Here is a 57671-nt window from a genome sequence, read left to right as displayed (position 1 = left end):
GCTGGCCGCCCTCGTCGAGTACGCCGTGCGGGCCACCAAGTGGCGCAAGGCCGCCGGGGTGGCCCCACCGACTGTCGCATTTCCCGGCCGCCCGAGCTGAACCGATCCGCCCCGGTTGCGGAGCCCATACCAGGTATGCATACTCCGTTGCCATGTCCATCCGTCACGGGCTGCTCGCCCTCCTCGAACGCGGCCAGATGTACGGCTACCAGCTGCGCGCCGCTTTCGAGGAGTCGACCGGCTCGACCTGGCCGCTGAACATCGGGCAGGTCTACACCACGCTGGCCCGGCTGGAACGGGACGGCCTGGTGCGCCCGCTGCCGGAGAGCGAGGCCGGCCAGCGCCCGTACGAGATCACCGACGCCGGCCGGGCCGACCTCACCCTGTGGTTCGCCACGCCGATCAGCCGTACCGACCGGCCGCGCGACGAGCTGGCGATCAAACTGGCCCTGGCACTCACCACGCCCGGCGTGGACGTCCGCTCGGTGGTGCAGGCCCAGCGCAGCGCGACGATGCGCGCGTTGCAGGAGTTGACCCGGTTGAAGTACGGCAGCGACCGGCCGGAGGACCTGCCGTGGCGGCTGGTCCTGGACTCGATGGTGTTCCAGGCCGAAGCCGAGGTGCGCTGGCTGGACCACTGCGAGAGCAGTCTGGTGCGGCACCGGCCGGGTGGACCGCCGCCGCACCCGCCCCGACCGGGCGCTGGTGACGCGTCCGACGCCGCACGGTGGGCCGATGAGGAGGCGCGACGGTGAGCGGATCGGGCGACGCGGTGCTTGACCTGCGCGCCGTCCACCGCACCCACGGGGTCGGCCCGGCGGCGGTGCACGCGCTGCGCGGTGTCAGCCTCGTCGTTCGGCCGGGCGAGCTGGTCGCCGTGATGGGTCCGTCCGGTTCCGGGAAGTCGACGCTGCTGGCCCTCGCCGGCGGCCTCGACCGCCCGACCCGTGGCGACGTCCGGGTGGAGGGGCAGCCGCTCGGCGCGCTGGACCGCCGCGGGCTGGCGCAGCTACGCCGACGCCGCATCGGCTACATCTTCCAGCACCTCAACCTGCTCGGCAGCCTGAGCGCGCTGGAGAACGTCGCGCTCCCGCTGGAACTCGACGGCGTCGGCGGCCGGCGGGCCAGGGCGGCCGCCCTGGCCGCGCTGACCGAGGTGGGCCTGCCCGCGCTGGGTGACCGCTTCCCCGATCAACTCTCCGGCGGCCAGCAGCAGCGGGTGGCCATCGCCCGCGCGCTGGTCGGCGAGCGCCGGCTGGTGCTCGCCGACGAACCCACCGGGGCGCTCGACTCGCAGACCGGTGAGGCGGTGCTGCACCTGTTGCGCCGCCGGGTCGACGCGGGCGCGGCCGGCATCCTGGTCACCCACGAGGCGCGGCACGCCGGCTGGGCCGACCGGGTGGTGTTCCTGCGCGACGGCGTGCTGGTCGACACGACCGCGCCGCTGGGCAGCGTCGAGCAACTCCTCTCCGGTAGCGACCGTTGACCCTGCGCCGGACGCCGGTGACACGCGGCAGCGCCGACCCTCCGGTCGGGCCGCCGACACCGCTCGAACCCGGGCGGCGGCGACGGTTCGCCGAACTGACCGGCTCGTGGCGGGCGGCGCTGCGGATCGCTCGCCGGGAGTCGCGACGGGCGCGACGGCGTACCGCCCTGGTGCTGGCGATGATCGCGCTTCCGGTGCTGGTGCTGGCCTTTCTGGCGGCGAGCTACGACATGGCCGAGCTGACACCGCAGGAGCAGCTCGACCGCCGGCTCGGCGTCGCCGACGCGGAGCTGCGGTGGTTCGCCGACACCCCGGTCGTTCAGGACGAGTGGGGCGACACCTGGTATCCCCGTGACGACGGCCAATCGGCGATGAGTCGTCCGACCACGGCCGACGAGGTGACCGCGTTGCTCGGCCCCGGCAGCCGGGTCACCGAGATACGTGCCGGCAGCCCGGTGACGGTGCGGGGCCCGCGCGGCGACGAGACCCTCCAGGCCTGGATTCTCGACCTCACCGACCCGCTGGCCCGCGGTCTGGTGCGGTTCCGCTCGGGGCGGGCGCCGCAGCAACCCGGAGAGGTCGCGCTGAGTCCGACGGCGCTGCGCCGGCTGGACGGACGCCTCGGCGAGGCGGTGCCCACCGCCGACCGGACCCGGACGTACACGGTGGTCGGTGTGGTCGAGTTCCCCGACGACCTCGGCCCGGTGATCGCGCTGCACCCGGCGGCCGTCGGCCGGGCCGATGCGCAGCCGGACAGCAGGTGGCTGATCGACGTGCCCGGCACCGTCGACGCGGCGATGGTCGCCCGGCTCAACGAACGCGGAGTGGTGGTGGCGCGCCGCCACGTGCCGGATTCGATGACGTCTTCCCGGAGCTTCATCGGGTACGTCGGGCCCGCCAACACCAGCGACCTGAGCACGATGGTGCTGATCGCCGGGCTGGGATTGCTGGAGGTGGTGCTGCTGGTCGGGCCGGCGTTCGCCGTCGGGGTCCGCCGTCGACGCCGTGACCTGGCCCTGGTCGCGGTGGCCGGCGGTGACGCGGCCCACCTGCGCCGGGTCGTGCTCGCCGACGGGGTGGTGCTCGGGGTGCTGGGCGCCGTGGCCGGGCTGCTGCTCGGCGTCGGCGCGGCGTTCGCCGGACGTCCCGTCATGGAGCAGTACGTGTTCGGCACCCGCTTCGGCGCGTACCGCTGCTGGCCGCTGGCCCTGGTCGTGCTCGGCGGGGTCGCGGTGCTGGCCGGAGTGCTGGCGGCGTTGGCGCCGGCCTGGACGGCGGCCCGGCAGGACGTGATGGCCGGGCTCGCCGGTCGACGGACCCCTCCCCCGCCCCGGGCCCGGGCGCTCGTCAGCGGATTGGCGCTGGTCGTCGGCGGGGCGGCGCTCGCGGCGTTCGGGGCCAGTCGGACGTCCCCCGCGGTGATCCTGGCCGGTCTGATCCTCGGGGAGCTGGGCCTGGTCTGTTGCACACCCACCCTGATCGGCGGGCTCGCCCGGCTCGGTCGGGTGCTGCCGCCGGCGCCCCGGATCGCGCTGCGCGACGCGAGCCGTAACCGGGCCGCCGCAGCGCCGGCCATCTGCGCCGTGATGGCGGCGGTGGCCGGCAGCGTCGCGCTCGGCGGCTACCTGGCCAGCGACGCGGTCCGCGACGCCCGCACCTATCAGCCGCTGCTGCCCACCGGTCACGTCCTGGTCAACCGCAATGATCCGGCGCTGCGGCCGGAACCGTCGTTGGAGCAGGTCAGCACCGCCGCCCGGCACCACCTCGGCGCCAGCGCCGTCGCCCTGGTGCAGGGCACGGCCTGCCCGTCGGTGGGCGGCCCGGCCAGCTACTGCTCCGTCGTACCGGAACTCCCGGCGGATCATGCCTGCCCCTTTGAGCCCGGGGACAACCTGTCCGCGACCCAACGTCGGCAGGCGCTGGCCGACCCGCGCTGCCGGGACCGCGCGGCGGACTACTTCGGGAGCTACGTGCAGACGCTCGTGGACGACGGCAGCGCGCTGCCGCTCCTCACCGGCGCCGACCCGGCGGCGACCACCGCCGCGACCGCCGTGCTGCACGCCGGGGGCGTGGTGGTGACCGATCCGCGCTACCTGCACGACGGCCTGGTGACCGTGCAGGTGAACGAGGTACGGGCCGGCCGGGACGAGGTGACCACCACGCGATGGGACCTGCCCGGGTACGCCCTGACGCCGACACGCGGCCAGCCTCGCCTCCTGCTGTCCGCGACGGCAGCCCGGCAGCTCGCCCTGAAGCCGGTCTCGAACGGTTGGGTGATCAATACGTCGACGCCGCCCAGCCAACATCGCCAGGACCGGTTCACCGCCGACCTGCGGGGCTTCGGAACGTTCTCCCTCCAGGTGGAGCAGGGTGCCGCCCCCCGTGACGACTCGCCGCTGCTGCTGCTGCTCGCCGCCGCGGCCGGAGTGATCACGATGGGCGCGGCCGGGATCGCCACGGCGCTCGCCGCCGCCGAGGGCCGCGCCGAGCTGTCCACGCTCGCGGCGGTCGGCGCGGCCCCCGCCGTACGCCGGCTGCTGGCGATCTGTCAGGCCGGGGTGATCGCGGGACTCGGTTCGGCGCTCGGCATCGTGGCCGGTCTCGGCACCGCGGCGATCGTGCTGTTCTCGGCCAACCGGGAGTACGCGACGGCCTGGCCGGCGATGGAGCCGTACCCGTACCTGGTGCCGTGGCCGGCGCTGGGCGTCCTGGTGCTGGTGCCGGTGGTGGCGATGTTCGGCGCGGGCCTGTTCACCCGGGCCCGGCTGCCGATCGAACGTCGCCTCGACTGAGGCCTTGACCGCACCATCGGAAGCGGACCGTCCGGGGGTGCCGCCGGTGCCGGGCAACCGGCAGACTGATCCGCGTGTCAGCCCTCACCACCCTCACCCGCCGACTCGGCCACCACCGCTGGTTCGGGACCGCCGCCCGCTTGCTCGTACCCGCCGACCGGATCGTCGGCCGGCTCACCCGCGGACGGGTGGTCGCGCTCGGCTTACTGCCGTCCCTGGTGATCACCACGACCGGCCGCCGGTCCGGCAAACCGCGCAGCAACCCCCTGCTCTACGTGCCCGACGGCGACGCGTACGTGGTGATCGGTTCCAACTGGGGGCAGACCCACCAGCCCGGTTGGGCGATGAACCTGCTCGCCGACCCGGCCGCCGAGGTGGACGTGAAGGGCCGCCGGCTCCCGGTGCGGGCCGAGCCGGCGTCCGGGGCCGAGCGGGACCGTCTGTGGGACCTGCTCGTCGCCCAGTGGCCGGCGTACCGCACGTACGTCGAGCGGGCCGGGGGCCGTGAGATCCGCATCTTCCGGCTGGTGCCGACCGGGCGCGGCGGGCCGGCCAGCCCGCCGTCGGCTGGCTAGGCTGACGCCAGTCGCCCCAGGGGAGGTTGTGGACCCGTGAGCGCGCTCGGTGATGACCGACGGTGGTCGGTGGCGGAGCGGGTGGCCGAGGCGATCCAGCGACGTTTCCCGGCCGATGTGCTGGCGATCGCCGTCCACGGGCCCCTCGCGCACGGCGACGACGACGGTGGCGGGAACGGCGAGGTGGGGATGCTGGTGGTCACCTACCGGCCGGGTGGCGGGCCGCCGCCGGCGACCCGGCGGGTGGACGGCGTGCTGGTCGACCTGACCGTGGCCGCCGCCGACGACTACCTCGGACAGGCCCGGATGCTCTCTCCGTTGTGGCCGCTGACGGCCGACCGGTACGTCACCACCCGGTCGCTGTTCGACCCGACGGGCTGGCTGCGGACGTTGCGCGACGAGCACCTCGGCCGACTCGCCCGGGCCCGGCCGGCGGAGTTCAGCACGGCGGCGCGGCAGGCCTGGTACCGGGGCAGCGCCGCGCACGCGCGGGCGGCCCGACTGGCCGAGTGGTACGAGACCGACCAGGCGCTGCTGATGCTCGGTGAGGCGCGGTTGGCCGCGGCGACCGTGACCGGCCTGCTGGGCCGCACCTACTTCCGCGATCCGGGCGACGCGGTGCGGCGTACGGGTCTGGCCGGCGCGGACATGACCGAGGTCGGTGCGGTACTGACCCGGCAGGCCGAGGAGCTGGCGGCGCGCGGCCGCCCGGTCGACGGCACGATCGACGATCTGCTCGGCGGTTGACCGGGCGTCACAGCCCGCCCTGCACCCCGATCAGCGAACCGACCAGGTAGGTGGCCCCGGCCGCCGCGGCGCCCAGTACGAGTTGACGCAGGCCGCTGGTCCACCAGGGTCGGTTGGTGAACCGGGCCACCACCGCGCCGGCGGCGAACAGCCCGAGCCCGCCGACGGCGAGCGCCAGCCAGAGGTCGGTGGCGCCCAACAGGTACGGCAGCAGGGGGATCAGCGCCCCCAGCGAGAAGAACACGAAGGAGGAGATCGCCGCCGCCCACGGGCTGGGCTGATCGTCGGGGTCGACGCCCAACTCCTCGCGGACGTGTACCCGCAGCGCCTCCTCCGGGTCGCGCCGTACCGCCTCGGCGACCTGCATGGCGAGGTCGCGGGGCAGGCCCCGGGCCACCCAGGCGTCGGCCAGCTCGCGCGCCTCCGCCTCGGGGTGCCGTTCCAGCTCGCGCCGCTCCTTGGCGACCTCGGCGGCGACCTGTTCGTTGGCCGAGCGCACGCTGGTGTACTCGCCGAGCCCCATCGAGATCGCGCCGGCCACCAGGCCGGCGGTGCCGGTCAGCACGATGCTGTGCGGCGAGACGCCGCCGCCGCCGACGCCGGCGATGAGGGCGATGTTGGTCACCAGGCCGTCCATCGCGCCGAAGACCGCCGGGCGCAGCCAGCCACCGGAGACGTCCGCGTGGTGCGCCTCGCGCAGGGCGGCGGGGGTCTCGGTCACGGCGTCCGCCCTTCGTTCGCGACTGCGGGACTCCGCTTCGCCGCGTTCCTCGCGCTCACGGCAGGGTCAGGATCTCGTGGCCGTCGTCGGTGACGACGATGGTGTGCTCGAACTGCGCGGTCCACCTGCGGTCCTTGGTGACCACGGTCCACCCGTCGTCCCACATGTCGTACTGGTAGGTGCCGAGGGTGATCATCGGCTCGATGGTGAAGGTCATTCCCGGCTCCATGACGTCCGTCGGCCGGGGGCTGTCGTAGTGCGGCACGTAGAGGCCGCTGTGGAAGGTCTCGCCGATCCCGTGGCCGGTGAAGTCGCGGACCACGCCGTAGCCGAACCGCTTGGCGTACGACTCGATGACGCGGCCCACCACGTTGATCTGGCGACCCGGCGCGACCGCGCGGATGCCGCGCATCATCGCCTCGTGGGTGCGCTCGACGAGGAGCCGCGCCTCCTCGTCGACCTCGCCGACGCAGAAGGTGGCATCCGTGTCGCCGTGCACACCGCCGATGAACGCGGTCACGTCGACGTTGATGATGTCGCCGTCGGCCAGGACCGTGGAGTCCGGGATGCCGTGGCAGATGGCCTCGTTGAGGCTGGTGCAGCAGGACTTGGGGTAGCCCCGGTAGCCGAGCGTCGACGGGTACGCGTCGTGGTCGCAGAGGAACTCGTGCACCACGCGGTCGATCTCGTCGGTGGTGACGCCGGGCTTGCAGTGCTCGCCGGCGAGCTGCGTCGCCTGGGCGGCGAGGCGGCTGGCGATCCGCATCTTCTCGATGGTCTCCGGCGTCTGCACGTGCGAGCCGCGCCACTGCTGCGGCGCCTTCTTACCCACGTACTCCGGGCGGGGAATGTGGGCGGGCACCGGTCGCGTCGGGGACAGCGTGCCGGGGGTCAGCGGCGCACGGACGGTCATGCCCCCCAGCCTATCGTCGCTGACGCCGTGACCCGTGCCACGGCCGGTCGGTACCGGTTGTTGCCCTGCCTGGTCGGCTGTGCCATCGTGTCTGCGTGGATCAAGGGGGAGCACCACCCGTCTTCTCCGCCCGCGCGGAGATCGACGGAGAGCACCTCCACGTGGTGGTGACCGGCGAGGTCGACATGGCCACGGCCGACACGATGGCGCAGACCGCCCTACGCGAGCCCGCCAGCCGGCTCACCCTCGACCTGCGGGCGGTGACCTTCTTCGACTCGGCGGCCATCCACGCGGTGGTCCGGCTCGCCCAGCGGTTCTCCGGCACGCTCACCGTGTTGCCGTCCCGGCAGGTACGCCGCGTGCTGGAGATCTCCGGGCTGGGCGATCAGCCCTGGCTCGATCCGGTCTGAGACCTGGCCGCGCCCCGTCAGCCCTGCAACTGCCGGCGCAGCGTCACCTCGGTCCCCCCGTCGGTACGCCGCACCATCAGGTCACCCAACGCCTTGATCAGCGACAGTCCGCGCCCCCGGAAGCCGGAGTCGGTGGACTCCCGCCACTGGCCGGTGTCACGCACGGTGGCGATCACCGTCCGGTCCTCGATGGCCACCTCCACGGTGATCACCGCCTCGGCGGGCTGGACGGGGTGTTCGATGGCGTTCGCGGCGGCCTCCGAGACCGCCACGGTCAGGTCGAACAGGTCCGTCTCGCCGACGTTGTGCGCGACGAGGAAGTCCTCCAGGCGCTTGCGGAGCACGCTCAGTCGGGTCGGGTCGGCCGGCAGTCGCAACGCGAACCGGTTCAGCTCCGCCGCCTCCACGGCGAGCACCGCCACGTCGTCGCGACGTGGTCGCCCGGTCACCCGCTCGACGACCGTGTCGACCAGATCCGCCACATGGTGGCCCGGCGCGGCCGCGTCGACCCGCAACTGTGCCAGCGCGGCGTCGATGCCGAGGTGACGGTCCTCGATCAGCCCGTCGGTGTAGAGCAGCAGTCGGCTGCCCGCGGGCAGCTCACCCTCAACGGTCCGGTAGGTGGTGCCGGGGATGGCGCCGACCGGCGGGCCGAGCGCACGGTCGTGCAGGAACGCCACGTCGTCTCCTCGGATCAGCAGGGGGGACGGGTGACCGGCGCTGGCGTAGCGCAGGCGACCGGTGCGGGGGCTGAACAGCAGGCAGACCACCGTCGCGAACGACGACTCCTCGGTGGACACGACCAGCCGGTTGAGCCGGGTCAGCGACTCGCCCGGGTCGAAGCCCTCCAGCAGGTACGCCCGCAGCGCGTTGCGCAGCTGGCCCATGGCCGCGGCGGCCTGGACGCCCTTGCCGACCACGTCGCCGATGACCAGCACGAGGTTGTCCGCGTCGAGCGCGAGCGCGTCGTACCAGTCCCCACCGACCTCGACGTCGGCACTGCCCGGCAGGTAGCGGCTCGCGACGACCGCGCCCGGCAGCTGGGGCAGCGTCCTCGGCAGCAGGCTGTGCTGCAACGTGGTGGCGATGTGGTGTTCGGCCTCGTAGAGCTGGGCGTTCTCGAGTCGGACGCCGACCAGCCGGGCCAGTTGGGTGAGCGCGGCCTCGTCGGCCTGCGCGTCGTCGTCGGCGGCCCGCCAGACCCGCAGCTCGCCGAGCTGTTCGCGGCTGGTCCCGGTGAGCGGGGCCACGAAGGTCGGATCGGCGGCCGTTTCACCGCCAGCGTCGGCCTCGAACCGGGAGCCGGCCGCGCTGACCACGACCCGGGCCGCCTCGGCGAGGCTGAGCGCGTGCCGGGCGGCGACCTGGAGCACGTCGGCGGTGGACCGGGCCGTGTTGACCGCCACCGCCGCGTCGGCCAGCGCCCGCAGACGACGGATGATCTGGCGGCGTAGCTGACCCAGCTCGACGTTGGCCCGGACCCGGGCGATCAGCTCCTGCCCGGAGAACGGCTTGGTCAGGTAGTCGTCGGCGCCGGCGGCGAGGCCGGCGACCGCCTCCGCGGAGCCGGCGCGGGCGGAGAGCAGCACGATCGGCACATCACGGGTACGGGGGTCCGCGCGCAGCGCGCCGACCAGACCGAACCCGTCCAACCGGGGCATCATCACGTCGCTGAGCACCAGGTCGAACCCGCCCTCGCGGGCCAGCGTCAAGGCCGCCCGGCCGTCGCTGGCGGTGACCACCTCCCAGGTCGGCGAGAGCAACCGGGTGACGTGCTCACGCAGGTCGGCGTTGTCGTCGACGACCAGGATCCGGCCGCTCGGGGCGAGTGCGGTCGGCTGCTGGCCGGCCTCACCGGTGCCGTCCTCGGCGGCCCACAGGGCGGTCTCCGCCACGAAGAGCCGGGCCTGCTCGGGCTCGCCCGTCGGCAGGGGGGCGAACGCGACCACCCGGTCGGCGGGCAGGTGATCGGACCCGAACGGGACGGTCACCGTGAAGGTGCTGCCCTCGTCGACCTGGCTGGTCAGGCCGACCGTACCGCCGTGCATCTCGACCAGCTCGCGGACCAGCGCCAGCCCGATACCGGTGCCCTCATGGGTACGGGCGCGCGCGCCGGGCACTCGGTGGAAACGCTCGAAGACGTGCGGCAGTTCGTCCGGGACGATCCCGACGCCGGTGTCGACGACATCCAGCCGGGCGAGATCGCCGTCGGCCCGGACCCGCACGCGGATCTCGCCGTCCAAGGTGAACTTCACGGCGTTCGACACCAGGTTGAGGACGATCTTCTCCCACATGTCCCGGTCGACGAAGACCGGCGCGGGCAGCGGCGGGCAGTCCACGACCAGCCGCAGGCCGGCGCGTTCGGTGGCCGAGCGGAAGGTGCTGGCCAGTCGGGCGGTGTAGTCGGCCAGGTCGGTGGGTTGGTAGTGGGCCGCGAGCCGGCCGGATTCCAACCGGGAGAAGTCGAGCACGGTGTTGACCAACTTGAGCAGCCGCATCGCGTTGCGGTGCATCACGACGAGTCGGTCGGTGTAGGCGGCGGGCAGTTCCGGGTCGGCCAGCATGTCCTCCAGCGGGCCGAGCACCAGCGTCAACGGGGTGCGGAACTCGTGACTGACGTTGGCGAAGAAGTTGGTCTTCGCCCGGTCCAGCGCGGCCAGCTCGGCGGCTCGGGCGCGCTCCTGCTCGTACGCCCGCTGGGTGCCGACCGCCCGGGAGACCTGCGCGGCCACCAGGTCGAGGAAGTCGCGGTACTCGTCGCCGAGCGGCAGCAGGCGGGCCACGCCGACGACCAGCGCGCCGACGGTCTCGTTGGTCGCCTTCACGGGCAGCACGAGCGCCACGTCGGAGGCGTCGGCCGGTCGCCGCGCGACCAGGTCGCGCACCCGCACGGTGGCGGAGGCGCCCTCGGCGACCAGGTCGGCGAACGTCGCCGGTGGAGCGTCGACCGCCGCCGGATCGACGCCGCTGGCCCCGGTGAGCCGGAACTCACCGGTGTCGTCGGCGAGGTAGATGAGCGCGAAGGGTACGTCGGCGGAGTGCCGGCCGAGCACGTCGGCGGCGGTCCGGCCCAGCTCGCCGGCGCTGTTCACGTCGGCCAGCTCGGCGCCCAGTTCGGACAACGCCCGCAGTCGCCGTTCACCGACCACCCGGCCGGTGGTCTCGTTGACGATGCAGTACACGCCGCTGACCGAGCCGTCGGCGCCGCGGATCGGGTCGTACGAGACGTCGAAGTAGGTCTGCTCGACGAAGCCGGAGCGGTCCAGCAGGAAGGGGTGGTCGGCGCCCCGGTAGGAGAGCCCGGTGCTGCGGACGCCTTCGAGCAGCGGGCCGAGGACGTCCCACGTCTCGGCCCAGTGGTGTCGGGCCGGCTGACCGAGCACGTGCGGATGCTTGCTGCCGATGGTCGGCCGGTACGCGTCGTTGTAGAAGGCGAGCTGGTCGTCGCCCCAGAACATGACGATCTGCGCGCTGGAGGAGAGCATCATGCCGACCGCGCTGGCCAGGGCCACCGGCCAGCGGGACGGCCCGCCCAGCGGCGCGGTGGACCAGTCGAGGGCGCGGAGCCGTTCGCCCAGCTCACCGCCGTTCGCGAAGGCGGCGGCCAGCAGCGGGGGGATCTCGTGGCCGTCCGCGAAGGAACGCCCCGCGTCCGCGCCCCCCTGGGCCGAGCTCATGCAGCCTCCCCCGCTTCGGCCGTACCCCTCAGCCGTTGATCTCCACGCGCCGTGCTCCGACTTGTACCCCGGCGGACCAGCAACGTAACGCATGACGACCCGTGGACGCTGGTTACGTGCACTCCGGTGGTCGCCGACCCGACGGCACGGGGGCGGACGCGGCGCACCGACGGGGGCGCACACGTGTCCTGAGCACTCAGAAGACCGGCAATCCGTCGATGCTCGCGGCGTTCTTGGTGGCGCGATAGGTCACCAGATCATCGGCCGTGCGACGGGAGTGTGAGGTGAGTAACAGGTCGCGTTCCGCGCGGTAGTCCATCAGTGGCACGGCGTAACCGCAGGAGTCGCTGACCCGCTGCACGTCGACGGTGATGACGGCCCGTACGGCGTGCACGTCCGGTGGAGCGGGAAACTCGGCGAGACGGTCGGCGAAGCCCGCCTCGGTCACCGCCACGGTGTGGCCCCTGCCGTGCAGGCGCACGATCTTCGGCGGCCCGTCGAAGGCGCAGAACATCAGCGTGATGCGGCCGTTGTCCCGCAGGTGGGCGATGGTCTCCGCCCCGCTGCCGTGATAGTCGAGGTAGGCCACCCGGTGCGGGCCGAGGACCACGAAGGTGCCCGTCATGCCCTTCGGTGAGACATTGACATGCCCCTCGGGACCGGACGGCGCGGTAGCCACGAAGAAGACCTGCTGGGCCGCGATGAACTCCCGCAGACGACCGTCGATCTCCGGATAGACCTTGCCCATGCGCTGATCCTCCCACCGCCCGACCCATGCGACGGGGGCGACCTGCGTCACAGCACCGGTGATCCGGCCACGCGTACCCCCTCGTCGTGGTCACTCACCGGCGGGCCGGACCCCCGGGCGGCCCGGACCAGCGCGGTGATCGGGCGCGGGTCCGGCTCGTTCTCCGGATGCCACTGCACGCCCAGCACGAACGCACGGGCCGGATCCTCCACCGCCTCGATCACGCCGTCGGCCGCCCAGCCGGTCACCGTGAGCCGGCCCGCGGTGGCGACCGCCTGATGGTGGTACGAGTTGACCTGCTGAACCCCGGCCAGGGTCCGCGCCGCGAGGCTGCCCGGCGCGAAGCGCACCGGGTGGGCGCCGTAGACGCCCGGCGCCGGCCGGTGCGCCTCGGAGCCGAGCACGTCCGGCAGGTGCTGGTGCAGGGTGCCGCCGTAGGCGACGGCGAGCAGCTGCATCCCCCGGCAGACCCCGAGCACGGGCAGGTCGGCGGCGAGGGCAGCCGCCAGCAGGGTCAACTCACCGGCGTCCCGGTCCGGCCGGTCCTCGGTCCGCGGGTGCGGCTGCTGGCCGTACCGCCCCGGGCCCACGTCGGCGCCCCCGGCCAGCAGCAGCCCGTCGAGGACCGCCAGCACGTCGGCGTCGACGTCGTCCGGGGGCAGCACCACCGCCCGGCCACCGGCGGCGGTCACCGCCCGCACGTACGCCTCGGGCACCAGGACCGCCCGCACACCACGCCAGACGGCCCAGTCGACGGGCTCGACGTACGCGCTGATCCCGATCAGGGGCCGCCGCGGAGCCGCTGGTGTTCGCGACTGCGGGGCTCGCAAACCCGGCTCACTCCTCGCGCTCATAGCGGAGTGACGTACGCGCCGGTGATACCGCCGTCGACCACGAACTGCGCGGCGGTCATGAACGAGGCGTCGTCGCTGGCCAGGAAGGCCACCGCGGCGGCGATCTCCGCCGGCTCACCGAACCGACCCATCGGCACGTGCACCAGCCGGCGGGCGGCCCGCTCCGGGTCGGCGGCGAACAGCTCCAGCAGCAGCGGGGTGGCCACCGGGCCGGGGCAGAGCGCGTTGACCCGGATGCCCTCGCGGGCGAACTGCACGCCCAACTCGCGGGTCATCGCCAGCACGCCGCCCTTGCTCGCGGTGTACGCGATCTGCGACGTCGCCGCTCCCATCAACGCGACGAACGAGGCCGTGTTGATGATCGACCCCTTGCCCTGCCGCCGCATGTGCGGAATCGCGTACTTGCAACACAGGTAGACGCTCGTGGTGTTGACCCGCAGCACCCGCTCCCACGCGTCCAGGCCGGTGTCCAGGATGGAGTCGTCGTCCGGCGGGGAGATGCCGGCGTTGTTGAACGCGATGTCCACCCGACCGTGCCGGTCGGCCACCCCGTCGAACAGGTCACGTACCGCCGCCTCGTCGGCGACGTCGGCGCGGACGAACTCGCCGCCGCACTCCTGCGCGGCCTTCTCGCCCGCCGCCGCGTCGATGTCGACGCAGACCACCCGCGCCCCCTCGGCGGCGAACCGCCGGACGGTGGCCAACCCGATGCCGCTGCCCGCTCCGGTGACCACGGCCACCCGGTCCTGCAACCGACCCTGCACTGGCCTCACTCCTTCGTCGCGATGAACACGTTCTTGACGTCGGTGAAGGAGTGCAGCGCGTCCGGGCCCAGCTCACGGCCGAGTCCGGAGCGCTTCATCCCGCCGAACGGGGTCCAGTAGCGCACCGAGGAGTGCGAGTTGACGCTGAGGTTGCCCGAGTCGACCGCCCGCGCCATCCGCAGCGCGCGCCCGATGTCCCGGGTCCAGATCGAGCCGGAGAGGCCGTACTCGGTGTCGTTGGCGAGCCGCACCGCGTCGGCCTCGTCGTCGAACGGCAGCACCGAGACCACCGGCCCGAAGATCTCCTCCCGCCAGTGCCGGTCGGCGGGCGAATCGGCCAGCAGCACGGTCGGCGCGTGCCAGAAGCCGGCGCCGTCGGGGCAGGAGCCGGTGAAGGCGACCTTCGCGCCGGTCACGTAACCGGCGACGCGGTCCCGCTGGGCCGCCGAGATCAGCGGGCCCATCTCGGCGGTGTCGCGGGACGGGTCCTCGACCCGGACGGCGCGTACCGCTGGTTCGAGCAGTTCCAGGAACCTGTCGTACACCGGTCGTTGGACCAGGATCCGCGACCGTGCGCAGCAGTCCTGGCCGGCGTTGTCGAAGACCGCGCCGGGCGCGGTCGCGGCGGCGGTCTCCAGGTCGGCGTCGGCGAACACGATGTTGGCGCTCTTGCCGCCCAACTCCAGCGTGAGCCGCTTCACCTGGGCGGCGCAGCCGGCCATGATGCGCGTGCCGACCTCGGTGGAGCCGGTGAAGCAGATCTTGCGAACGGCCGGGTGGCTGACGAACCGCTCCCCCACCACCGCGCCCTCGCCGGGCAGCACGGTGAACACGTCCTCGGGCAGGCCGGCCTCGCGGGCCAGCTCGGCCAGGCGCAGCGCGGTGAGCGGGGTCAGCTCGGCGGGTTTGAGCACCACCGTGTTGCCGGCGGCGAGGGCCGGGGCGAACCCCCAGGCGGCGATGGGCATCGGGAAGTTCCACGGCACGATCACGCCAACCACGCCGAGCGGTTCGTGGAAGGTGACGTCGAGGCCACCGGGTACGGGGATCTGCCGGCCGGTCAACCGCTCCGGCGCACCGGCGTAGTAGTCCAGCACGTCGCGGACGTTGCCGGCCTCCCAGCGGGCGTTGCCGATGGTGTGCCCGGAGTTGCGCACCTCCAACCGGGCCAGCTCGTCCAGGTGCGCGTCGACGACGGCGGCGAACCGCCGCAACAGCCGCCCCCGATCCCCCGGCGCCACCTCCCGCCACGTCTCGAACGCCGTCGCGGCCCGCGAGATGGCAGCATCCACCTCCCCCACCGAGGCCCCGGTAACCTCCCGAAACCCCACCCCGGAAGCCGGATCAACAAGCACGCTCACGCGTCCCACCCCTCACCAATCCGCGCGATCTTGCACTTTCTGTGCCGACATAAGCCGTGAGTTGCCCCAAACCAACGACAGAAAGTGCAAGATCGCAGCGGAGGCAGGCCCTAGGGCCTGTTTCATAAGGGCGGTCGAGCCGAGGCGGAGTCCGGGCGGCGATCCGGCAAGGCGCGGTGTCGTCCGGATACCGGTGTTGTATCCGGACGACACCGCAACGCCGCCGGTCGTCGTCCGGGCCCGCCGCAGGCCGGCCAGTTCTTATGAAACAGGCCCTAGAGGCGTTCGAAGCCACGGGTCAGCTCCCAGTCCGTTACCGCCGCGTCGAAGGCCTTCAGCTCCACCTTTGCCTGGTTGGCGTAGTGGGCCACCACCTCGTCGCCGAACGCCTCGCGGGCCACCCCGGACGCCTCCCACAGGGTCAGGGCGTCGCGCAACGTGCTGGGGACGCGCTCGGCGTCCGGGTCGTCGTACGCGTTGCCGGTGCACTCCGCGCCCAGCTCCAGCCCCTGCTCGATGCCGTGCAACGCGCCCGCGACCAGCCCGGCGATCGCCAGGTACGGGTTGACGTCGGCGCCGGGCACCCGGTTCTCCACCCGCATGCCCTGCCCGTGCCCGACCACCCGCAGCGCGCAGGTGCGGTTGTCGACACCCCAGCGAAGCGCCGTCGGGGCGAACGAGCCCGGCTGGTAGCGCTTGTACGAGTTGATGTTCGGCGCGAAGAGCAGGCTGAACTCCCGCATGGTGGCGAGCAACCCGGCAAGCACCCGCTGCCCGGTCTCGCTCAGGTGCGCCGGCCCGTCACCGAGCATGGCCGACGAGCCGGACGAGTCCCGGAGCGAGAAGTGGATGTGGCAGGAGTTGCCCTCCCGCTCGTTCGGCTTGGCCATGAAGGTGATCGACATGCCCTCCTGGGCGGCGATCTCCTTCGCGCCGTTCTTGTAGATGACGTGGTGGTCGGCGCAGGCCACCGCCTCGTCGTACCGGAAGGCGATCTCGTGCTGGCCGAGGTTGCACTCGCCCTTGGCACTCTCCGGGGTGAGCCCGGCGGCGGCCATCTCGGTACGGATCCGACGCAGCAGCGGCTCCACCCGGGCGGTCCCGAGCAGGGAATAGTCCACGTTGTACTGGTTTGCCGGGGTGAGGTCGCGGTAGCCGCGCCGCCAGGCGTCCTCGTACGAGTCGCGGAACAGCACGAACTCCAGCTCGGTGCCGGCGTACGCGGTCAGCCCGTGCTCGGCCAGTCGGTCCAGTTGCTTGCGCAGAATCTGCCGGGGCGAGGCGACCACGTCACCGGAGCCGTCCAGCCAGGCGAGGTCGGCCAGCAGCATCGCCGAGCCCGGCTGCCAGGGCACCCGGCGCAGGGTGGCGAAGTCCGGCACCATGGCGAAGTCGCCGTAGCCGCGCTCCCAGCTCGACATCGCGTACCCGTCGACGGTGTTCATGTCGACGTCCACCGCCAGCAGGTAGTTGCAGCCCTCGCTGCCGCCCTCGACGACCTGGTCGAGGAAGAAGGGCGCGTGGAACCGCTTGCCCTGCAACCGGCCCTGCATGTCGACCAGGGCCAGCACCACGGTGTCGATCTCGCCATCGTCGACGGCGACCCGCAGTTGTTCCAGCGTGAGCGGCGCATTCCTCATGAGCGGGCCTCCATCACCAAGGTCTACTGGCAAACCGGATCACCGTCAATGCCCCCGCTCACCGCCCCGGATGCAAGGAAGGGCCCCTTGTTATCGGATTTTGTTGAACAAGGGGCCCTTCCTTACACCGCAGGGGGGTCAGGAGCCTTCGGCGGGCGTACGCGCGGACCGCTCCTCGACGGTACGGACCGGGCCGGTGAACCACTTCCGGGCCGAGGCGTACCACCAGACGGCCACCACCAGCAGCACCCCGCCGACGGCCAGCGGCGCGTAGTTCACCGCGGACCAGGTGAACTCGTCGTCGCCGGGCACCCCGGCGGGCACGATCGGCAGCACGAAGTACACGGCGATGACCGCGATCTCGATGACCGCGACCCAGCCGAACAGCTTGTACTTGCGTCCCAGCGTCCACGGACCGGGCACGAATCGGTCGCCCATGCGCAGCCGCAGCGCGATCGGGATGAGGAAGGACAGGTAGAGGCCGAGCACCGCGACGGAGACCACCGCGTAGAAGGCGATCGGGATACCGGCCGAGCTCTCGTAGAGCGCCGGCAGGGTGAGCACCAGGCCGGCGACCGTGGCGCCGATGATCGCGTTGACCGGGGTGCCGTTGCGGTCGACCTTCGACCAGAGCCGCCAGCCCGGCACGGCCCGGTCACGGCTGAACGCGTACGCCATGCGACTCATCGACGTCACGCAGCTCATGCCGCAGAAGAACTGCCCGATGGTGGAGATGATGATGACGACCTTGAAGAAGACCGGGGTCAGCGCGGACTCGAAGATGGCGCCGGAGAAGCCGCCGGCGGCGTTGACCGCCTCGACGTCGGTGGCCGCGAACAGGAAGGCCAGCAGCAGGATCCAGCCGCCGACCGCCGAGTAGAAGATCGACTGCCAGAGCCCCTTGGCGGCGGCCTGGGACGCGCCCCGGGTCTCCTCGGACACGTGCGCGCAGGCGTCGAAGCCCGTGATCGTGTACTGGGTGAGCAGGAAGCCCAGCGGCAGCACGTAGAACCAGAAGGTCAGGCCGCCGGTGTCACCGTCACCGAAGCCCGAGTTGTTGAACCGCTCGGTGAACACGAACTGGAAGCTCTGGTGGTTGTCGGGGACGAACACCAGGATGGCCACCACGACGGCGGCGCCGGCCACGTGCCACCAGACCGAGACGTTCTGGAGTACGTCGATGATCCGGTGCCCGTAGATGTTGATCAGGCCGTGCAGCGCCAGGATGATCACGAACAGGATGAACGCCTGCCGCAGCGTCCCGGCCCAGCCGTCGAAGAGCGCCGACAGGGTGAGGTTGAGGAAGGTCGCGCAGCCGTAGTCGACCGACGCGGTGACGGCGACCAGGCCGATCAGGTTCAACCAGCCGGTGAACCACCCGTGCGCCGGACGACCCATGGTCGCCGCCCACCAGTAGATGCCGCCTGCCGTCGGGTACGCCGACACCAGCTCGGCCATGCAGAAACCGATGATCAGGATGAACAGTGAGATCAGCGGCCAGCCCCAGGAGATGGCGACCGGTCCGCCGTTGTTCCACGCCTGGCCGAACGTGGTGAAGCAGCCGGCCAGGATCGAGATGATCGAGAACGAGATGGCGAAGTTGGAGAAGCCGCTCCACTTGCGGCGCAGTTCCTGCTTGTAGCCGAGTTCGGCGAGACGCCGGGCGTCGTCGTCCATCGGTTGCTCTGCGGTCGGAACGGGCGTCGTGGCCACTGCGCACCTCCCTGAGGTGGTTCCGTCAACGAGTGCGCAAAGTGTCGTCCCGATGATCAGGGGCGGTCAATACGTCGCGGGTACCGTCCCGCTAATCCCGTTGCCACCGCACGCTTGACGACCGCATGCTGTTACCCGTGACCAGGCCCGATCGCGACGGGCTCCGCCGGGCGCTCGGCAACGTCCGGCACACGGTGGCGCGGGGCGCCGCCTCTCTCTCCCGTACGGCCTCCCGCCGTATCCGACGAAGGTGCCCCGCGCCGCCGCGCCCGGCCCCGGCAGGGCTGTTCGGATCCGTCCCGAACGCCGTCCACCGTTGCCCCGGTTGATCCGGCCTCCCCATCGTGGAGTCATCCGGCCGACCTGATTCCGGCCGGCACACGACCGGGAGGACGAACAGTGCTGCGAAGGATCTCAACCATGGCTCTGGCCACGCTCATGCTGTTGCCCGTCGGCGCGACGGCGGCCCAGGCGGGCACCGCTGCCGCGCGGACCGCCGCCCTCTACGAGATCGCCGTGGAGACCACGAACGACTCCGCGACGGCGTACCTGGAGGTCTACAACGCCTGGGAGCTGTCGGTCTGCGACGACAAGAAGGACGGCTACCGTGCGCGGGCGGAGATGCGGAACCTCACCACGGGCAAGGTCATCGCGACCGCCGAGGACGCCGACGGCTTCAACGACACCTGCGACGAGGGCAACCACGCCTATCCCACGCCGAAGCTGAGCGATACCGTCCGGGTGACCGTGTGGGTGCAGGACGGCACGACGGGCAGCCGCCGGTATACCGCCTACCAGGACTACTAGGGCCTACGCCCCTGAGGGGTGCCCGGTCGGCTGACCGGGCACCCCCTGTCCCGCCGGGCCCGGACGTCAGCCGGGCAGATCGAGCACCACGCCCGGTCGGGCCACGGCGACCGGCCCCGCGTACGCCTGCCGCGTCGCGGCGATCGCCGCCTCCGGGTCCGTGCCGGGCCACAGGTGGGTCAACAGGACCGCTCTGGCGCGTGCCGTACTGGCGTGACGGCCCACCTCGGCTGCGCTCGACAGGAATCCGACCTGCCGGTCCGGGATCTCGTCGACGTACGTCGCGTCGGCGATCAACAGGTCGGCGTCGCGGGCCAGCTCGGCCAGCATCGGGCTCGGGCCGGTATCCCCGGTGTACGCCAGCGCCGTCCCGCCGGCGGTGATGCGGGCTCCCGCGTTGGGCACCCAGTGCGGCAACGACCAGGTCCGCAGGGTGAACGGACCGATGTCGAAGGTGTCGCCGGGGGTGAACTCGTGCAGCTCGTACGCCGTGTCGACGAGCCCCGCATCGTCGATCGCGAGCAGCGCATCGAGGCTGCCGGTGGGCGCGTACACCGGCAGCGCCGGGGCGGGTCGGTCGGCCAACGCCCTGGCCCGCAGCAGTGGCTGCAGGTCGGCGCAGTGGTCGGGGTGGCCGTGGCTGACGTACACGGCGTCGACCGCCGAGGCGGGCAGCCGGGTCAGCAGCGGTTGCAGGGTCGCGTAGCCGGGATCGATCAGCAGCCGGAAACCCTGGCGCTCGACCAGGAAGCCGGCACAGCCCTGGTCGGCCGAGGGCCAGGCGCCGAGACCGCCGAGCACCACGATGCGCACGCGATCACAGGGTCGCGCTGTCGCCGACGGGGATCCGCCGGTATTCGGTTGCGCCCTTGTACTCCATCCAGCCGTCGAGGTTCTCATAGCCGACGTCCGCCGACAGTGCCCGATCGTGGATGGGAAACGCCCGCTCCGGGGCGATCGCCCGCGTCATGTCGATGGCCTCGCGGTGCCTGCCCCAAGGGCCTGCGGCTGGCACGAGAAGCGTCGTCACCCGCTGGTGAGGTACGAAGTACGAGTCGCCGGGGTGGTAGACGCCCTCGACCACATAGCCGAGGTTCACGCAGCCCGGCAGTCCGTCGTAGATCTCCGCGTGCTCACCGCCGACCGCCGCCACCCGGAAGCCGCCGGCACGAAACTCCGCACCCGCCGTGACCACGGTGACCGCCTCCGCCAATCCGCCCCGCACGGCGAGTTCTCGAACCGGCTCCGGCGCGAAGAGCCGCACCGGACGAGAGGCTGACACCTCGGCGACCCGCTCAAGATCGAAGTGGTCGTCGTGCTCGTGAGTCACCAGGATGTCGGTGACCCCGTCGAAGGCCTCCGGCTCGGTCCAGACGCCGGGATCGATCAGCAGTCGGCGCTCGTCGTCCTCAAGGCGGACACAGGCATGCGTGAACTTGACCAGTCGCACGCCCTCACCCTACGGCTCAACGGAACGCGTCGAAGCCCGGTGGATCAGGTCAGCAGGAGGCCGCCGACCCAGAGGGCGCCGATGGTCAGGCCGGCCAGGAACTCCACCAGCATGGACAGGCCGACCGCCTTGAGGGCCTGCACGGTGGACGGCCAGGCGAGCCGGTTGCTGCCCAGCCGCAGCCGCTCCGCCGCCCACACCCCGACGACGAAACCCAGCAGCAGGCCGACCACGGGGATCACGAAGAACCCCACCAGCCCGAGCGCGCCCCCGGCCAGCAGGGACGACGTCGGCACACCGGTCCGCTTGAGGTTCCGCCCCGGCCAGAGATACTTCACGACCATGCCGCCGACCGCGACGAGCGTGGCGGCGGCGAACACCGCCCAACCCGCGGGGCCGGCCCCGCCGAAGATCGCCCAGACCAGCACCCCGCCCCAGCACAGCGGGAGCGCCGGCAGGCCGGGCACCACCACACCCGCCAGCCCGGCCACGATGGCCAGCGCGGCCACCACGGTCACCACCGTCTGCGAGTCGTTCAGGCTCACGCCGTCGCCTTCCGTCGGCACCACGCGGACCGGACCGGCCCGCCGCTCACGCCGTCGCCGTCCGTCGCCGGCCAGCCCGCGTGCCTCACGCCGTAGCCTGCCGGAGCCGGGCCGTGATGTCCTGCGCGGGCACCGGAGCGCCGAAGTACCGCCCCTGCCCGGTGTCGCAGCGCAGGGCCCGTAGCCGCTCGGCCTGCACGCCGGTCTCCACCGCCTCGGCCGTGACCCACAGCTCCAACGCGTGCGCCAACCTGACCAACGCGTCGACGATCCGCTCGTCGCGGTGGTCCGCCGCCTCGTCCGTACCGTCGGCGCGGATGCCCTCGACGAACGGGCCGGCCAGCTTCAGACAGTGGATCGGCAGCCGCCGCAGGTACGCGAGGTTGGAGTAGCCGGTGCCGAAGTCGTCGACCGCGAGTCGGACGCCCAGCGCCGCGAGCCGGTGCAGGCTGCGCAGCGGCTCGCCCGCGCTGCCCATGACGGCGCTCTCGGTCAGTTCCAGTTGCAGCAGCTCCGCCGGGAGACCGCTGGTGGCGAGCGCGTCGGCCACCGTCGCGACGATCGCCGGGTCGTCGGCCTGCCGGGCGGCCAGGTTGACGCTGACCACGACCCGCGCCTCGGGGAACTCCCGCCACCACCGTTCGGCGTCGCGGCAGGCCCGCCGCAGCACCCACTCGCCGAGCCGGACGATCAGACCGGTCTCCTCGGCGAGGCCGATGAAGTGATCCGGGCCGATGAGACCAAGCTCCGGGTGTTCCCAGCGGACCAGCGCCTCCACGGCGAGCATGGTGCCCTCCAGCAGCGACACGATCGGCTGGTAGTGCAGGACGAACTCACCCCGGTCCAGCGCGGCGGGCAGTCCGGCGACCAGCGCCGACCGGGCGTGGTCACGGGCACTGCGCTCCGGGTCGTACACCGCCCACCGACCCCGCCCGGCCGCCTTTGCCCAGTAGAGCGTCGTGTCGGCGGCTTTCATCAGCTCCGAGGCGGTGGTCTCCGCGGCCGGGCAGTCCACGATCCCGACGCTGGCGGAGACCGCCAACTGCTGGTCGCCGACGTGTACGGGCGCGGCGACGGCGGCCAGCGCGGCCTCCGCCACGGCCACCGCGTCCTCGACGTCACCGCCGCCGTCGACCAGGATGACGAACTCGTCGCCGCCCATCCGGGCGACCAGGTGACCCCGGTCGGCCACACACTCGGCGAGCCGCCGGCCGATCGTCACCAACAGCCGGTCGCCGAGGTCGTGGCCGAGGCTGTCGTTGATGGTCTTGAAGCCGTCCAGGTCGAGGAAGCACACCCCGACCCGTTGGCCGGGGGCGGCGGTGTCGAAGACCCGGCCCAACGTCTCGAAGAACAACGTCCGGTTGGGGAGCCCGGTGAGCGGATCGTGCAGCGCCTGGAAGCGCAGCCGCTGTTGGAGCTCGTACCGCTCGGTGATGTCCTCGATCATCGCGACGGTGAACCGTGGCCGGCCGTCGTCGTACCGGATCAGCGAGACGGCCAGATCCGTCCAGACGACGCTGCCGTCCTTGCGGTAGTAGCGCTTCTGGACCCGGGCCGAGTCCTGCTTGCCCTCGATCAGCTCCTGGTACAGCTCCCACATGCCGGCGGCGTCGTCGGCGTGGAACAGCGTCGCCACGTTGATCCGGCGCAGCTCCTCGATCGAGTAGCCGAGCATCTCGGCGAAGGCCGTGTTGACGTCGATGATCTGCCCGTCCACCCCGGCGATGCCGATACCGATGGCGGCGCCCGTGAAGACCGCCCGGAACCGCGCCTCGCTGTCGCGCAACGCCTGCTCGACCTCGTCCCGCGCCTGCCACGCCGAACGGGCGATGCGCTCCTGCTGGGCGAAGGTGCGGTCGCGCAGGGCGCGGGCGAACCCGGCCGCCAGCGCGCCCTGCGTCGCCGCGATCCGGTCGCCCAGATCGGCGGGTCGACCGTCGGCCGCCAGCACCCGGGCGGGGAAGTCGTCACCGAGCGCGCGCAGCGACCACTCCAACGCCCGGGGCTCGGTCAGGTGCGCCTCCACCAGGGCCCGCCCCACCTCCTCGGCGGGACGGGCGCTGAACGGCTCGGCTCGCACGATCTCCGCCAGCCGGACGGTGTGCAGCAGCAGCAGCCGCTCGGTCTCGGCCGCGCTGTGCGGCACGAAACCGATGCGGCGTACGACACGGGCCCAGTCAGCGGCGTACGCCTCGACACCGGTCCGGCCGACGTCGACCCCGGTGGGGTCCGGGACGGCGGCCATGGGGTCAGCCGGCGGGCTGGTCGTACCGGGCGACGCCGCCGAAGGCGCCGAACCGCTCGGGGTGCTCGTCGACGTCCTCGGGCGAGTCGGGGCGCCACAGTGGCATGTGCACGACGCCCGGTTCGAGCACCGTCCAGTCGCCGAAGAAGCCGGTGACCTGCGCGCGGGAGCGCAGGGTGATCTCGGTGTCGGTTCGGGAGGAGAGGCGCTGGGCGTCCAGCATCTCCTGCGGCTGGTCCTCGAAGGTGGAGTGCGAGACGACCAGGAAGCTGCCCGGCGCGGCGGCGGCCCGCAGGGTCGCCAGGATCTCGTCGGGACGGTCGGCGTCCGGAACGAAGTGCACCACCCCGGCCAGCAGGATGCCCATGGGACGCTCGAAGTCGATCAACCCGAGCTGTCGGGTCTCGGCGAGAATCCGCTCCGGCTCGCGCAGATCGGCGTGGATCACTCCGGTCAGGTCGTTGCCCGCGAGCAGTTCCCGGCTGTGCGCGACCGCCACCGGGTCGATGTCGACATAGACCACCCGGGCCTTCGGGTTGGCCGCCTGAGCCACCTCGTGCACGTTGCCGACGGTCGGGATGCCGGAGCCGATGTCGAGGAACTGGTCGATACCGGCGTCGAGCAGCGCCCGGACGGCGCGGCGCAGGAAATCGCGGCCGGAGCGCATGGTGGCCGCGAGGTTCGGGGTCATGCTGGCGATCTGCTCGGCCAGCTGCCGGTCGATCTCGAAGTTGTGCGCCCCGCCCAGGAAGTAGTCGTACACCCGGGCCGCGCTCGGCCTGGTCAGGTCAATCTCGGTCGGCAGTGCGTCCGGCATCGGTGTGCCCCCCAGTTCGTCGCCGCAGCGCGAGGCACCGGCGTCGACGGGCGTACGCGGCCGCCGGCCGACCCCGCGGGTCGTGTGGTGTGGACCACTCTAGGCCGCCGGCCACCGCGTACGGGAGATCCCCTCACGTAACTTTCCGCACTCAGGCGGCGGATTCCAGCAGCAGCGAGATGCCCTGACCGACACCGATGCACATGGTGGCGAGCGCCCGACGGCCGCCCCGGCGGCGCAGCTCCAGTGCGGCGGTGAGCGCCAGCCGCGCACCGCTCGCGCCCAGCGGGTGCCCGAGCGCGATCGCGCCCCCGTTGGGGTTCACGTGCTCGGCGTCCACGGGCAGTCCCAGTTCGCGCAGCACCGCCACGGACTGCGCGGCGAACGCCTCGTTCAGCTCGACGACGTCCACCGCCGCCAGGTCGACGCCGGTCCGGTCGAGCAGTTTGCGGGTGGCCGGCACCGGGCCGATCCCCATGATCCGGGGCGGCACGCCCGCCGTCGCCGCGCCGACGACGCGGGCCAGCGGGGTGAGGCCGTACCGTCGCACCGCGGCCTCGCCGGCCACCAGCAGGGCCACCGCGCCGTCGTTGACGCCCGACGAGTTGCCGGCGGTCACCGTGCCGCCGTCGCGGAACGGGGTGGGCAGCGCGGCCAGCTTCTCCAGCGACGTCTCGCGCGGGTGCTCGTCGACCTCGACCAGTCGGGTCTCCCGACGGCCGGCGGGAACGGACACCGGGACGATCTCCTCGGCGAACCGGCCGTCGGCCTGCGCCTTGGCGGCGCGCTGCTGCGAGCGGTACGCGAAGGCGTCCTGCTCGGCGCGGTCGACGCCGTACTCGGCGGCCACGTTCTCGGCCGTCTCGGGCATCGAGTCGATCCCCCAGCCGTCGCGCATCAGCGGGTTGACCAGCCGCCAGCCCAGGGTGGTGTCGTACATCTCGGCGGAGCGGGAGTACGCCGAGGTCGCCTTCGGCACGACGAAGGGCGCGCGGCTCATGCTCTCCACCCCGCCCGCGATCACCAGCTCGGCCTCCCCCGCCACGATGGAGCGGGCGGCGGTGGCGAGGGCGTCCAGACCGGAGCCGCAGAGCCGGTTGACCGTGCTGCCCGGCACCTCCTCGGGCAGCCCGGCGAGCAGCGCCGCCATCCGGGCCACGTTGCGGTTGTCCTCGCCGGCCTGGTTGGCGCAACCGAGTACGACGTCGTCGACGCGGGCCCAGTCCACCGACGGGTGCCGGGCGACCAACTCGCGGATCACGTGGGCGGCCAGGTCGTCGGGGCGGACGCCGGCCAGCGCGCCCGCGTACCGGCCGATCGGGGTACGGACACCGGCCACCAGGTATGCCACGGTCATCGCGAGTCCTTCAGGGGTGCAGACGGCGGGGGTGGGGCAGGCCCACCGGATCGCGGGGGGCTGCCGGCCGCCAGGATATCCACGCCGGCAACGGATAGGTTGACGGCATGGCCCGGGCCCAGTTCAGCGCAGAGACCAGCCGTGGCGGCGCGTTCGTCCGTCAGCCCAACCGGTTCACCGGTCGGGTCACCGCCGACTCGACCTCGCCCCCGGGCGGCGGTCCGGACGAGCAGGACCGCTGGCCGTTGGAGGCCGGCCGGTACCGGCTCGTCTGGTGCCGCGCGTGCCCGTGGGCGCACCGGGCGAGGATCGTGCGTGGCCTGCTCGGGCTGGACGACGCGATCTCGCTGGGCACCGTCGACCCGATCCGGGACGAGCGGGGTTGGGCGTTCGCGCTCGACCCGGACGGCTTCGATCCGGTCCTCGGCGTCCGCTTCCTCTCCGAGGCGTACCTGGCCACCGACGAGGACTACACCGGCCGGGTGACCGTGCCGGCGCTCGTCGACACCCTGACCGGTCGGGTGGTCACCAATGACTACCCGCAGCTCACCCTCGACTTCTCCATCGAGTGGCGGTCACTGCACGCCCCCGACGCCCCGGATCTGTACCCGGTCGCGCTGCGCCCCGAGATGGACGCGCTGATGGCCGGGATCCACACCGACGTCAACAACGGCGTCTACCGGTGCGGCTTCGCGACCTCCCAGGAGGCGTACGACGAGGCGTTCCGGGCGCTGTTCGCCCGGCTGGACGCGCTCTCCGAGCGGCTGGCCGGGCAGCGCTACCTGATGGGGGACGCGATCACCGAGGCGGACGTGCGGCTGTTCACCACGCTGGTCCGCTTCGACGCGGCGTACCACGGGCACTTCAAGTGCAACCGGAACAAGCTGACCGAGATGCCGGTGCTCTGGGCGTACGCCCGGGACCTGTTCCAGACGCCGGGTTTCGGCGAGACGGTGGACTTCGACCACATCAAGCGGCACTACTACGGCACCCACCGGGAGATCAACCCGACCGGCATCGTGCCGTTGGGGCCCGACGAGTCCGGCTGGACGACGCCGCACGGACGTGGCTGAGCCGGGTCGGGCCGGCACCGCCACGACGCCTCGCGGACACGGGGGCCGGGCCCGCCGGGTCGCCGGGTCGGCCGCCGCCGGCTGCGCGGTGGCCGGGGCGGTCGCGGTGACGGTCGCGGTGGTCGCCGGTCCCGGTCCGGGCTTCACCGGGTACGTGAGCGAGGCCGGTATCGCCGGCAGCGCGCACGCCGTGACGTACCGGATCGGGGTTCTGGCTCTTGCCGGCGCGTTGCTGCTGATCGCCGCGGCGCTGCCGCCCGGGGTCCGGGTCGCGCCGGCGCTGCTCGCCAGCGGCGCGGTGCTCACGGCGGTCTCCGGGGCGGTGACCTGCTCCGCCGGGTGCCCGCTACCGCCGTTCGAGCGGACCACGGTGGCCGATCTGGTGCACGGCGGCGCGAGCATCGCGGCGACGGCGGCGGTGGTCCTCGCCATGGTGGCGTTGGCGGTGTCCGGGCCGGCCGGACCGGTGGTACGCCGGCTGGCGGCGGTGACGGCGGCGCTCGCCCTGCCGCTGTGCGCCACGATCGGCCTGGCCATGCTCGTGGTCGGCCGGGGCTCGCTGGTCGGCGTGGTGGAACGGGTGGTTCTGGCGTTGGCCGTGCTGTGGGGCGTGGCCACCGGCACGGCCCTGGCCCTGACTTGCCGACACCGAAGCCTGTAAGGAGCGTCACGCGCATCACACCTTGCAGATCGAACTTATCGGCGTATCGTCGACCAACGATGACCAATGTCTGGGGCCTTACCGTCCGCCTGTATGTCGATCTCCGACTGCAGGCCAGCGGCATCTGTCCGGCGTAGCCGTCCTTCACTCGCCTACCCCGACCAGACCACCTCACTTGGACATCCCATGCCCTTCGGCCTGCGCAAAATCCCCTTCTCCGTACAGATCCTGCTCGGCCTCGTCCTCGGCGTGGCGCTCGGCTTCCTGGCCCGCGCCAACGACGTGAGCTGGCTGACCAGCACCCTGCACACCATCGGCTCCCTCTTCGTCCAGCTCCTCAAGCTGGCCGTACCGCCGCTGGTCTTCACCGCCATCGTGGTCAGCGTGGTCAGCCTGCGCGGCGTGGCCAACGCCGCCCGGCTCGCCCTCAAGACCCTCATGTGGTTCGGCATCACCGCGCTGATCTCGGTGAGCATCGGCCTCGGCCTCGGCCTGCTCGTCGACCCGGGCCGGGGCGTGACCCTCGACCTGGGCGGCGCGGCCGCACCGAAGAAGACCGGCTCGTGGACGGACTTCCTCACCGGCATCGTGCCCACCAACCCGGTCGGCGCGTTCGTCGAGGGCAACGTCCTGCAGATCGTCTTCCTCGCCGTCGTCATCGGCGCTGCTGCCCTGCTCGTCGGTGAGGCCGCCGAGCCGTTCGTGGCGCTGAACCGCTCGCTGCTGGAGATCGTGCAGAAGGCCCTCTGGTGGGTCATCCGGCTCGCCCCGATCGGCACGCTCGGCCTGATCGGCAACGCCGTCGCCTCGTACGGCTGGGACCTGCTGGCTCCGCTGGCGAAGTTCACCACCGCCGTCTACGTCGGCTGCGCCATCGTGCTGTTCGTGGTCTACCCGCTGGTGCTGATCCTCGCCGGCCGACTCAACCCGCTGCGCTTCTTCGCCGGGGCCTGGCCCGCGATCGAGCTGGCCTTCGTGTCCCGCTCCTCGGTGGGCACCATGCCGGTGACCCAGCGCTCCGTCGAGCGCCTCGGCGTCCCCCGCGAGTACGCCTCGTTCGCGGTGCCGTTCGGCGCCACCACGAAGATGGACGGCTGCGCCGCGATCTACCCGGCACTCGCCGCGATCTTCGTGGCCCAGGTGTTCGGCGTGCAGCTCGGCCTCACCGACTACCTGCTCATCGCCTTCGTCTCGGTGGTCGGCTCGGCGGCCACCGCCGGCCTGACCGGCGCGATCGTGATGCTCACCCTCACCCTGAGCACGCTGGGCCTGCCGCTGGCCGGGGCCGGCCTGCTGCTCGCCATCGACCCGATCCTGGACATGATGCGCACCGCCACCAACGTGGCCGGGCAGGCGCTGGTGCCGACCGTCGTCGCCGCCCGGGAGGGCACCCTCGACCGGGCCGCGTACGAGTCGGCCGGCCGACGTGACCTCACCGAGCCGGAGACCGTGGCCGCCGACACCCGCCCGGAGCTGAACCCCGTACCCGCCTGACCCGTTCTTCCACGGCGACGGACCCCTCGACAGCGGGGTCCGTCGCCGTACCGAGAGGATGAGCACATGAGTTCCCTGTTCACACCGCTGGCCCTGCGCGGGATCACCCTGCCCAACCGCATCGCCATGGCCCCCATGTGCCAGTACTCGGCCGGCCCGGACGGCCTGCCCACCGACTGGCACCTCGTCCACCTCGGCACCCGCGCGATCGGCGGGGCCGGACTGGTGCTGACCGAGGCGACCGCCGTACTCCCCGAGGGTCGGATCTCCCCGCAGGACACCGGGCTGTGGTCCGGCGCGCACGTGGACGCCTGGCGGCCGGTGACCGCCTTCGTCGCCGCACACGGCGCGGTGCCGGCCGTTCAGCTCGCGCACGCCGGGTTCAAGGCCTCCACCTACCGGCCGTGGGCGTCGGGCAACGGCGGGGTGCCGGACGCCGAGGGCGGCTGGACGCCGGTCGCCCCGAGCGCCGAGCCGTTCAGCCCCAGCTACCGGACGCCGACCGCACTCGACGCGGCGGGCATCGCGGGCGTCATCGACGCGTTCGCCGCCGCCGCCGAGCGGGCCCTCGCCGCCGGCTTCGCGGCCGTGGAGGTGCACGCCGCGCACGGTTACCTGCTCAACGAGTTCCTGTCGCCGCTGACCAACCACCGCACCGACGCCTACGGCGGTGACCGGGCCGGCCGGATGCGGCTCACCCTGGAGGTCGCCCGCGCGGTACGCGCCGCCGTCGGCGAGAGCGTGCCGGTGCTCACCCGGATCTCCGCGACCGACTGGGTCGAGGGCGGCTGGACCGTCGAGGACAGCGTCGTGCTCGCCGGGGAGCTGGCCGCCGTCGGCGTCGACCTGGTCGACACCTCCTCCGGGGGCGTCAGCACCGAGCAGCGCATCCCGCAGCTCGGCCCCGGCTACCAGGTGCCGCTGGCCGCCCAGATCCGCCGCGAGGCCGGCGTACCCACCGGCGCGGTCGGCCTGATCGTCGAGCCGGAGCACGCCGAGCAGATCATCGCCAGCGGCGAGGCCGACCTGGTGCTCCTCGGCCGGGAGCTGCTGCGCGACCCGTACTGGCCGCGCCGCGCCGCCGGCAAGCTCGGCGTCGCGTACAGCGGTCCCGCCCAGTACGCCCGCGCCTGATCAGCCTCGTCGGGCGGCTGCCGTTCCCGGCAGCCGCCCGACCCCGGCTCTCAGCCGGCGAGGTGCGACCAGTCGCCCTCCAGCTCGCGCCAGGTCCCCTGGGCCGCCACCGTGCCCTCCCCCAACACCACGACGTGGTCGGCCCGGACCAACGCGGCACGCTTGGCGGTGGACCCCACCACGGTCACGCCGTGCGCCCGCAGCGCCTGCCACAGCGCCAGCTCCGTCGTGACGTCCAGCGCCGACGACACGTCGTCCGCGACCAGCAGTTCGGTACGCGGCGCCAGCGCCCGAGCCAGGGCCAGCCGCTGGAGCTGCCCGCCGGAGAGCCGGGTGCCCTTGTGCCCGATGAGCAGGCCCAGCCCACCCCCGGCGGCGGCCAGGTCGTGGTCGAGCTGCGCCGTGCTGACCGCGTCCGCCGCGTCCACCTGGTGGCCGAGCGCGATGTTCTCGACCACCGTGCCGGAGAGCACCCGGGGTAGCTGACCGACGTAACCGACCTGGTTGGGGCGTAGGAACAGCTCGGGCTCGGTGACCGTGTCACCGTTCCACCGCAGCTCGCCGGTGTGGTGCACGATGCCCGCGAGGGCCCGCAGCAGCGAGGACTTGCCCGCTCCGACCGGCCCGACGACCAGCACCAACTGCCCGCGCTGGACCGTCAGGTCCACGTCGCGCACGGCGACCGTGCCGTCGGAGTGCACCACCGAGAAGCCGCGCAGCTCCAGTCGGCGCAGCGGGCGGCGCGGCGGCGGCGTCGGCGCGGGCGCGGTGCCGCCGGCCAGGTCGACCGCCGGCACCCCCACCGAGTACGCCCCCACGCCCGTCATCGCCACCGTCCGCCGGGTCCACACCCGCGCCGACGGCAGTTGGGAGATCAACGACGCGGTGGTCCAGGCGAACCACCGGGCCGCGCCCAGCGTGGAGACGGCCACCAGCACCGTGCCGGCCGACAGTTCGCCGCCCAGGTAGAGGGCCCACGCGCCGATCGGCAGCAGCCCGCTGACCACCGCCGGCGTCGACCGGGACCACACCTGGACGGCGATCTCCCGGCGCTGCCGGTCACTGCGCAGCACGTCCAGGTCGGACAGGTGACGCAGCACCGCTGACGTCGCGCCGGCGAGCTTGACCGTCCGCGCCGCGGAGAGCGCGGAGACCAACGCGGTGGCGAAGGCGGCCCGCGCCGCGACGGTCGCCCGCGCCGCGCGCTCCAGCTTCGGCCCGAACAGGGTCGCGGCCAGGCCGGAGACCACCATCGTGCCGAGGAAGAACAGCCCCGGTACGACGCTGCCGGTGACCGCCGTCATGGCCACCACCAGCACCACCGCCACGGTCTGGTCCAACACGTTGTCGGCGAGCTGCACCACCCGCTCGGTGTCGCCGCCCTGGGCCACCACCTCCGCCGGGCTGTGCGAGCTGACCCGGCGAGGGCCGGTCTGGCCGTGCACCAGCCGCAGGCCGATCCGCAGCATCTGCCGCACCCACCAGTGCGGAAACCACACGTGCGTGTAGAACGGCAGCGGCAGGGTGACCAGCAGCCCGGCCACGATGCCCAACGCGGGCAGGTACGGACTGCCGGAGCCGTCGACCAGGTCGGCCCACAGCCACGGCAGCAGCGGACCGTCCAGCCCCAGCAGGCTGAGTCCGAGGAACAGGGCGATCGCGGCGGCTCCGTACCGGGGATCGTTGGTGCAGAGCCGGATGATCTCCCGGAAGGTCCGCGCCGGCGGCGTCGGCGGCAACGGCGGCGGGTCGGTACGCGACGCCGACGCCGACCCGGCCCCCGCCACCGCCGCCTCAACCGAGCCAGCGGTGTCCCGACCGGCGGTGTTCGGGCCGGCCGTGTCCCGACCGGCCAGCAGGTCGGTGCCCGCCGTGTTCGGGTCGGCCAGCAGGTCGGTGCCGGCGGTGCTCGGGCCGGTCAGGAGGTCGGTGCCGCCGCCGGTGCGGGACGTCGCCGCCCCGCCGGCGTAGACGGCGGCGTGACTGGTCGCCAGCAACTCGGCGAACCGCGTGGACGTCTCCAACGGACCGGCCTCGACCACCGCGCCGTCGGCGAGCACCACCACCTCGTCGCAGCGGCGCACCGAGGAGAGTCGGTGCGCGATCACGATGCCGATCCGGTCGCGCAGCAGTCGCTCGGTGGCCCGCTGCACCCGCGCCTCGGTCACCGGGTCCAACCGCGCGGTGGCCTCGTCGAGGATCACCACGTGCGGGTCCCGGACCAGGATCCGGGCGAACGCCACCAACTGTTCCTGCCCGGCGGAGAGCACGTGCCCGCCCTCCCCCAGCCGGGTCGCCAATCCGTCGGGCAGCTCGGCGATCCAGCCGGCCAGGCCCAGTTCGTCGAGCGCTCGGGCGGCGGCGTCCAGCAGGTCCGGGTCGTAGAGCGCGACGTTCTCGGCGAGCGTGCCGGCCACGATCTCGGTGCGCTGCGGCACCAGCGCCACCCAGCGGCGCAACTCCTCCACGTCGAGGTCGCACAGGTCGGTGCCGCCGAGGAAGACGGTGCCCGGCGGCACGTCCACGGCCCGGGTGAGCACCTTCGCCAGGGTCGACTTGCCCGACCCGGTACGCCCGATCAGGGCGTACGAGCGTCCCCGCGCGAAGGTGAGGCTGAGCCCGCGCAGGGCCGGACCTCGTCCACTCTCCGGGCCGCTCACCTCGTACCCGAACGTCAGGTCCCGGATGCGCAGGTCGCCCTCGACCGGGGTGGCCCCGCCGACCGGTTCCTGCCGAACCTTCTGGAGCAGCTGCACGCGGGCCCACGCGCCGAGGGCCTCCTGTAGTTCGGGCACCATCCGGCCGACGTGTTCCGCCGTGGCCCCGAAGGCCAGGGCGAGCAGCCAGATGGCGGTGAGCCGGGCGGCGTCGACCCGGCCGGTGGCCAGGGCCCAGGCCCCGCCGAGCACCACCGCGCCGACGCCGACCCGGATCGTGGCGGTGGCGACCGTCGCCACCTTGGCCGAGAGCACCCAGACCCGATGGCCGCGGGACAGCACGGTGGCGGCCCGCCGGGCATAGAGCCGCAGCACGTACGGCTGGGCCAGGCTGGTCCGCACGTCGTCCTGGCCGTGCACCGCCTCCTCCATCACGGCGGCCAGGTCGGACCATGCCTCTTCCTCGACCATCCGGGCCGGGCCGATCCGTGCCGTGGGTCGGCGCAGCCCCACCCCGAGCACCACGGTCAGCAGCAGCATCGCGATGCCGGCCGGCCACCACACGGCGAGCGCGACGACCATCGACAGCAGACCGACGCAGAGCCCCTGGGCGAGCCGCGAACCCTGGTTACGAACCGCCGACGCCACCTGGTAGACATCCCCGTCGATGCGGTCCAGCAGCTCGCCGACCGGGGTGGTCTCGAGGCTCGGCAGATCCTGCCCGAGCGCGACCCGGCAGAGCCGCCGACGGACGTCGGCGGACCAGTCGGCGGTCAGCCCGGCCATCACCAGGCTCACCACCAGGTCGCTGAGCACCACGGCGGCCAACGCGGCGGCGAGGACCGTGAAGGAAACGGCCGACCGGTGTACGAGCACCGCGCCGGCCAGCGCGGACGCGCCCGCCTGACCGGCGGCGCCCAGCACGATCAGGATGGCCACGAGCGTCATACGGCGTGGCGAGGTGGCCCACAGATCACGGAGCAGGCGCATGGGAGGTTCCTCCGGACGTGGGTGGCGGAACACCCAGCGTGCCGGCAGCGCCCCGGTCCCCTCAACCGATTTACCCGCCCTGAGCAGGTCATCCCCGATCGCCCGGCGCGCCGACAACGGGAGCGCGAGACCTGCCCGCCCCCGGACAGCCATGATCGACTCGGCATCGCCGATCCAGGGGCATCAACCGGCCCCGAACGGCCATGATCAACTCGACATCACCGATATCGCGGTGTCATCCGGCCTCGGATACCCCAACTTCGGCGATGTCGAGTCGATCACGACCCGAATGCTTTGGCACCCGCCACGCCGTTCGCGCCCGCTGGGCGATATGTCCGGTCACCGGGTCTTCGCGGGGGTGACCGGACGCACGGCTGGGCTGGAATCGCGGCGGGCCGCAGGTCGTTACACAGCCTGACGATCGCAGGACCACGGCCGAGCCCCCCGCCCCCGCGGGAGCCAAGCCCCCCGGGAGTGACCCCGGACCGCGGGTCGTTACACACGGTCCCGGCACGGCGAGCCCCGCTCCCCGCGGATCGTCAGCCCCCGGGAATGACCCCGGACCGCAGGTCGTTACACCCGGTCCCGGCACGACGAGCCCCGCTCACCGCGGATCGTCAGCCCCCGGGAATGGCCCCGGACCGCAGGTCGTTACACACCCTCCCGGCACGGCGAGCCCGCTCACCGCGGATCGTCAGCCCCCCGGGGAATGGCCCCGCCCCCCGGGTCGTTACACCCGGACCGGCCGCCACGAGCCCCCCCCCGCTCGTAGGCCGCCCCCCAGTCTTTGAGCGCCCGGACGAGGTGCTGACACCCCCGTCACCGATCCCCCGCACTGGTGACAGGTGGGTGTTTCCTACCCCCGAAGGAGCAACCCCCATGAACACGATCTTCCGCAAGAGCATGCTGTCCATCGCTGGTCTCGCGTTCGCCGGTGGCGTCTTCGCCGGCCCCATCGCCGCCCACGCCAACCCGGTCGACGCCAAGCCCGCCGCCGCAGCGGTGCAGACCGCCGCACCCAAGCCGCAGGGCGACCAGTCGCACATCGACCTCAACGGCGAGCAGACCGCCAACGCCAAGGCCATCATCGCCGCCACCAAGAAGGCCGGCCTGCCCGAGCGGGCGGCGGTCATCTCGATCGCGACGAGCCTGCAGGAGTCGAAGCTGGAGAACCTGGGTCACCTCGGCGACGCCAACGACCACGACTCGCTGGGTCTGTTCCAGCAGCGCCCGACCAGCGGTTGGGGCACCCCGGAGCAGATCACCAACCCCGAGTACTCCACCACCGCGTTCCTCAAGGGCCTGCGTCAGGTTGACGGCTGGCAGGACATGCCGCTGACCGACGCCGCCCAGACCGTGCAGGTGTCGGCGTACCCGGACGCGTACGCGCAGTGGGAGCAGCAGGCCACCGACCTGGTCGCCCACAACTGGAACAGCTAACACACACAGATGGCCGGCACCCCGACAACGGGTGCCGGCCATCGCCGTACGTCCAGCAAGATGCTTCAGAAGAGGACCGTGGCGAGCGTGCCGACCGGTTGGAAGCCGCAGCGTTCGTAGACTCGGCGGGCCGGAAGGTTGAAGTCGTTGACGTACAGGCTGACCGTGGGAGCGACCCGGGCCAGCGCGTCGCGCACCACGGCGGCCATGGCGGCGGCGGCGATGCCCCGGCCCCGCCATTCCGGGGCGACCCAGACGCCCTGGACCTGGGCGGTCCGCTTCGTCACGACGGCCAACTCGGCCTTGAACACGACCTTGCCGTCGACGAACCGGGCGTACGCGCGGCCGGCGCGGACCAGGTCGTTGACCCGGCGTCGGTAGCTGCGGCCGGCGTCCTCGGCGAGCGGGGAGACGCCCACCTCTTCGGTGTACATGGCGACCGCCGCCGGGAAGAGTCGGTCGACCTCGCCGGAGCGGACGCGGCGTACCTCTGGATCGGCCGGTCCGGCCGGCGTCGTGTCGGTGGCCAGCAGCGGCTGGTTGGGGCGGACGTCGCGGGCCGGACCCCAGGTGTGGGAGAGCCGGTCCCAGAGGGCGAGGACGGCGTCCGCGCGGCCGACGATCGAGGAGCAGAGCCGGTCCTCCCCGGCGAGCAGGTCGGCGAAGGCGGAGACGGCGGCGTCGTTGGCGAGCACCGGCGTCAGGTTGCCGCCGAGCCAGCACAGTGATTCGAGGTTGCGGCGGGCGCCGTACCCCAGGATCCGCCCTTCGGCCCGCCACCAGGACAGTCCGCGCGCGGCGATGCGCTCGGCGACCTGCGCGCCCGCGAACGGGTCACGGTCGAGCAGGCGCTCGACCGCGCGGCGCTCCGATTCCCCCAGTTGCCGTACCGGCACCGTAAGCACGACTACCAGCCTGCCAGATCGACCCCTCGCCCCGCCGGCCGAGTGGCGAGGCGGACCGCAAAGGGCCGAATTGCTCACCGCTACTTGTCGGCGATGCATTGCCGATATATCGTTGATGCATCAGCGACAGTACGTAGAGAGGGAGAACCCGATGCGGTTCCATCGACAGCACCACCCGATGCACGAGGCCCGGATGCGGGGATTCGGCTTCCCGCCGGTCCCGCCCGGCCCCCACGAGCACGGCCACGAGCACGGCGGGCGCGGCCGTGGTCGCGGGCACGGCCGCGGCAGGGGGCGACGCCCCAACGTCCGCGGCGCGGTGTTGGCCCTGCTCACCGAGCGGCCGATGCACGGCTACGAGATGATCCAGGAGATCGACTCCCGTACCGGCGGGGCCTGGCGGCCCAGCCCGGGTTCGATCTACCCCACGCTCCAGCTCCTGGAGGACGAGGGTGTGATCGCCGCCAGCACCGAGGAGCCCAGCGGCGGACGGAAGCGGTTCACCGTCACCGAGGCCGGTCAGGCCGAGGCCACCGCCGCCGCGCAGACGCCACCCTGGGCGGACGTCGCCCAGGACACCGTGAGCAGTTGGCACGACATCCGCGACTCCGGCGCGCAGGCGATGAACGCCCTGCGGCAGGTGATGATGCACGGCACCGACGACCAGCGTGAGCGGGCCGCCCAGGTCCTCGACGAGACCCGACGCAAGCTGTACGCGATCCTCGCCGAATCCGAGTGAGACCCGCCAGAACGAATGCGGGCCGCTCCCCGAGGGGGAACGGCGCGCCGCAACGAAAGCGGGCCGCTCCCCGAGGGGGAACGGCCCGCTTTCGTGGAACTGGCTCAGTGCACGGTGACCGTCGGGCCGGTGACCAGCCCGCGCAGCTCCTCGGGCAGCTCGGCACCCATCTCGTCGGCGATGCGCAGCGCCTCTTCGATAAGCGTCTCCACGATCTGGCCCTCGGGCACGGTCTTGACGACCTGCCCCTTGACGAAGATCTGGCCCTTGCCGTTGCCGGAGGCGACACCGAGGTCGGCCTCGCGGGCCTCGCCCGGACCGTTGACGACGCAGCCCATGACGGCGACCCGCAGCGGCACCGGCAGCCCTTCGAGGCCGGCGGTGACCTCCTCGGCGAGCTTGTAGACGTCCACCTGGGCACGGCCGCAGGACGGGCAGGAGACGATCTCCAGGCCGCGCTCGCGCAGGCCGAGGGACTCCAGGATCTGGTTACCGACCTTGATCTCCTCGACCGGCGGGGCGGAGAGCGACACCCGGATGGTGTCGCCGATGCCCTCGGCGAGCAGCGCGCCGAAGGCGACCGCCGACTTGATGGTGCCCTGGAAGGCCGGCCCGGCCTCGGTGACGCCGAGGTGCAGCGGGTAGTCGCACTGCTCGGCGAGCTGCCGGTACGCCCGGATCATCACGACCGGGTCGTTGTGCTTCACCGAGATCTTGATGTCGCGGAAGCCGTGCTCCTCGAAGAGCGAGCACTCCCACAGCGCCGACTCGACGAGCGCCTCGGCGGTGGCCTTGCCGTACTTGGTGAGCAGCCGCTTGTCCAGTGAGCCCGCGTTGACGCCGATCCGGATCGGCACGCCGGCGTCCCCCGCCGCGCGCGCGATCTCCTTGACCTTGTCGTCGAACTGCCGGATGTTGCCCGGGTTGACCCGGACGGCCGCGCAGCCGGCGTCGATGGCGGCGAAGACGTACTTGGGCTGGAAGTGGATGTCGGCGATCACCGGGATCTGCGACTTCTTGGCGATCGCGGGCAGCGCCTCGACGTCGTCCTGGGACGGCACCGCCACCCGGACGATCTGGCAGCCGGACGCGGTCAGCTCGGCGATCTGCTGCAGGGTCGCGTTGACGTCGGAGGTGAGGGTCGTGGTCATTGACTGCACCGACACCGGCGCGCCGCCACCGACCGGCACCGAGCCGACCATGATCTGGCGGCTGGCCCGGCGGGGTGCGAGCGGCGGGGGCGGCACAGCGGGCATGCCGAGACTGATAGCGGTCACTTCAGCACTCACCTTGGGAAGAGCGTGATCGGGTTGACGACGTCCGCGGTGATGGTCAGCAGCGTGAACACGCCACCGATCAGGATCACCGCGTACGTGAAGGGCATCAGCTTGAGATAGTCCACCCGACCCGGGTCGGCCCGGCCGATCCGCGCGTAGAGCCAGGAGCGGGCCCGCTCGAACCAGGCGATGGCGATGTGGCCGCCGTCCAGGGGGAGCAGCGGGAGCAGGTTGAACACGCCGATGAAGAAGTTCAGCGAGATGAAGAGCAAGACGAACATCAGCCAGGCCCCGTGGGCGACCGCCTCGCCGCCGAGCCGGCTGGCCCCGACCACGCTGATCGGGGTGTCCACGTCACGTTCGCCGCCGGTGATGGCGGTCCACAGCGCGGGGACCTTCTGCGGCAGCCGCTGCAACGCGTCGACGGTGCCGACGGCCAGCCCGCGGGTGAAGTCGCCGGTGGCGCCGAACGCGGCGACCGGACCGTACGTGACGAGGTTCGGGGTGGTGATGGTGAGCCCGACGCCGAGCGCGGCGACCGGACCGATGGTGCCCTTCGGGTTGTCGAGCGGCGGACGCTCCGTCTGGGCCAGCACGGTGCTGGTCTCGCCGGGCTGGCCGTCGCGGACGTACCCGATCTTCACGGTCTCGCCCGGCTTCAGCGCGCGCAGGCCGGTGAGCATCTCACCGTAGTTGTTCACCGGCTTGCCGTTGAGTGCGGTGATCCGGTCGCCGTCGCGAAGCTGGGCCTGGGCTGCCGGGCTGGCCGGGTCACCCGGGGCGCAGGCGCGCTGGTCGATCTTCGGCATCACGCAGTCGGAGAGCGCGATCACCGCCGGCTCCTGCCGGACCTGCGCGTCGTTCGTGGGGAACTTGGGATTGGGCAGGCCGAGGGTGACGGCCGCCAGCCAGATGGTGACAAGCGCCAGCGCGAAGTGGGTGATCGAGCCCGCGGACATGACGATCGTGCGTTTCCACACCGGGAACCGCCACATCGCGCGCGGCTCGTCGGCCGGGTCGACGTCGTCGTCGTTCGGCGTCATCCCGACGATCTTGCAGAAGCCGCCGAGGGGGATGCCCTTGAGTCCGTACTCGGTCTCGCCCCGCTGGAACGACCAGATGGTGGGGCCGAAACCGACGAAGTACTTCGTGACCTTCATCCCGAACGCCTTGGCGGTCAGCATGTGACCCGCCTCGTGCAGGCTGACCGAGATGAGAATGGCCAGGGCGAAGAGGACCACCCCGAGCAGGTTAGACATCAAGCTCCTTCCACCGAACCCGCGATGATCTCCTGCGCGTGCGCGCGCGCCCACGACTCGGCCGCGAGCACGTCCTCGACGGTACCTGGTTCGCCGAAGTCCGGAGCGTCCTCCAACACGCGCTCGAGGGTGTCGACGATGCCGAGGAACGGCAGCCGTCCGGCCACGAACGCCGCCACGCACTCCTCGTTCGCCGCGTTGTAGATCGCCGGGCGGCAGCGTCCGGCCTCCCCGGCGGCCTTAGCGAGCGCCACGGCCGGGAACGCCTCGTCGTCCAGCGGCGCGAACTCCCAGCTGTGCGCTGCCGTCCAGTCGACGGCGGCGGCGGCCTCGGGCACCCGGTCCGGCCAGCCGATGCCGAGCGCGATCGGCAGCCGCATGTCCGGTGGGCTGGCCTGGGCGATCGTCGACCCGTCCACGAACTCGACCATCGAGTGGATCACCGACTGCGGGTGCACCATGACGGTGATGTCGGCGTAGGGCACGTCGAACAGTTCGTGCGCCTCGATCACCTCAAGCGCCTTGTTGACCATGGTCGCCGAGTTGATCGTGACGACCGGCCCCATGTTCCACGTCGGGTGCGCGAGCGCCTGCTCGGGTGTGACCTGCGTCAACTCGTCGCGCCGCCGTCCCCGGAACGGGCCGCCGCTGGCCGTGACGACCAGCCGCCGCACCTCACCGCGCGACCCGGACCGCAGACACTGCGCGAGCGCCGAATGCTCCGAGTCGACCGGAACGATCTGCCCCGGCCGCGTCACCGCGGCCTTGACCAGCGGGCCGCCGGCCACGAGCGACTCCTTGTTGGCCAACGCGAGAGTACGACCACCGCGCAGCGCGGCCAGCGTAGGAGCGAGGCCCAGCGAGCCGACCACCCCGTTCAGCACGACGTCGCACGGCCACTGCGCCAGCTCGGTCATGGCGTCCGGGCCGGCCACGATCTTGGGAAGCTTGAAGTCCCCGGTGGCCCAGCCGCGCCGGCTCGCCTCGGCGTAGAACGCGAGTTGCAGGTCCTGCGCGGCGGACGCCTTGGCCACCCCGACCGCCTCGACGCCCAGCTCGAGGGCCTGCGCGGCGAGCAGTTCGACGTTGCCGCCACCCGCCCCGATCGCCACCACCCGGAACCGGTCCGGGTTGCGCCGGACGATGTCGATGGCCTGTGTGCCGATCGAACCGGTGGACCCGAGCAGAACAAGATCGCGGGGGGAAGTCACCGGGCCATTCTCCCCCACCGCCGCTGTGTGCCCGCTGGGAGCCTCAGCCCACCCCGCCCGCCGCCGCCGGCCTTGATCCACACGAGTTCGCCAATCTCGGGGTATCCGCAGCTCCCGGACACCCCGACGTCACCGAACCCGTGTCGATCAAGCGGTGCCGGACTCGTCTGGGACCGATTCCTCGTCCAGCAGTTCGGCCGGATCGATTGAGAACTCGAAGGGCTCGCGCATCGCGAAGGTGCTGCCCGCTGCTGCGGCGGCCATCGGCCGGTACTCCCCGTTGACCAGCTCGAACAGAGCCAGCGTCGGTACCCGATTGCGCAGGTCCACTCGGAGAAAGAACGGAACTCCAGCAGCCGCGTACTCCCGGGGCCGGTCGATCACGTCCTTGCGTCGGTTGCCCGGCGAAACGATCTCCCCGAGTAGTACCGCCTCGGCGATGGGTACCGTCGTGCGGCCACCCCCGGAGCTGCGCAGCGCAACGATGTCTGGAATGAAGAGATCATCCCCGGAGAGGACGTTGATCTCCGGATAGACCCAGAAGCCAGCCTTTCGCGCTGCACGGTGGAGCACGTAGGGCAGTTCCCGCTCGACCGACTGATGGTCGATCCCCGCATGTGGTGTCACGATCACGCTTCCGCTCAGGACCTCAACCTTGGGGCCGTTGGTCTCCGGCAACAGGTCGAGGGCGAGCTGCGCGGTCCACGGCTCGTCGTGCCACCGCAGCACGTCGAACGACGGCTCGGTGTGCTGCGGCGCCGGCTCCGGCGCGAACGCTGCCTGGGCCATTCGGGCTCACCCCCTCAGCGGACCATCCTTCTCAGGTCAGCCTAGCCACCGCCGCCCACGATGTGCGTCGCCGCACACATGGTCCGTCTATCCGAAATGACCGCACCGCAGCCTCCGCGCGTGGCGGTGCAGATCTTGGACACTTTCCGTCATGGCCGAACGGAAACTTTCCAAGATCTGCGGGCCGACCCCGGGCTCGTCGTGGTCCGGTGCCGTACGACGGCCAGCCAGACCGCTGCGCCGATGCAGGAGACGGCAAGCAGGGACAGCAGCACCAGGGCCGGGTTGACCCAGACGGGCACCAGGTCGTAGGTGGCATTGCATCGATCGTGCAGGGGGAACCATCGCGACGACTCACGCCAGTGCACGGCGCGGTAGGCGCTGTCGTAGCTGACGCCGGCCTGTCGGCAGGACTCCTCCGAGCTCATGGAGGAACCCGCGAACGCCCCGACGAACCAGGTGACGACGGCTGCAGCGATCGAAAGCCCGGCCGTCGCGACGAACCAGCCCGGGGTCTTCCACCTGCCGGTGAGCAGAGGTCCGCCCCACAGCCAGAGCACGAACAGAGCGGGTACGGCGAGGCAGAGCCCGGTCGCGACGACACCCATCGTGATTCTCAGCCTCCCGCGAGCGAGCCGGCCGTGATCATTGCACGGGCTGGTGCACCGCCGTGAACTGGACGAACGCGGCCCAGGCCGAGGGTGTGAAGGTCAGCGTCGGTCCCTGCCGGTCCTTGCTGTCGCGTACGCCGACCACCTCGGCGAAGCCGGCCACCTCGACGCAGTCGCCCTCGCCGCCGGATCGGGTCGACGTGCGCCAGACTCCGTCACGCTCCATCGGTCATCTCCTTCGCTATGGCCACGATCAGCTCACGGGACTCGTCGGCGCTGAGCGCCCGCTCGCCGAGGGAGCGCCAAGCGTCCTCGTAGATCTCAATCTCGTGGGTCTTGTCAAGGTAGACCGCGCCGCACGGGCCGTCCATGTAGATCGTCGTCGGCTCCGGCTCGCGGACGTCGGACGGGAAGTCGAGCATGGTGAAGGTGCCGGCCTGCGCCCAGCGCACCAGGCCGGCGTCGAGGGGCAGCACCCGGATACCGATGTTGTGTTGTCGCGACGACACCACAAGCGAATCCAGTTGCCGGCCCATCGCCGCGCGATCCCGCAGCGGCCGGCGCAGCACCGCCTCAGCCAGGATGACGTCGAGGCGCGGGGCGCGCGGTATCGCTCGGACCAGCAACCGTTGCCGGCGCAGCCGCACGTCCACCTTCGCCCGTCGATCCGCCTCGCTCATCTGCGGGTGGTCAGTCGCGATGACCTCGGTCATGTACTCGATCGTCTGCAACAACCCGGGGATGAGGTCCGCCTCGTACTTGCGAATGCGGGTGGCGGCGGCCTCCAGGCCGACATACAGCTTGAACCAGTCCTTGATCGCCTCGCCGTAGCTGTGCCACCAACCGTGCGCCTTGGTCTCCCGAGCGAGCGCCCGCATCGTCTCGATCGTCTCCGGGGACGCGCCGTAGACGCGACACATGGCCGCCACGTCGTTCGGGTGCATGGAGACCTGCCCGGTCTCGTACCGCCAGATCCGGGGTGCCGACCATTCCAATTCCTTGGCCGCCGCGGAAACGGTCACGTACGCGTTTTCGCGAAGCTCTCTCAGATATCTGCCGAGCTGCCTCCGCGGAACCGTGCTGCCGGAGTCGTCCACGTCATCTCCCTGACTGTCGTCGCGTAAGCCGCCTCGTCCCTCGGTCCGGATTCTGCTCCGAAACATTGTGTTGAACCATCAGTGGAATGACCCTCATTGATGACGGCGACCGCGAAAATCCCACCGGAGGACGGCCATGGAAACGACCGACGACCTGCCATTGCCGCCCTACGTGACCAAAGAGGACGTCGTGTTCGCGCTGCGGGCGGTCAGCGTGCACGCCCCCGTGCGGCGACCGGACGGCGAGCGCTGCCGCAGGGACGACGCCCGGCACCCGTGCCGACTGCACCGTTGGGGCCGTCGCGTCCTGCACGAGCGCGGCCTGACCGACGGGCAGATCCAGACGTTGGTGGACGGCGGAACGGTGGTCCTGCCATGAGCGTCGCAACCGAGCCCCGCTGGATCATCCACCTGCCGACCACGCTGACCAGCCTCGACGAGGTGACCGCCCTGGCCGTGGCACTGCGCGACTCGCTCGGTCACCTCGCCGTCGTCGACTTCGGCGAGACCACGCTCAGCGAGGAGGACGCGCAGTTCCTGCGTACCCGAGTGTTCTGTGACGCCCGGCTGGGCGAGGCCGGCCGGTGCCGGCGACCCGATGCCCACGACGGCCCCTGCGCGGCGACGATCGACTCGGGTTCATGAAAATCGGGGTGTCCGCTGCATGCGGACACCCCGATTTCACGGAAACGGCGGGTTAGCCTCAGCCGCCGTTGATGACGAACTGCGAGCCCGGCTGGATGACGATGTTGCCGTCGGCCGAATTCGTGATGGTCACGTTCGTCAGGTTGGCGTTACCGCGCGCGCCGCTCATCGCAAGGATGCCGGCACCGTTGTTCGACTTGTCGATCCGTACGTTGGTGATGGCGACGTTCGGCATGTTGCCGCCACCGTTCTTGAACTGGATCCCGTCGTACGTCGAGTCGACGATGTCGGTGTCCCGGATGGTGACGCCGGTGATGTCCCGGGTGGAGGGGAACAGCGTGATGGCGCCGAACTCCTGGTCCTCGTTCCAGAACGCGCCGCCGGTGCGGTAGAGCCCGTTGTTGGCGATCAGCGTCGTGCCGGAGAACGGCAGCGGGTCGTGGTCGGTCGCCAGCATGATGCCCGGGTAGTTGGCGGTGTCGTAGATCAGGTTGTTCTCGATCGAGTTGTCGTAGCCGCCGTAGATGGCGATGCCGTTGGCCCGCCAGGGCAGCTGGACGGTGTTGTTGACGAAGTGGTTGTCGTGGGCGATGTCGACGCTGCGGTCCTTGACGTACGGGTTGGCCCAGACGGCGAGCGCGTCGTCGCCGGTGGTCCGGAAGGACGAGTTGAACACCCGCGAGTTGCGCGTGCCGTTGCTGAAGTTGATGCCGTCGGCGTACGTGTCGCGGATCCGCATGCCGCTGAACTCCAGCCCGTCGGCCGGCCCCCACAGGTCGGGGATGTTGTCGTAGTCGCGGCCCACCCAGACGCCGACGTTCGCGTGCTCGATCCAGACGTTGCTGATCTTGGTGCCGGTGCCGAACCGGCCGTTCAGACCGACGCCGCCCTCGGCGTTGCCGTCACCGCCCCGGATCCGGCCGGAGCCGAAGATGGCGATGTCGGAGATCTGGGTGTTCTTGTCGATGTCGAAGCCGAAGTTGCCCTCGTGCGGGTGGTTGATGCCGCCCACCACGTTCTGCGGCTCGGTCAGCGTGTAGAGCTGCGAGTGCCACATGCCGGCGCCCCGGATGGTGACGTTGCTGATGCCGACCTGGTTGTACATGCCCCGGTTCAGCGGGTCGTCGGTCAGGATCTTCTGCTCCTGCCGCCACTGCCCGGCCGGGATCCAGACGCAGCTGATGACGCCGTTCTGGTCGTCGGTCACCGCCCGCTGGATGGCGGCGGTGTCGTCGAGCCCGTCGTTCGGGACCGCGCCGTACTGGGTGATCGACGTGCAGCCGGCCGGTTGGCTCAGCGGCGGGGCCACCTGCTCCAGGTCGATCATGTCGATGACGTAGAACGAGGCGGTGTCGCCCGAGTCGCGCTGCAACTTGAACCGGGTGCCCGCCGGGTACGACTGCGACAGCAGCGCGTTCGACTCGTCGAAGAGCCGTCGGGCGTCGGCCTGCGGGGTGTTGGTCAGCGCCTCCGGCCCGTCGGTGTCGCCGTAGAGCCAGCTGTGCTTCGACGACAGGGTCAGCTTGCGGGAGAAGACGTCGTTGACGTAGAGGCTGATGGTCGCCTCGATGCCGCCGCCACCGGGCGCGTCCGGGATGGAGTTGCGCACCACGATGGCGTTGGCCTGGTTGGCCGAGGTGAACTCGACGAACTGGCCGGTGCCGGTGAGGCGTACCGACTTGCGGCCCGAGGACTCGCTGGCGAAGTTGGTGTGCCCGAAGGTGCGCAGCGGGTCGGCCTCCAGCAGCGTGCCCGAGTAACGGCCGGCCTCCGCCTCGTACGAGACGTACGGCACCGCCGCGCCGCGTCCGACCACGATGGACTGGCTGAAGGTGTTGTTGCTCTCGTTGGTCTCGGCGACCACGTTTGTGGCGTCGGCGGTGGCGGTGATGGTCGCGCCGCCGCTGGTGGCGGTCCAGCTACCGCTGACGGCCACGGTGGCCGTCGCGCCGGCGGCGATCGAGGCGGTGTTGGTGTTGAGCGTGGTGCCACCCACCACCAGTCGGGTGACGGTGGTCGCGCCGGTCGCGGTGGTGCCCCGGTTGCGGACCGCCACGGTGAAGGTGACGGACGCCCCGACGGCCGGGTTCGGCGGGTTCGAGGCGATGCTGAGCACCTGGAGGTCGGGGCCCGGCGCCTGCGCCACCACCAGCGGCGACGCCGCCGTGAGGCTGTTGTTGCCGTTGTTCTGCTCGACGACCGTGTTGGTCGGGTCGACCACCGCCGACACGGCGTAGCTGCCCATCGGTCGCGTACCGGCGTTGAACGACACGGTCGTCGAGGCGCCGGCGGCGAGCGCGCCCACCGTGGCGCTGCCGACGAGCGCCCCGGCCAGGCTGAAGTTCACCGTCGTGGCCGCCGCGGCGGCGCTGCCGATGTTCTGCACGACGGCCGAGAGCGTGATCGCGGAGACCTCGCTGGGCGACGTCGGCGACCAGCTCAGCGAGCTGACGACCAGGTCCGGGTTGGGGGCCGGCGTGCCGCAGACCTCCAGCTCGGCCACCTGGCCGGACGGAGCGCCGGTGTTGCCGGTGAACCGCAACTGCACGTCCGCCGTGGTCGCGCTGACCGGAATGGTCACCGTGTTGACGCCCTGGACGAACTGGTAGGCCGCCGCCGACACCAGGCTGGTGTACGACGACGACGCCTGGTCGCGGCCGAGGACCTGGATCGTCTGGGTACGGGTGCCCCAGGACGAGTCGGGGTTGAGCTTCACGGTGACGCCGGAGATCGAGTGGTTCGCGCCGAGCGCCACGGTGAGGTTCTGCGGGTAGCTGGCCGCGCCCTCCCAGTACGTGCCGAGCTGCCCGTCGTTCGCCTTGTCGGGGGTGAAGGTGAAGGTGGAGCCGCTCGCCGTCATGCTCTTGCCCTGCGCCACGTTCGTGCAGGCCGGGGGGTTGCTGCCGGTCCGGGTGACGGTGTTGCTGTTGCCGGACAGGTTGCCGGCGCCGTCGCGGGCGCGGACGTAGTAGGAGACGGTCGCGGTCGTGGGCTGGGTGTCCTGGTAGGTGAGGACGGTGCCCAGCGTCGCGATCAGGCTGCCGCCCCGGTAGACGTTGTAGCCGGCCAGGCCACTGCCACCGGAGTCGGTGGAGGCGCCCCAGGTGAGCGTGATCGTGCTGCCCGACGTGCTCTGCGACAGCGTCCCCGGCACGCTCGGCGCGGTGGTGTCACCGCTGCCGGTGCGGGTCACCGTGTTGCTGTTGCCGGAGACGTTGCCGGCGGCGTCGCGCGCCCGGACGTAGTACGACACGGTCGCCGTGGTGGGCTGGGTGTCGTTGAACGTGGTCACGGTCCCGACGGACTGGAGGAACGCGCCGTTGCGGTAGACGTCATAGCCGGCGACACCGCTACCGCCGGAGTTGTCGGTGGACGCGACCCAGGCGAGGCTGATGGTGGTGCCCGACTGGGTGTACGAGAGGTTGCCGGGCGCGCTCGGCGCGGTGGTGTCGGGGGTGGTGCCGCCGCTGCCGTACACCTCCAGCTCGGAGAGCTGCCCGGCCGGCCAGCCGCTGTTGGCGGTGATGGTGATCCGGACGTAGCGGGTGGCGGTGGCGCTGAAGTTGATCGTGGCGGTGCTGCCGCTCGCCGGGTTGAAGGTGTACGTCTGCGACCCGGCCAGGTCGGTGAACGACGAGCCGTCGGCGCTGCCCCGCACGCTCAACGTCTGGGTGCGGGTGCCCCAGCCCGAGGTCGGCAGCTTCAGCACGACCTGGTTGACCGACTGTGACGAGCCGAGATCGACCTGTACCCACTGGGGGAACGAGTTGTTGACGCTCTCCCAGTAGCTGCCCGCGTTGCCGTCGACGACCTTCGACGAGTCGTAGACGTCGGCGTGCCCGCTCTCCTGGGTGGGACGACCCTGGGCGAGGTTGGTGGCCGCCGCGGCGACGGCGCTGCTGGCGGCGGCCGGTTGGTCGGCGGGGCGGGCGGCGGAGGCCGGAGTGGCGAGGGCCGGGTTCGCGAGGGCGGTCGCGATCAGCGTGGTCGCGACTGTCGCCGCCACCATCCTGAACAGTGTCGCTCGTCGTCTCATGACTGTCCTGTCGTCGGGGGACGGTTGCCGCGGGCGGGGGTGACCACGGTGGGGTGGGTGGCGGTGCGTCGCCGACCGGTGAGGCGGGCCGGCGTTCGAGGGGTACGACCATCAACGGGCCTCCCCAGGAGGCCCGTTGAATCTTCCGCGAGCATGCACAGAATCGTGCACGCGTTTGTCTAGTTCTTGCGTAACTTTGACCAAAGGTTACTGACGTGCTACGAGAGCGTCAATACTTCGACCACCGTGACTATTGACGGAGTTGCCCACTGTTGGCGCACCTCGATCCACGCACAAATCAGGGAAGGCGCCACCCCCGACGAATGGAGGCGAAACCTTCCCCGAAGCTGTACGGATCTTGCGTCAGGTGATTCCGGAACGATCAGGCCGCTGGGGCCGCCAGGACGAAGGTCTCCAGCACCTCGCCGCCGTACCAGTCGGCACGCCGGCCCACGTGCGCCATGCCGAGTCGCCGGCAGACCGCCATCGACGGCTCGTTGCCCGGCGACACGACCGCGTAGATCTCGGTGGTGCCGGTGGCGAACTCCCGGACGATGAGCGCACGCGCCGCCTCGGTGGCGTAGCCGTGGCCCCACGAATCGGGGTGCAGGTGCCAGCCCACCTCGATGTCGTCGGTGAGCCGACTCTCGTCGCGCCCCGGCAGCGGCTTGAGCAGCGCCGTACCCGCCACGACGCCGGTCTCCCGTACCTCGATCGCCCAGGTGCCGTACCGTCCCTGGTCGCCGGCGTGCCGCTCCTGCCAGAACCGCAGCCGCTCGGCTGCCTGCGACGGGTCGCTCATCGGCAGGCCGACCACGTTCAACCATCGGGTGACGTCGGCCCGCGAGTAGATGTCGTAGATCCGAGCCAGGTCCGCCGCTTCGTCGGTCCAATCGCGCAGGATGAGGCGTTCGGTGGTGATAACAGTCATGACCGGCGATCTTAAGGAGTGACCGTCCCGACGACAGGGAAGGAGAAGCCGATGGGCAGCGGTTGGCAGCGCGCGAAACGGATCACCAGTGCCGCGTTCCGTCCGGTGCGCGGACGCGACCTGTCGCTGCACGCCGCGGCGATCACCTTCTACGGGGCGATCGCCGTGGTCCCGGTGGCGCTGCTGGCCCTCTGGCTCACCTCGCTGGTCGCGGGCGCCGATCGGGTACGCCGGCTCACGTCGTACGCCGTGGAGGCCCTGCCGACAGCGATCGGCGCGCCCCGGGCGGTGGCCGCGCTGGTCGACGCCGGGGTGCAGTTGACCCCGCTGCTGGCCCTCGCCTCCCTGCTGCCCGCGTCGCTGTACGGCGAGGGGCTGCGCCGGGCGTTCGTGTCGGTGGCGGCGCCACGCACCGACGAGCACCTGGTGGGGTGGCGGGGTCGGCTGCTGTTGCTGCCGCTGCTCGCGCCGGCGCCCGCGCTGCTGCTGTCGATCCTGCTGGCGTTACCGCTCACCACCCGCCTGGTCCGCCAGGGCGGCTGGGTCGGCGCGCTGGGCATCGTGCTGTCCTTCCTGGCGGTCTGGCTGGTGCTCACACCGGTGCTGGTGTGGGTGTTCCGGGTGGTCGGGCCGGCGTCGCCGGACTGGCTCTCCACCCTGGCGATCGGTTCGTTCACGGCGGCCAACCTCTCCGGGTTCCTGCACGGCTTCGTGCTGTTCGCGTCCCTGCCGCTGGACCTCGGCGTGCCGTTCGGCGGCTTCGACCCGATCGGCGCGGGCGTCGCCGTGCTGCTGTGGCTGTACGTGTTCCACGTGATCGTCCTGGCCGGCTACTCCGCGACCCTGGCACTCTCGCGGTGGCGTGCCCAGCGGCCGAGCTGATCATGCGCTGGCGAGCGCTTCGGTGGGGGTGAGGCGGGCGGCGCGGATCGACGGGTAGACGCCCGCCGCCATCCCGACCAGCATCGCGCCGCCGATGCCACCGGCCACCGAGGTCACCGGGATCGTCGGCGGCCAGCCCTGGTAGCTGGCGTACCCGACCGTCGCGAGCACGCCGAGCACCGCTCCGGCGGCTCCGCCGAGCACGGACAGCAGCACCGATTCGGTGAGGAACTGCACCCGGATCTGCCCCCGGTTCGCGCCGAGCGCCCGGCGTAGACCGATCTCCCGGCGGCGCTCCAGCACCGAGATGACCATGGTGTTGGCGACCCCGATCCCGCCGACCAGCAGCGCCACGGCGGCCAGCCCGAGGAAGAGCGCGGAGAACGTGTTCTCGGTGGCCCGCTTGGCGGCGAGCGCGTCCGAGGGGCGGCTGACCTGGATCAACCCGGGCAACTGCGGGTCGAGGGTGGCCGGCAGCACGGCACGCACGTCCTCCAGCGCGGCCTCGCGGGCCCGCACGTACACGACCGTGGGATGCCCGTCGAAGCCGAGCAGGTTTCGGGCCGCGTCCCAGCCGACCAGCACCGACCGGTCCAGGTCGGGGGCGATGGGCAGCGGATCGAGTACGCCGATCACGGTGAACCACCGTTCACCGACGAGCACCTGGGGCGGCCGGGCCGGGTCGACGGTGGCGAACCCGAGCCGGCTCGCGGCCACGTAGCCGAGGACGGCGGTCGGCAGCCGGGCCGTGCCGTCGTCCAGGAACCGGCCGACGCGGACCCGTCCGTTGACGGTGTCCAGCAGATCCGGGCGCGCGGCGAGGGTCGTGAGTCCCGACGTGTCGTAGCGGTCCACCAGGTCGTTGCGGCGGACCGCGACGTGGGTGTTCGCGACCGCGCTCACCGTCTCGACGGGCCCGATCCGGTCCACCATCGCCACCGACTCCGCCGGCAGCAGCACGGGCGGGTCCTGGTCCGGCACGGGTTCGGCGCGCAGCAGGTTGGTGCCGAGAGCGGAGAGCTGGTCCATCAGGTCGCGTTGGCTGGACGCCGGGATGCCGACCACGACGATCATCGTGGCGATGCCGATGGAGATGCCCAGGGCGGACAGCGCCGCCCGCATCCGCCGGCTGGTCAGCCCGAGCAGGCCGAGCCGGAGTACGTCGCTCGGGGCGAGCCGGGGCGGCCGGCCGCCGGGTGCCGCTGTCGGTGTGCTCATCGGTGGGTCCTGTCGAGGGTGTCGGAGACGATCCGCCCGTCGCGGATGTCCACCTGCCGAGGGGTACGGGCGGCGAGGTCCCGATCGTGGGTGATCATGGCGATGGTGGTGCCCTCGGCGTGCAGGCTCAGCAGCAGCGCCAGGACCGCCTCGCCGTTGGCGGTGTCCAGGGCGCCGGTCGGCTCGTCGGCCAGGACCAGCGCCGGGTCGTTGACCAGCGCCCGCGCGATGGCGACCCGCTGGCGTTCCCCGCCGGAGAGCTGGTGCGGCAGGTGGTCGACCCGGTGCGCCAGGCCGACCCGGGCCAGCGCGTCGATGGCCGTGCGGCGACGGCGACGACGGGGTACACCGGCATAGAGCAGCCCGGTGGCGACGTTCTCGGCGGCGTCGAGCCCTCCGACGAGGTGGAACTGCTGGAACACGAAGCCGAGCCACCGGCCCCGCAGCGCGGAGAGCCGCCGGTCGGACAGGTCCGTCACCTCCTGCCCGGCGACGCGTACCCGGCCGCTGGTGGGCAGGTCGAGCGTGCCCATGATGTTCAGCAGGGTCGACTTGCCGGACCCGGACGGTCCGACGATGGCGAGGAGTTCTCCCGCGCGTACGGTCAGCGAGACGTCGTCCAGGGCGGTGACGTCGCCCGGGTACGTCCGGCTCACCCCGTCGAGCTGCAGGACCGGTTCGGTGTACGCCGGGATCACCTCGGTCGGCGCGTCCCGGACCGGGAAGGGGATGACCGTGCTCACGCGGCGGTCACCACCGTGAGCCCCTCGGTGACACCGTCCCCACTGACCTCGACGAGCCCCCGGGAGAACATCCCGGTCTGCACGGCCAGCAGCCCACCGTCGGGCAGTTGGAGGGCGTGCCCGCCCTCGCGGAGCGCCACCAGCGCGCCGACCGGTACGGCCAGCACGTTCCTGCGGGCGCTCGTGGTGAACGTGACCTGGACCGACGCCGCGTCCAGCTTCCCCACGTCCGCCGCCTTGGCCGGCGTGACGAGGACGTCCACCTTGGGCGGGCCGGCCTGACCGGTCCCCGCGTCCGCGCCTGCGCCCTGCACGGTGTGGGAGATCGAGGCGACCCGACCGGGGACCTCGGTCGTGTCGGGCAGGGTGATCGCGACAGTGGCGCCCACCCGGATGCTGCCGACCTCGGTCGCCTCGACCGCGACGGTCACCAGCTTGACCTTCTCGGTGACGGCCACCAACTCACCGCCGACCGGGTCACCGGGCAGGGCCTTCACCGCGCTCACCCGGACCGGCCCCGGCAGTACGACCGCCTGCCCGACCTCGATCCGGCCGGTGGGCTCCAGGTCGAGCGCCTGCTGCCACTTCTTGATCGCGGCCACCAGCGTGTCGGTGAGCAGGGCCCGACCCGAGCCGATCTTCGTGCCGTCCTTCGCGCGGGTCGGCTGCGTGCCGACGGCGTACCCGAGGGCCTTCAGGTTGTCCCGCACGATCAGCACGTCGCTGCCCACCAGGCCGGGTTTGTCGAGGGTACGAAACAGCGGGGTGCCGCCGAACAGCACCGGCACCGGCCGGTCGTCGACCCAGTACAGGGGCTTGCCACGGGCCACCGTGTCACCGACCTTCGGCAGGCGGGTGACGACGCCCTCGCCGGCGCCCTTGACCACCCGCTCCGGGCCGAAGCCGAGCGTTCCGTCGAGAGAGCGGCTGTCCGACAGGTCGGTGCGGGTCACCGTGGCCGTCGTCACCGGCGGCGGGGCGCTCGCCGTACCGTCGTCGTGTCGTCGCAGGGTCAGCGCCGTGACGCCCGCGCCGACGGCGACCACCACGGTCACCAGGGCCACGACGATCGCGGTTCGCCGCTTCGGCCTACCGTCCACCGAAGGCCTCCATCGTGCACTCGCGCTCCACCTTCGAGAGCGCCGGACCGTCGAAGCCGCCCGACGGGTCGGCGACCCCGTCGTCGTACGTCCAGCCGGAGCCGTCCGGCAGCGAGTGGATCTTCATACCGCGACCACGTAGGCACTGCACGTAGTCGTTCCACTGGCTCTCGTAGTTCGGGTTCCTCTTCTCGTCCAGCTCCGGCGGCTGAAGCGGCAGCTTGTTGGCGCACGCCACGTACGCCGCCTTCGGCTCGCCACTCTGGTCGAGGGAGATGCCCGGTCCGCTCCCGGTAGCACCGGCCGAGCGGCCCTTGTTCTCCTTCACGCCGTTATCCCGCAGGCAGAGGTGGTACGCGTACCAGAGCCGGTTCTCCTCCTCGTCGGTCGTGTCCAGCCGCAACTGCGGCCGACCGATCGTGGCCGCGCCGGACGTGGCGGCGCTCGGCGTGGCGGACGTCGTGGCGAGGGAGGCGACGTCGGCGGCGCCCTCGGCTGCGGGCTTCGCACCGTCGCAGCCGGCGAGGACCGTGGCGAACAGGGTGAGCGCGGCGAACCCGACTCGTCGTGGTGCGTTCGTCATGGCGGCAGCCTCACGAACAGTTGTCAGAGACCTGTCAGGAAGCGGTCCTCATCCGGTAGCCCCAGCTCACGGGCGTCGCCGAGGGCGGTTCAGGACGGCCCGCGACACGTACAGTCGCTGCCGTGACCGCGCGGGTGCTGATAGCCGAGGACGACGAGAAGCAGGCCGAGTTGGTCCGCCGCTACCTGGAGCGGGAGGGGCACACGGTCGTCGTCGTCGGCGACGGGCGGGCCGCCCTGGAGCACCTGCGCCAACGCCCGCCGGACCTGCTGATCCTCGACGTGATGATGCCGAAGGTCGACGGGCTGGACGTCTGCCGCATCCTGCGCCGGGAATCCGACCTGCCCGTGCTCATGCTGACCGCCCGCGCCACCGAGGACGACCTGCTGCTCGGCCTCGACCTGGGCGCCGACGACTACCTGACGAAGCCGTACAGCCCCCGCGAGCTGGTGGCCCGGGTACGGACGTTGCTGCGCCGGGGCCAGCGGACGACGCACCCGACCGACCCCGTGCTGCGGGTCGGCGACCTGCACGTCGACCCGATCCGCCACGAGGTACGCGTCGACGGACGACGCGTCGACTGCACGCCGGGCGAGTTCCACCTGCTCCAGGCGATGGCCGCCCAGCCGGGACGGGCCTTCACCCGGGACCAGCTCCTCGGCCACCTGCACGGCTTCGACAAATACATCACCGGCCGGACCGTCGACGTCCACGTCATGAACCTGCGCCGGAAGATCGAGCCGAACCCGCGCAGACCGGTCCGCCTGCTGACCGTCTACGGCGTCGGCTACAAGCTGGCGGAGGCGAGCCACCATGCGGCGTGAGGTGCCGCTGCACCGCAGCCTGCTGCTCCGGTTGCTCGCGCTGGCCGTCCTCATCGCCGTGGGCTCGATCGCCGCCACGGCCTGGCTGGCCGTCCGCACCACGACCGGGGCGATCCGGCAGGAACAGGGCCAGGCGCTCGCCGACGACGCCCGCATCTACGACACCCTGATCGGTTACGCGGCGACCCACCCGAGCTGGGCCGGTGTCGACACCGCCCTGCGACCGCTCGCCGAGCAGGTGGGCCGGCGGATCACCCTGACCACCGAGTCGGGTACGCCGCTCGCCGACTCGGCGCCGCAGGCCGGTCCGCTGCCCACCAAGCCCTCCGCGACCATCGACGCGCTCGCCGTCGACACCACGCTGACCCTGGGCTCCCCCGGGGTCGTCGACGCCGCGCGGATCGACCCCCGCGCCGCCGGCCCGTACCTGCTCCCGCCCGACGAGCGCCGCACGCTGCTCGACCGGGCCGACCAGGCCGTGCTGTGCCTGCGGGTACGGCCCAGGATCGCGGCCGTCGTGCGGGAGGAGCCCACCGGCCGCCCCCGGATCGAGACCCCCGGCGCCGACCTGAGCGACAACCCCGTCTGCGCCGCGCCACGGGCGGACCTGGCGACTCCGACGGCCACCGAACGCAAGGGCCTGGCCCAGCTCAACGCGTTGGTGAACACCTGCCTGGCCCGTCGCAAACTGGCGCCCGTGAGCGTCGACCTGGACTGGACGTGGAAGACGCAGCCCGCCCCCACGCGGAGCAGCCGCGCGGACGTCACCGAGGCCGACCAGGACCACAGCCAGGCGGTCAACGCCTGCCTGGGCACCAGCCGCAGGGAACAGCTTCTCCCGTACGTCGCCCCGGCGGCGACCCTGTTCGTCTCCGACCCGGGTGGTCGGCCCACCACGACCTTCGACCTGTCCCGCGTCAACCAGGCCCGGATCGTGGCGGTCGCCGGTCTCGTGCTGTTGGTGACCGTCGGTGTCACGGTGCTGGCCGGTGTCCGGCTGACCCGTCCGCTGCACGCGCTGACCGGCGCCGCCCAGCGGATGCGCGACGGCGACGGCGCGGCCCGGGTCCGCGTCACCGGGCGGGACGAGATCGCCCGGCTGGCCGAGGCGTTCAACGACATGTCCGAGCGGCGCGAACGCCTCGAACAGCTCCGTCGCGCCATGGTCAGCGACATCGCCCACGAGCTACGCACCCCGGTCACCACGATCCGGGGCTGGTTGGAGGCCGCCGAGGACGGCATCGCGCCGCTGGACCGGAGGTTGGTGTCGTCGCTGCTGGAGGAGGCGACGTTGCTGCAACACGTGATCGCCGACCTGCAGGATCTCGCCGAGGCGGAGGCGGGCGCGCTGCGGCTGCACCCCGAGACGGTCTACCTCGCCGACCTGCTGGGCCAGGTGGCCGAGGCGTACCGCGTGCAGGCCGACCTGGCCGGCGTGACACTGTCGGTGCTCCTCGACGCCGACCCGCAGGTGTACGCCGACCCGGTGCGACTGCGTCAGGTCGTCGGCAACCTGGTCGCCAACGCGGTACGCCACACTCCGGCCGGCGGCCGCGTCACGATCAGCGCCGGGGCGGCCGGCGGAAAGGTGACCATCGCCGTCGCCGACACGGGCAGCGGCATCAGCGCCGAGCATCTGCCCCGGGTGTTCGACCGCTTCTGGCGGGCGGAGAAGTCCCGCAGCCGGCAGACCGGCGGCAGCGGCCTGGGCCTGTCCATAGTCCGCAAGTTGGTGGAAGCCCACCAAGGCACGGTCCAAGCCCAAAGCACCCCCGAAAAAGGCTCAACCTTCACGGTCCACCTCCCCACCCACCCCCGGTGATCAAGAGGTTCGCGTCATCCGGACGGCGTTTCCTGACGCGAACCTCTTGATCACCGGGTTGCAGCGGGCGGTGGTGGGCGGTGGTGGGCGGTGGTGGGGTGGTGGGACTAGGCTGCGGCGGCATGAGTGGTGAGATTCCGGCTCGGGCGGACGTCGTCGTCGTTGGGAGCGGGCACAACGGTCTGGTTTCTGCGGTTCTGCTGGCGCGCGCGGGTCTGGACGTCCTCGTGGTCGAGGCCGCCGACGTGATCGGCGGCGCGACCCGCACCGAGAACCCGTTCCCGAAGGTGCCGGGGCTGCGCCACTCCACCGGCTCGTACCTGCTCGGGCTGATGCCGCCGGAACTGCTCGCCACCCTCGACGTACGCATCCCGGTGCTGCGCCGCGACCCGCACTACTTCCTGCCCACACCGGGTGGCCTCGGCTCGCCGTACCTGCTCTTCGGCAGTGACACCGCCGCCACCCGGGCGCAGCTCACCGAGTTCTTCTCCCCCGCCGACGTGGCCGCCGACGACGCCATGCAGGCCGAGCTGGCCGCGCTACGCGAGGACCTCGCCCCCGCCTGGCTGGCCGAGCCGCTGAGCGTCGAGGAGACCGCCGAGCGGCACGTCCGCCCGGCACTGCGGCAGGTCTTCGTCGACCTGGTCCGCGGGTCGGTCGCCGACTACCTGGCCCGCTTCGAGTTCCGCTCCGAACTGCTGGTCAGCATGTACGCCGTCACCGACGGCCTCTCCGGCCTCAACGCCGGCCCCGACGACCCCGGGACGGGCCACAACTTCCTCGTGCACAACATGTGCCGGCTACCCGGCTCGGGTGGCACCTGGATGATCGCCGAGGGCGGCATGGGCACCGTCTCGCGGACGTTCGCCGACGCCGCCCGCGCCGCCGGGGCGAGGATCCTGACCGGTACGCCGGTGAGCGCGGTGACCCTGGACGGCGGCGCGGCCAGCGGAGTGGTGTTGGCCGACGGTCGGCAGGTCAGCTCCCGGGTGGTGCTCGGCGCATGTGATCCGTACCGGCTGATGGAGCTGTTGCCCGACGGCGCGCTCCCGGCGCGACTCGGCGAACGGATGGCGGCGGTCCGCCGGCCCGGCACCACCCTCAAGCTCAACCTGGCGCTGCGCGGCCTGCCGCGCTTCTCCTGCCTGCCGGCCGACGCGCCGAGCCCGTTCGGGTCGACCATCCACCTGCTGCCCGGCTCCGCGTCGCTGGTCGGCGGCGACGCCCCATCGCCGATGACCGCGCTGCGCGACATGTGGACTGACGTGCAGGCCGGGCGGCTGCCGGCCGAGCCGACCATCGAGTGGTACCTGCACACCACCGTCGACCCGTCGCTCTCCGACGCCGCCGGGCACCACTCGTCGGCGCTGTTCGTCCAGTCGGTGCCCTACGAGCTGACCGGCACCACCTGGGACGCCGAACTGCCCGGCTACGTCGACCGACTCGTCGAGATCGTCGAACGGTACGCCCCCGGCACCGCCGACCTGATCGCCGACGCGGTGCCGCTGCCCCCGCCGGGCATCGAGGCGCACTTCGGCATCACCGGCGGGCACATCCACCACGTCGACAACACCGTCTCGTTCACCGACCGGATGCCCTACGCCACCGGCATCGACGGCGTGTACGCGGGCAGCGCCGGCTGCCACCCCGCCGGCAGCGTGATCGGCGCCGCCGGCCACAACGCCGCCCGCAAGATCCTCAAAGACCTGGGGCACTAACCAGCCCTACCCGCCCACCCCCGCCGCCCGCGCCCACCCCCGCGCCCGCCCCCGGCCGGCCGGCCGCGTCGGCCGGCCGCGTCGATCATGTAGTTGTGGTGGTGAACAGAGACGACTTAATGGGGAGAAACGGGCACCACAAGTTCATGATCGACGCGGGGGGCGGGGGCGGGGGCGGGGGCCGGGGGCGGTTAGGGCCAGGCGTCG

Annotated in this window: 50 protein-coding genes (1 of these 50 running past the window's edge); 20 read left to right on the top strand and 30 right to left on the bottom strand. The window is 72.0% G+C overall.

Annotation, left to right across the window (positions count from 1 at the left end):
* The 6 genes from AB0B55_RS28990 to AB0B55_RS28965 all read left to right on the top strand — a co-directional run.
* Window positions 1–100, top strand: the 3' portion of a protein-coding gene (locus AB0B55_RS28990; RefSeq protein ID WP_355051637.1) for a ferritin-like domain-containing protein. 338 nt of this gene lie to the left of the window's left edge; the window shows 100 of its 438 coding nt (coding positions 339–438); its start codon lies beyond the left edge, outside the window; the stop codon is at window positions 98–100.
* 52 nt (window positions 101–152) lie between these two features.
* Window positions 153–755 (top strand): PadR family transcriptional regulator, encoded by a 603-nt coding sequence (locus AB0B55_RS28985; protein ID WP_357122401.1) that lies wholly within the window; start codon window positions 153–155, stop codon window positions 753–755.
* Between the two features lie 17 nt (window positions 756–772).
* Window positions 773–1486, top strand: coding sequence for an ABC transporter ATP-binding protein (locus tag AB0B55_RS28980; protein WP_357123338.1), 714 nt, complete (start codon window positions 773–775; stop codon window positions 1484–1486).
* Between the two features lie 17 nt (window positions 1487–1503).
* Window positions 1504–4278 (top strand): FtsX-like permease family protein, encoded by a 2775-nt coding sequence (locus AB0B55_RS28975; RefSeq protein WP_357175137.1) that lies wholly within the window; start codon window positions 1504–1506, stop codon window positions 4276–4278.
* A gap of 74 nt (window positions 4279–4352) precedes the next feature.
* Window positions 4353–4853 carry a nitroreductase/quinone reductase family protein gene (locus AB0B55_RS28970; RefSeq protein WP_357122395.1) on the top strand — a complete coding sequence of 167 codons (501 nt, stop codon included), beginning with the start codon at window positions 4353–4355 and terminating at the stop codon, window positions 4851–4853.
* Between the two features lie 36 nt (window positions 4854–4889).
* Window positions 4890–5600 carry a nucleotidyltransferase domain-containing protein gene (locus AB0B55_RS28965; RefSeq protein WP_357122392.1) on the top strand — a complete coding sequence of 237 codons (711 nt, stop codon included), beginning with the start codon at window positions 4890–4892 and terminating at the stop codon, window positions 5598–5600.
* A 7-nt stretch (window positions 5601–5607) separates the two neighbouring features.
* Here AB0B55_RS28965 and AB0B55_RS28960 read toward each other — a convergent pair whose 3' ends face one another.
* Together AB0B55_RS28960 and map are read right to left on the bottom strand one after the other, a co-directional pair.
* On the bottom strand, window positions 5608–6321 hold the full coding sequence (locus AB0B55_RS28960) for a VIT1/CCC1 transporter family protein (protein WP_357175134.1): 714 nt from the start codon (window positions 6319–6321) through the stop codon (window positions 5608–5610).
* Between the two features lie 55 nt (window positions 6322–6376).
* Entirely contained in the window at window positions 6377–7234 is an 858-nt protein-coding gene (gene map / locus AB0B55_RS28955; protein ID WP_357175131.1) for a type I methionyl aminopeptidase, read from the bottom strand.
* Between the two features lie 95 nt (window positions 7235–7329).
* Here map and AB0B55_RS28950 point away from each other — a divergent pair, with 95 nt between their 5' ends.
* A complete protein-coding gene (locus AB0B55_RS28950; protein ID WP_357122383.1) occupies window positions 7330–7644 on the top strand; it encodes an STAS domain-containing protein in 315 nt (104 codons plus the stop codon).
* Between the two features lie 17 nt (window positions 7645–7661).
* Here the strand turns inward: AB0B55_RS28950 and AB0B55_RS28945 are convergent, their stop codons facing one another.
* The 7 genes from AB0B55_RS28945 to AB0B55_RS28915 all read right to left on the bottom strand — a co-directional run bounded on the left by AB0B55_RS28945 (window position 7662) and on the right by AB0B55_RS28915 (window position 18365).
* Complete coding sequence (locus AB0B55_RS28945) at window positions 7662–11321, bottom strand: SpoIIE family protein phosphatase (protein WP_357175128.1); 3660 nt, start codon at window positions 11319–11321, stop codon at window positions 7662–7664.
* Between the two features lie 196 nt (window positions 11322–11517).
* Window positions 11518–12069 carry a pyridoxamine 5'-phosphate oxidase family protein gene (locus AB0B55_RS28940; protein ID WP_357122375.1) on the bottom strand — a complete coding sequence of 184 codons (552 nt, stop codon included), beginning with the start codon at window positions 12067–12069 and terminating at the stop codon, window positions 11518–11520.
* Window positions 12070–12116: 47 nt separating this feature from the next.
* The gene (locus AB0B55_RS28935) at window positions 12117–12899 is read right to left on the bottom strand and encodes a gamma-glutamyl-gamma-aminobutyrate hydrolase family protein (protein ID WP_357175125.1); all 783 of its coding nucleotides are present in this window, start codon (window positions 12897–12899) and stop codon (window positions 12117–12119) included.
* Between the two features lie 20 nt (window positions 12900–12919).
* Window positions 12920–13687, bottom strand: coding sequence for a 3-oxoacyl-ACP reductase (locus AB0B55_RS28930; protein ID WP_357122369.1), 768 nt, complete (start codon window positions 13685–13687; stop codon window positions 12920–12922).
* Between the two features lie 5 nt (window positions 13688–13692).
* Window positions 13693–15042, bottom strand: a complete 1350-nt coding sequence (locus AB0B55_RS28925) for an aldehyde dehydrogenase family protein (protein WP_357175258.1) — start codon at window positions 15040–15042, stop codon at window positions 13693–13695.
* Between the two features lie 281 nt (window positions 15043–15323).
* Window positions 15324–16688, bottom strand: a complete 1365-nt coding sequence (locus tag AB0B55_RS28920) for a glutamine synthetase family protein (protein WP_357175122.1) — start codon at window positions 16686–16688, stop codon at window positions 15324–15326.
* 138 nt (window positions 16689–16826) lie between these two features.
* Entirely contained in the window at window positions 16827–18365 is a 1539-nt protein-coding gene (locus tag AB0B55_RS28915) for an amino acid permease (RefSeq protein WP_357175119.1), read from the bottom strand.
* 456 nt (window positions 18366–18821) lie between these two features.
* On the opposite strand from AB0B55_RS28915, the gene AB0B55_RS28910 reads away from it, so the two are divergent.
* A complete protein-coding gene (locus tag AB0B55_RS28910) occupies window positions 18822–19208 on the top strand; it encodes a hypothetical protein (RefSeq protein WP_357122360.1) in 387 nt (128 codons plus the stop codon).
* 66 nt (window positions 19209–19274) lie between these two features.
* Here the strand turns inward: AB0B55_RS28910 and AB0B55_RS28905 are convergent, their stop codons facing one another.
* The 6 genes from AB0B55_RS28905 to pcaF form a co-directional block, all read right to left on the bottom strand.
* On the bottom strand, window positions 19275–20021 hold the full coding sequence (locus AB0B55_RS28905) for an MBL fold metallo-hydrolase (protein WP_357175116.1): 747 nt from the start codon (window positions 20019–20021) through the stop codon (window positions 19275–19277).
* Window positions 20022–20025: 4 nt separating this feature from the next.
* The gene (locus AB0B55_RS28900; protein WP_357175113.1) at window positions 20026–20658 is read right to left on the bottom strand and encodes an MBL fold metallo-hydrolase; all 633 of its coding nucleotides are present in this window, start codon (window positions 20656–20658) and stop codon (window positions 20026–20028) included.
* Window positions 20659–20702: 44 nt separating this feature from the next.
* Window positions 20703–21203, bottom strand: a complete 501-nt coding sequence (locus AB0B55_RS28895) for a DUF456 domain-containing protein (protein ID WP_357122351.1) — start codon at window positions 21201–21203, stop codon at window positions 20703–20705.
* Window positions 21204–21288: 85 nt separating this feature from the next.
* The gene (locus tag AB0B55_RS28890) at window positions 21289–23451 is read right to left on the bottom strand and encodes an EAL domain-containing protein (RefSeq protein WP_357122348.1); all 2163 of its coding nucleotides are present in this window, start codon (window positions 23449–23451) and stop codon (window positions 21289–21291) included.
* A 4-nt stretch (window positions 23452–23455) separates the two neighbouring features.
* Window positions 23456–24268, bottom strand: coding sequence for an SAM-dependent methyltransferase (locus AB0B55_RS28885; protein ID WP_357175110.1), 813 nt, complete (start codon window positions 24266–24268; stop codon window positions 23456–23458).
* 151 nt (window positions 24269–24419) lie between these two features.
* Window positions 24420–25625 carry a 3-oxoadipyl-CoA thiolase gene (pcaF, locus tag AB0B55_RS28880; protein WP_357122341.1) on the bottom strand — a complete coding sequence of 402 codons (1206 nt, stop codon included), beginning with the start codon at window positions 25623–25625 and terminating at the stop codon, window positions 24420–24422.
* 107 nt (window positions 25626–25732) lie between these two features.
* Between pcaF and AB0B55_RS28875 the strand changes: the two genes are divergently transcribed.
* The 4 genes from AB0B55_RS28875 to AB0B55_RS28860 all read left to right on the top strand — a co-directional run bounded on the left by AB0B55_RS28875 (window position 25733) and on the right by AB0B55_RS28860 (window position 29987).
* Window positions 25733–26698: a glutathione S-transferase C-terminal domain-containing protein gene (locus AB0B55_RS28875; protein WP_357175107.1), complete on the top strand. Its 966-nt coding sequence runs from the start codon at window positions 25733–25735 to the stop codon at window positions 26696–26698.
* Window positions 26691–27359, top strand: a complete 669-nt coding sequence (locus tag AB0B55_RS28870; RefSeq protein WP_357175104.1) for a DUF998 domain-containing protein — start codon at window positions 26691–26693, stop codon at window positions 27357–27359. Before AB0B55_RS28875 ends, AB0B55_RS28870 begins: the two co-directional genes overlap by 8 nt.
* A 198-nt stretch (window positions 27360–27557) precedes the next feature.
* Window positions 27558–28853 carry a dicarboxylate/amino acid:cation symporter gene (locus AB0B55_RS28865; protein WP_357175255.1) on the top strand — a complete coding sequence of 432 codons (1296 nt, stop codon included), beginning with the start codon at window positions 27558–27560 and terminating at the stop codon, window positions 28851–28853.
* A 66-nt stretch (window positions 28854–28919) separates the two neighbouring features.
* Entirely contained in the window at window positions 28920–29987 is a 1068-nt protein-coding gene (locus AB0B55_RS28860; protein WP_357122332.1) for an NADH:flavin oxidoreductase/NADH oxidase, read from the top strand.
* A 50-nt stretch (window positions 29988–30037) separates the two neighbouring features.
* On the opposite strand, the gene AB0B55_RS28855 is transcribed toward AB0B55_RS28860, so the two are convergent.
* Entirely contained in the window at window positions 30038–33634 is a 3597-nt protein-coding gene (locus AB0B55_RS28855; protein WP_357122329.1) for an ABC transporter ATP-binding protein/permease, read from the bottom strand.
* An 879-nt stretch (window positions 33635–34513) separates the two neighbouring features.
* Here AB0B55_RS28855 and AB0B55_RS28850 point away from each other — a divergent pair.
* Window positions 34514–35074 (top strand): hypothetical protein, encoded by a 561-nt coding sequence (locus AB0B55_RS28850; RefSeq protein WP_357175101.1) that lies wholly within the window; start codon window positions 34514–34516, stop codon window positions 35072–35074.
* Between the two features lie 65 nt (window positions 35075–35139).
* On the opposite strand, the gene AB0B55_RS28845 is transcribed toward AB0B55_RS28850, so the two are convergent.
* Window positions 35140–35979 (bottom strand): GNAT family N-acetyltransferase, encoded by an 840-nt coding sequence (locus AB0B55_RS28845; RefSeq protein ID WP_357175097.1) that lies wholly within the window; start codon window positions 35977–35979, stop codon window positions 35140–35142.
* Between the two features lie 151 nt (window positions 35980–36130).
* On the opposite strand from AB0B55_RS28845, the gene AB0B55_RS28840 reads away from it, so the two are divergent.
* A complete protein-coding gene (locus AB0B55_RS28840; RefSeq protein WP_357175093.1) occupies window positions 36131–36718 on the top strand; it encodes a PadR family transcriptional regulator in 588 nt (195 codons plus the stop codon).
* Between the two features lie 104 nt (window positions 36719–36822).
* On the opposite strand, the gene ispG is transcribed toward AB0B55_RS28840, so the two are convergent.
* The 7 genes from ispG to AB0B55_RS28805 form a co-directional block, all read right to left on the bottom strand.
* Window positions 36823–37995 carry a flavodoxin-dependent (E)-4-hydroxy-3-methylbut-2-enyl-diphosphate synthase gene (gene ispG, locus AB0B55_RS28835; RefSeq protein WP_357122317.1) on the bottom strand — a complete coding sequence of 391 codons (1173 nt, stop codon included), beginning with the start codon at window positions 37993–37995 and terminating at the stop codon, window positions 36823–36825.
* 8 nt (window positions 37996–38003) lie between these two features.
* Complete coding sequence (locus AB0B55_RS28830; protein WP_357175089.1) at window positions 38004–39254, bottom strand: site-2 protease family protein; 1251 nt, start codon at window positions 39252–39254, stop codon at window positions 38004–38006.
* Window positions 39254–40465, bottom strand: coding sequence for a 1-deoxy-D-xylulose-5-phosphate reductoisomerase (gene dxr, locus AB0B55_RS28825; RefSeq protein WP_357122311.1), 1212 nt, complete (start codon window positions 40463–40465; stop codon window positions 39254–39256). The genes AB0B55_RS28830 and dxr overlap by 1 nt, the downstream gene beginning before the upstream one ends.
* A 147-nt stretch (window positions 40466–40612) precedes the next feature.
* Window positions 40613–41254, bottom strand: coding sequence for a Uma2 family endonuclease (locus tag AB0B55_RS28820; protein ID WP_357122308.1), 642 nt, complete (start codon window positions 41252–41254; stop codon window positions 40613–40615).
* Window positions 41255–41403: 149 nt separating this feature from the next.
* Entirely contained in the window at window positions 41404–41862 is a 459-nt protein-coding gene (locus AB0B55_RS28815) for a hypothetical protein (RefSeq protein WP_357175086.1), read from the bottom strand.
* Window positions 41863–41899: 37 nt separating this feature from the next.
* The gene (locus tag AB0B55_RS28810) at window positions 41900–42091 is read right to left on the bottom strand and encodes a DUF397 domain-containing protein (protein ID WP_357175083.1); all 192 of its coding nucleotides are present in this window, start codon (window positions 42089–42091) and stop codon (window positions 41900–41902) included.
* On the bottom strand, window positions 42081–42962 hold the full coding sequence (locus AB0B55_RS28805; protein WP_357175080.1) for a helix-turn-helix transcriptional regulator: 882 nt from the start codon (window positions 42960–42962) through the stop codon (window positions 42081–42083). Before AB0B55_RS28805 ends, AB0B55_RS28810 begins: the two co-directional genes overlap by 11 nt.
* Before the next feature lie 136 nt (window positions 42963–43098).
* Here AB0B55_RS28805 and AB0B55_RS28800 point away from each other — a divergent pair, with 136 nt between their 5' ends.
* A complete protein-coding gene (locus tag AB0B55_RS28800) occupies window positions 43099–43341 on the top strand; it encodes a hypothetical protein (protein WP_357175076.1) in 243 nt (80 codons plus the stop codon).
* The gene (locus AB0B55_RS28795; protein ID WP_357122292.1) at window positions 43338–43607 is read left to right on the top strand and encodes a hypothetical protein; all 270 of its coding nucleotides are present in this window, start codon (window positions 43338–43340) and stop codon (window positions 43605–43607) included. Before AB0B55_RS28800 ends, AB0B55_RS28795 begins: the two co-directional genes overlap by 4 nt.
* A gap of 58 nt (window positions 43608–43665) precedes the next feature.
* Here AB0B55_RS28795 and AB0B55_RS28790 read toward each other — a convergent pair whose 3' ends face one another.
* Both AB0B55_RS28790 and AB0B55_RS28785 read right to left on the bottom strand, forming a co-directional pair.
* On the bottom strand, window positions 43666–47616 hold the full coding sequence (locus AB0B55_RS28790) for a CARDB domain-containing protein (protein WP_357175073.1): 3951 nt from the start codon (window positions 47614–47616) through the stop codon (window positions 43666–43668).
* Between the two features lie 409 nt (window positions 47617–48025).
* Window positions 48026–48574: a GNAT family N-acetyltransferase gene (locus AB0B55_RS28785; protein ID WP_357175070.1), complete on the bottom strand. Its 549-nt coding sequence runs from the start codon at window positions 48572–48574 to the stop codon at window positions 48026–48028.
* 51 nt (window positions 48575–48625) lie between these two features.
* Between AB0B55_RS28785 and AB0B55_RS28780 the strand changes: the two genes are divergently transcribed.
* On the top strand, window positions 48626–49456 hold the full coding sequence (locus AB0B55_RS28780) for a YhjD/YihY/BrkB family envelope integrity protein (RefSeq protein WP_357122281.1): 831 nt from the start codon (window positions 48626–48628) through the stop codon (window positions 49454–49456).
* On the opposite strand, the gene AB0B55_RS28775 is transcribed toward AB0B55_RS28780, so the two are convergent.
* From AB0B55_RS28775 to AB0B55_RS28760, 4 genes are read right to left on the bottom strand one after another with little or no spacing between them, the layout of a single operon-like run.
* Window positions 49457–50674, bottom strand: a complete 1218-nt coding sequence (locus AB0B55_RS28775; RefSeq protein WP_357122277.1) for an ABC transporter permease — start codon at window positions 50672–50674, stop codon at window positions 49457–49459. It lies immediately after the preceding gene.
* On the bottom strand, window positions 50671–51369 hold the full coding sequence (locus tag AB0B55_RS28770) for an ABC transporter ATP-binding protein (protein ID WP_357123329.1): 699 nt from the start codon (window positions 51367–51369) through the stop codon (window positions 50671–50673). Before AB0B55_RS28770 ends, AB0B55_RS28775 begins: the two co-directional genes overlap by 4 nt.
* Window positions 51370–51413: 44 nt before the next feature.
* Entirely contained in the window at window positions 51414–52517 is a 1104-nt protein-coding gene (locus tag AB0B55_RS28765) for an efflux RND transporter periplasmic adaptor subunit (RefSeq protein ID WP_357122274.1), read from the bottom strand.
* Window positions 52507–53100 carry a hypothetical protein gene (locus tag AB0B55_RS28760; protein ID WP_357122271.1) on the bottom strand — a complete coding sequence of 198 codons (594 nt, stop codon included), beginning with the start codon at window positions 53098–53100 and terminating at the stop codon, window positions 52507–52509. Before AB0B55_RS28760 ends, AB0B55_RS28765 begins: the two co-directional genes overlap by 11 nt.
* Before the next feature lie 122 nt (window positions 53101–53222).
* Here AB0B55_RS28760 and AB0B55_RS28755 point away from each other — a divergent pair, with 122 nt between their 5' ends.
* From AB0B55_RS28755 to AB0B55_RS28745, 3 genes are all read left to right on the top strand, one after another.
* Window positions 53223–53924 (top strand): response regulator transcription factor, encoded by a 702-nt coding sequence (locus AB0B55_RS28755; RefSeq protein ID WP_357122268.1) that lies wholly within the window; start codon window positions 53223–53225, stop codon window positions 53922–53924.
* Window positions 53914–55746, top strand: coding sequence for a HAMP domain-containing sensor histidine kinase (locus AB0B55_RS28750; RefSeq protein ID WP_357175067.1), 1833 nt, complete (start codon window positions 53914–53916; stop codon window positions 55744–55746). Before AB0B55_RS28755 ends, AB0B55_RS28750 begins: the two co-directional genes overlap by 11 nt.
* A 122-nt stretch (window positions 55747–55868) precedes the next feature.
* Window positions 55869–57464, top strand: coding sequence for an NAD(P)/FAD-dependent oxidoreductase (locus AB0B55_RS28745; protein WP_357175064.1), 1596 nt, complete (start codon window positions 55869–55871; stop codon window positions 57462–57464).
* The last annotated feature ends 207 nt before the right edge of the window (window positions 57465–57671 follow it).

It is taken from the genome of Micromonospora sp. NPDC049107, assembly GCF_040648595.1.
Classification (GTDB): Bacteria; Actinomycetota; Actinomycetes; order Mycobacteriales; family Micromonosporaceae; genus Micromonospora.
Note: the sequence above shows the minus strand (reverse complement) of the source record. Positions and strands in the feature narration are given on the sequence as shown.

Excerpts from the sequence above, each read along its gene's own strand:
- AB0B55_RS28850 (WP_357175101.1), top strand. The coding sequence starts at position 34,514 with ATGAACACGATCTTCCGCAAGAGCATGCTGTCCATCGCTGGTCTCGCG.
- AB0B55_RS28985 (WP_357122401.1), top strand. The coding sequence starts at position 153 with ATGTCCATCCGTCACGGGCTGCTCGCCCTCCTCGAACGCGGCCAGATG.
- AB0B55_RS28945 (WP_357175128.1), bottom strand. The coding sequence starts at position 11,321 with ATGAGCTCGGCCCAGGGGGGCGCGGACGCGGGGCGTTCCTTCGCGGAC.
- AB0B55_RS28775 (WP_357122277.1), bottom strand. The coding sequence starts at position 50,674 with ATGAGCACACCGACAGCGGCACCCGGCGGCCGGCCGCCCCGGCTCGCC.
- AB0B55_RS28890 (WP_357122348.1), bottom strand. The coding sequence starts at position 23,451 with ATGGCCGCCGTCCCGGACCCCACCGGGGTCGACGTCGGCCGGACCGGT.
- AB0B55_RS28875 (WP_357175107.1), top strand. The coding sequence starts at position 25,733 with ATGGCCCGGGCCCAGTTCAGCGCAGAGACCAGCCGTGGCGGCGCGTTC.
- AB0B55_RS28795 (WP_357122292.1), top strand. The coding sequence starts at position 43,338 with ATGAGCGTCGCAACCGAGCCCCGCTGGATCATCCACCTGCCGACCACG.
- AB0B55_RS28920 (WP_357175122.1), bottom strand. The coding sequence starts at position 16,688 with ATGAGGAATGCGCCGCTCACGCTGGAACAACTGCGGGTCGCCGTCGAC.
- AB0B55_RS28830 (WP_357175089.1), bottom strand. The coding sequence starts at position 39,254 with ATGTCTAACCTGCTCGGGGTGGTCCTCTTCGCCCTGGCCATTCTCATC.
- AB0B55_RS28785 (WP_357175070.1), bottom strand. The coding sequence starts at position 48,574 with ATGACTGTTATCACCACCGAACGCCTCATCCTGCGCGATTGGACCGAC.
- AB0B55_RS28915 (WP_357175119.1), bottom strand. The coding sequence starts at position 18,365 with ATGGACGACGACGCCCGGCGTCTCGCCGAACTCGGCTACAAGCAGGAA.
- AB0B55_RS28820 (WP_357122308.1), bottom strand. The coding sequence starts at position 41,254 with ATGGCCCAGGCAGCGTTCGCGCCGGAGCCGGCGCCGCAGCACACCGAG.
- AB0B55_RS28855 (WP_357122329.1), bottom strand. The coding sequence starts at position 33,634 with ATGCGCCTGCTCCGTGATCTGTGGGCCACCTCGCCACGCCGTATGACG.
- AB0B55_RS28760 (WP_357122271.1), bottom strand. The coding sequence starts at position 53,100 with ATGACGAACGCACCACGACGAGTCGGGTTCGCCGCGCTCACCCTGTTC.
- AB0B55_RS28790 (WP_357175073.1), bottom strand. The coding sequence starts at position 47,616 with ATGGTGGCGGCGACAGTCGCGACCACGCTGATCGCGACCGCCCTCGCG.
- map (WP_357175131.1), bottom strand. The coding sequence starts at position 7,234 with ATGACCGTCCGTGCGCCGCTGACCCCCGGCACGCTGTCCCCGACGCGA.
- AB0B55_RS28885 (WP_357175110.1), bottom strand. The coding sequence starts at position 24,268 with ATGCCGGACGCACTGCCGACCGAGATTGACCTGACCAGGCCGAGCGCG.
- pcaF (WP_357122341.1), bottom strand. The coding sequence starts at position 25,625 with ATGACCGTGGCATACCTGGTGGCCGGTGTCCGTACCCCGATCGGCCGG.
- AB0B55_RS28910 (WP_357122360.1), top strand. The coding sequence starts at position 18,822 with ATGGCTCTGGCCACGCTCATGCTGTTGCCCGTCGGCGCGACGGCGGCC.
- AB0B55_RS28810 (WP_357175083.1), bottom strand. The coding sequence starts at position 42,091 with ATGGAGCGTGACGGAGTCTGGCGCACGTCGACCCGATCCGGCGGCGAG.
- AB0B55_RS28840 (WP_357175093.1), top strand. The coding sequence starts at position 36,131 with ATGCGGTTCCATCGACAGCACCACCCGATGCACGAGGCCCGGATGCGG.
- AB0B55_RS28745 (WP_357175064.1), top strand. The coding sequence starts at position 55,869 with ATGAGTGGTGAGATTCCGGCTCGGGCGGACGTCGTCGTCGTTGGGAGC.
- AB0B55_RS28860 (WP_357122332.1), top strand. The coding sequence starts at position 28,920 with ATGAGTTCCCTGTTCACACCGCTGGCCCTGCGCGGGATCACCCTGCCC.
- AB0B55_RS28815 (WP_357175086.1), bottom strand. The coding sequence starts at position 41,862 with ATGGGTGTCGTCGCGACCGGGCTCTGCCTCGCCGTACCCGCTCTGTTC.
- AB0B55_RS28780 (WP_357122281.1), top strand. The coding sequence starts at position 48,626 with ATGGGCAGCGGTTGGCAGCGCGCGAAACGGATCACCAGTGCCGCGTTC.
- AB0B55_RS28750 (WP_357175067.1), top strand. The coding sequence starts at position 53,914 with ATGCGGCGTGAGGTGCCGCTGCACCGCAGCCTGCTGCTCCGGTTGCTC.
- AB0B55_RS28800 (WP_357175076.1), top strand. The coding sequence starts at position 43,099 with ATGGAAACGACCGACGACCTGCCATTGCCGCCCTACGTGACCAAAGAG.
- AB0B55_RS28940 (WP_357122375.1), bottom strand. The coding sequence starts at position 12,069 with ATGGGCAAGGTCTATCCGGAGATCGACGGTCGTCTGCGGGAGTTCATC.